At 33.2% G+C, this 57,671-nt stretch carries 52 protein-coding genes (1 of these 52 running past the window's edge); 32 read left to right on the forward strand and 20 right to left on the reverse strand.

From position 1 onward, the window contains the following. Window positions 1–155: 155 nt before the first annotated feature. The 4 genes from aspS to ACYSNM_RS00020 all read right to left on the reverse strand — a co-directional run bounded on the left by aspS (window position 156) and on the right by ACYSNM_RS00020 (window position 4,963). Window positions 156–1,910, reverse strand: coding sequence for an aspartate--tRNA ligase (gene aspS, locus ACYSNM_RS00005; RefSeq protein WP_461755095.1), 1,755 nt, complete (start codon window positions 1,908–1,910; stop codon window positions 156–158). Window positions 1,911–1,982: 72 nt separating this feature from the next. After that, entirely contained in the window at window positions 1,983–3,152 is a 1,170-nt protein-coding gene (locus ACYSNM_RS00010; RefSeq protein WP_461755096.1) for an MFS transporter, read from the reverse strand. Window positions 3,153–3,178: 26 nt separating this feature from the next. Next, on the reverse strand, window positions 3,179–4,243 hold the full coding sequence (locus ACYSNM_RS00015; RefSeq protein WP_461755097.1) for an NADH:flavin oxidoreductase/NADH oxidase: 1,065 nt from the start codon (window positions 4,241–4,243) through the stop codon (window positions 3,179–3,181). Window positions 4,244–4,306: 63 nt separating this feature from the next. Continuing rightward, window positions 4,307–4,963 carry a metal-dependent transcriptional regulator gene (locus tag ACYSNM_RS00020; RefSeq protein WP_461755098.1) on the reverse strand — a complete coding sequence of 219 codons (657 nt, stop codon included), beginning with the start codon at window positions 4,961–4,963 and terminating at the stop codon, window positions 4,307–4,309. A 93-nt stretch (window positions 4,964–5,056) separates the two neighbouring features. On the opposite strand from ACYSNM_RS00020, the gene ACYSNM_RS00025 reads away from it, so the two are divergent. The 5 genes from ACYSNM_RS00025 (at window position 5,057) to ACYSNM_RS00045 (ending at window position 9,274) form a co-directional block, all read left to right on the forward strand. Beyond that, window positions 5,057–7,303: a TonB-dependent receptor gene (locus ACYSNM_RS00025; RefSeq protein ID WP_461755099.1), complete on the forward strand. Its 2,247-nt coding sequence runs from the start codon at window positions 5,057–5,059 to the stop codon at window positions 7,301–7,303. A gap of 17 nt (window positions 7,304–7,320) precedes the next feature. After that, the gene (locus tag ACYSNM_RS00030; RefSeq protein ID WP_461755100.1) at window positions 7,321–7,767 is read left to right on the forward strand and encodes a thioredoxin fold domain-containing protein; all 447 of its coding nucleotides are present in this window, start codon (window positions 7,321–7,323) and stop codon (window positions 7,765–7,767) included. Between the two features lie 78 nt (window positions 7,768–7,845). Further along, the gene (locus ACYSNM_RS00035; protein WP_461755101.1) at window positions 7,846–8,298 is read left to right on the forward strand and encodes a hypothetical protein; all 453 of its coding nucleotides are present in this window, start codon (window positions 7,846–7,848) and stop codon (window positions 8,296–8,298) included. A gap of 105 nt (window positions 8,299–8,403) precedes the next feature. Next, on the forward strand, window positions 8,404–8,889 hold the full coding sequence (locus ACYSNM_RS00040; RefSeq protein WP_461755102.1) for a septal ring lytic transglycosylase RlpA family protein: 486 nt from the start codon (window positions 8,404–8,406) through the stop codon (window positions 8,887–8,889). Continuing rightward, on the forward strand, window positions 8,879–9,274 hold the full coding sequence (locus tag ACYSNM_RS00045; RefSeq protein WP_461755103.1) for a septal ring lytic transglycosylase RlpA family protein: 396 nt from the start codon (window positions 8,879–8,881) through the stop codon (window positions 9,272–9,274). Before ACYSNM_RS00040 ends, ACYSNM_RS00045 begins: the two co-directional genes overlap by 11 nt. Here ACYSNM_RS00045 and ACYSNM_RS00050 read toward each other — a convergent pair. Then, window positions 9,261–9,731: a CYTH domain-containing protein gene (locus ACYSNM_RS00050; RefSeq protein ID WP_461755104.1), complete on the reverse strand. Its 471-nt coding sequence runs from the start codon at window positions 9,729–9,731 to the stop codon at window positions 9,261–9,263. The two genes, ACYSNM_RS00045 and ACYSNM_RS00050, sit on opposite strands and share 14 nt — an antisense overlap. An 86-nt stretch (window positions 9,732–9,817) precedes the next feature. On the opposite strand from ACYSNM_RS00050, the gene ACYSNM_RS00055 reads away from it, so the two are divergent. Further along, window positions 9,818–11,935, forward strand: coding sequence for a site-specific recombinase (locus ACYSNM_RS00055; RefSeq protein WP_461755105.1), 2,118 nt, complete (start codon window positions 9,818–9,820; stop codon window positions 11,933–11,935). Between the two features lie 82 nt (window positions 11,936–12,017). Here ACYSNM_RS00055 and ACYSNM_RS00060 read toward each other — a convergent pair whose 3' ends face one another. Continuing rightward, window positions 12,018–13,877 carry a cation:proton antiporter domain-containing protein gene (locus tag ACYSNM_RS00060; RefSeq protein WP_461755106.1) on the reverse strand — a complete coding sequence of 620 codons (1,860 nt, stop codon included), beginning with the start codon at window positions 13,875–13,877 and terminating at the stop codon, window positions 12,018–12,020. Between the two features lie 196 nt (window positions 13,878–14,073). Here ACYSNM_RS00060 and dinB point away from each other — a divergent pair, with 196 nt between their 5' ends. From dinB to ACYSNM_RS00095, 7 genes are all read left to right on the forward strand, one after another. Beyond that, complete coding sequence (gene dinB, locus ACYSNM_RS00065; RefSeq protein WP_461755107.1) at window positions 14,074–15,144, forward strand: DNA polymerase IV; 1,071 nt, start codon at window positions 14,074–14,076, stop codon at window positions 15,142–15,144. A 9-nt stretch (window positions 15,145–15,153) separates the two neighbouring features. Next, on the forward strand, window positions 15,154–16,056 hold the full coding sequence (locus ACYSNM_RS00070) for a S66 peptidase family protein (protein ID WP_461755108.1): 903 nt from the start codon (window positions 15,154–15,156) through the stop codon (window positions 16,054–16,056). A 259-nt stretch (window positions 16,057–16,315) separates the two neighbouring features. Further along, complete coding sequence (locus ACYSNM_RS00075; RefSeq protein WP_461755109.1) at window positions 16,316–18,730, forward strand: TonB-dependent siderophore receptor; 2,415 nt, start codon at window positions 16,316–16,318, stop codon at window positions 18,728–18,730. 235 nt (window positions 18,731–18,965) lie between these two features. After that, window positions 18,966–19,376 (forward strand): BrxA/BrxB family bacilliredoxin, encoded by a 411-nt coding sequence (locus ACYSNM_RS00080; RefSeq protein WP_461754303.1) that lies wholly within the window; start codon window positions 18,966–18,968, stop codon window positions 19,374–19,376. 68 nt (window positions 19,377–19,444) lie between these two features. Continuing rightward, complete coding sequence (locus ACYSNM_RS00085) at window positions 19,445–20,176, forward strand: lysophospholipid acyltransferase family protein (protein WP_461755110.1); 732 nt, start codon at window positions 19,445–19,447, stop codon at window positions 20,174–20,176. A 67-nt stretch (window positions 20,177–20,243) separates the two neighbouring features. Beyond that, a complete protein-coding gene (locus tag ACYSNM_RS00090; protein ID WP_461754301.1) occupies window positions 20,244–21,242 on the forward strand; it encodes an acyl-ACP desaturase in 999 nt (332 codons plus the stop codon). Window positions 21,243–21,261: 19 nt separating this feature from the next. After that, window positions 21,262–21,915: an HD domain-containing protein gene (locus ACYSNM_RS00095; RefSeq protein WP_461755111.1), complete on the forward strand. Its 654-nt coding sequence runs from the start codon at window positions 21,262–21,264 to the stop codon at window positions 21,913–21,915. A 29-nt stretch (window positions 21,916–21,944) separates the two neighbouring features. Here the strand turns inward: ACYSNM_RS00095 and pyk are convergent, their stop codons facing one another. The 5 genes from pyk to ACYSNM_RS00120 form a co-directional block, all read right to left on the reverse strand. Beyond that, window positions 21,945–23,375 carry a pyruvate kinase gene (pyk, locus tag ACYSNM_RS00100; protein WP_461755112.1) on the reverse strand — a complete coding sequence of 477 codons (1,431 nt, stop codon included), beginning with the start codon at window positions 23,373–23,375 and terminating at the stop codon, window positions 21,945–21,947. A gap of 4 nt (window positions 23,376–23,379) precedes the next feature. Beyond that, a complete protein-coding gene (locus ACYSNM_RS00105; protein ID WP_461755113.1) occupies window positions 23,380–23,868 on the reverse strand; it encodes an IPExxxVDY family protein in 489 nt (162 codons plus the stop codon). 105 nt (window positions 23,869–23,973) lie between these two features. Then, window positions 23,974–24,717: a ribonuclease III gene (gene rnc / locus ACYSNM_RS00110; protein WP_461754324.1), complete on the reverse strand. Its 744-nt coding sequence runs from the start codon at window positions 24,715–24,717 to the stop codon at window positions 23,974–23,976. 12 nt (window positions 24,718–24,729) lie between these two features. Further along, complete coding sequence (gene fabF / locus ACYSNM_RS00115) at window positions 24,730–25,983, reverse strand: beta-ketoacyl-ACP synthase II (RefSeq protein ID WP_461755114.1); 1,254 nt, start codon at window positions 25,981–25,983, stop codon at window positions 24,730–24,732. Window positions 25,984–26,174: 191 nt separating this feature from the next. After that, entirely contained in the window at window positions 26,175–26,411 is a 237-nt protein-coding gene (locus ACYSNM_RS00120; protein WP_002988156.1) for an acyl carrier protein, read from the reverse strand. 196 nt (window positions 26,412–26,607) lie between these two features. Here ACYSNM_RS00120 and purN point away from each other — a divergent pair, with 196 nt between their 5' ends. The 4 genes from purN to ACYSNM_RS00140 all read left to right on the forward strand — a co-directional run bounded on the left by purN (window position 26,608) and on the right by ACYSNM_RS00140 (window position 30,754). Further along, complete coding sequence (gene purN / locus ACYSNM_RS00125) at window positions 26,608–27,174, forward strand: phosphoribosylglycinamide formyltransferase (protein ID WP_461755115.1); 567 nt, start codon at window positions 26,608–26,610, stop codon at window positions 27,172–27,174. Then, window positions 27,164–27,640 carry a ribonuclease HI gene (gene rnhA / locus ACYSNM_RS00130; protein ID WP_461755116.1) on the forward strand — a complete coding sequence of 159 codons (477 nt, stop codon included), beginning with the start codon at window positions 27,164–27,166 and terminating at the stop codon, window positions 27,638–27,640. The genes purN and rnhA overlap by 11 nt, the downstream gene beginning before the upstream one ends. A gap of 208 nt (window positions 27,641–27,848) precedes the next feature. Continuing rightward, window positions 27,849–28,778 (forward strand): PfkB family carbohydrate kinase, encoded by a 930-nt coding sequence (locus tag ACYSNM_RS00135; RefSeq protein WP_461755117.1) that lies wholly within the window; start codon window positions 27,849–27,851, stop codon window positions 28,776–28,778. Between the two features lie 77 nt (window positions 28,779–28,855). Next, entirely contained in the window at window positions 28,856–30,754 is a 1,899-nt protein-coding gene (locus ACYSNM_RS00140; RefSeq protein WP_461755118.1) for an amidophosphoribosyltransferase, read from the forward strand. A 150-nt stretch (window positions 30,755–30,904) separates the two neighbouring features. On the opposite strand, the gene ACYSNM_RS00145 is transcribed toward ACYSNM_RS00140, so the two are convergent. Further along, on the reverse strand, window positions 30,905–31,510 hold the full coding sequence (locus ACYSNM_RS00145) for a superoxide dismutase (RefSeq protein ID WP_461754512.1): 606 nt from the start codon (window positions 31,508–31,510) through the stop codon (window positions 30,905–30,907). Window positions 31,511–31,620: 110 nt separating this feature from the next. Between ACYSNM_RS00145 and ACYSNM_RS00150 the strand changes: the two genes are divergently transcribed. From ACYSNM_RS00150 to ACYSNM_RS00165, 4 genes are all read left to right on the forward strand, one after another. Then, window positions 31,621–34,782 carry a UvrD-helicase domain-containing protein gene (locus ACYSNM_RS00150; RefSeq protein WP_461755426.1) on the forward strand — a complete coding sequence of 1,054 codons (3,162 nt, stop codon included), beginning with the start codon at window positions 31,621–31,623 and terminating at the stop codon, window positions 34,780–34,782. Between the two features lie 36 nt (window positions 34,783–34,818). Then, complete coding sequence (gene kbl, locus ACYSNM_RS00155) at window positions 34,819–36,012, forward strand: glycine C-acetyltransferase (protein WP_461755119.1); 1,194 nt, start codon at window positions 34,819–34,821, stop codon at window positions 36,010–36,012. An 86-nt stretch (window positions 36,013–36,098) separates the two neighbouring features. After that, a complete protein-coding gene (locus ACYSNM_RS00160; protein WP_461755120.1) occupies window positions 36,099–37,490 on the forward strand; it encodes an OmpA family protein in 1,392 nt (463 codons plus the stop codon). 71 nt (window positions 37,491–37,561) lie between these two features. Beyond that, a complete protein-coding gene (locus tag ACYSNM_RS00165) occupies window positions 37,562–40,327 on the forward strand; it encodes a PD-(D/E)XK nuclease family protein (RefSeq protein ID WP_461755121.1) in 2,766 nt (921 codons plus the stop codon). 79 nt (window positions 40,328–40,406) lie between these two features. On the opposite strand, the gene ACYSNM_RS00170 is transcribed toward ACYSNM_RS00165, so the two are convergent. Beyond that, complete coding sequence (locus ACYSNM_RS00170) at window positions 40,407–41,192, reverse strand: alpha/beta fold hydrolase (RefSeq protein WP_461755122.1); 786 nt, start codon at window positions 41,190–41,192, stop codon at window positions 40,407–40,409. A gap of 506 nt (window positions 41,193–41,698) precedes the next feature. Between ACYSNM_RS00170 and ACYSNM_RS00175 the strand changes: the two genes are divergently transcribed. From ACYSNM_RS00175 to ACYSNM_RS00190, 4 genes are all read left to right on the forward strand, one after another. Further along, window positions 41,699–42,523: a succinate dehydrogenase cytochrome b subunit gene (locus ACYSNM_RS00175; protein WP_461755123.1), complete on the forward strand. Its 825-nt coding sequence runs from the start codon at window positions 41,699–41,701 to the stop codon at window positions 42,521–42,523. Between the two features lie 20 nt (window positions 42,524–42,543). Then, window positions 42,544–44,544: a fumarate reductase/succinate dehydrogenase flavoprotein subunit gene (locus tag ACYSNM_RS00180; protein WP_461755124.1), complete on the forward strand. Its 2,001-nt coding sequence runs from the start codon at window positions 42,544–42,546 to the stop codon at window positions 44,542–44,544. A 48-nt stretch (window positions 44,545–44,592) separates the two neighbouring features. Beyond that, a complete protein-coding gene (locus ACYSNM_RS00185) occupies window positions 44,593–45,333 on the forward strand; it encodes a succinate dehydrogenase/fumarate reductase iron-sulfur subunit (protein WP_461755125.1) in 741 nt (246 codons plus the stop codon). Between the two features lie 129 nt (window positions 45,334–45,462). Then, on the forward strand, window positions 45,463–46,233 hold the full coding sequence (locus tag ACYSNM_RS00190; RefSeq protein WP_461755126.1) for an amidohydrolase: 771 nt from the start codon (window positions 45,463–45,465) through the stop codon (window positions 46,231–46,233). Between the two features lie 52 nt (window positions 46,234–46,285). Here ACYSNM_RS00190 and ACYSNM_RS00195 read toward each other — a convergent pair whose 3' ends face one another. Further along, window positions 46,286–47,884 carry an Ig-like domain-containing domain gene (locus ACYSNM_RS00195; RefSeq protein ID WP_461755127.1) on the reverse strand — a complete coding sequence of 533 codons (1,599 nt, stop codon included), beginning with the start codon at window positions 47,882–47,884 and terminating at the stop codon, window positions 46,286–46,288. A 271-nt stretch (window positions 47,885–48,155) separates the two neighbouring features. Here ACYSNM_RS00195 and ACYSNM_RS00200 point away from each other — a divergent pair, with 271 nt between their 5' ends. From ACYSNM_RS00200 to ACYSNM_RS00215, 4 genes are read left to right on the forward strand one after another with little or no spacing between them, the layout of a single operon-like run. Continuing rightward, window positions 48,156–48,359, forward strand: coding sequence for a hypothetical protein (locus ACYSNM_RS00200; RefSeq protein WP_461755128.1), 204 nt, complete (start codon window positions 48,156–48,158; stop codon window positions 48,357–48,359). A gap of 2 nt (window positions 48,360–48,361) precedes the next feature. After that, on the forward strand, window positions 48,362–48,733 hold the full coding sequence (locus ACYSNM_RS00205; RefSeq protein WP_461755129.1) for a YchJ family protein: 372 nt from the start codon (window positions 48,362–48,364) through the stop codon (window positions 48,731–48,733). Between the two features lie 34 nt (window positions 48,734–48,767). Further along, complete coding sequence (gene aspA, locus ACYSNM_RS00210; RefSeq protein ID WP_461755130.1) at window positions 48,768–50,168, forward strand: aspartate ammonia-lyase; 1,401 nt, start codon at window positions 48,768–48,770, stop codon at window positions 50,166–50,168. 54 nt (window positions 50,169–50,222) lie between these two features. Continuing rightward, entirely contained in the window at window positions 50,223–50,885 is a 663-nt protein-coding gene (locus ACYSNM_RS00215; protein ID WP_461755131.1) for a Rossmann-fold NAD(P)-binding domain-containing protein, read from the forward strand. 51 nt (window positions 50,886–50,936) lie between these two features. Here the strand turns inward: ACYSNM_RS00215 and ACYSNM_RS00220 are convergent, their stop codons facing one another. The 5 genes from ACYSNM_RS00220 to ACYSNM_RS00240 all read right to left on the reverse strand — a co-directional run bounded on the left by ACYSNM_RS00220 (window position 50,937) and on the right by ACYSNM_RS00240 (window position 54,062). After that, window positions 50,937–51,284 carry a tRNA-binding protein gene (locus tag ACYSNM_RS00220; protein WP_461755427.1) on the reverse strand — a complete coding sequence of 116 codons (348 nt, stop codon included), beginning with the start codon at window positions 51,282–51,284 and terminating at the stop codon, window positions 50,937–50,939. A 3-nt stretch (window positions 51,285–51,287) separates the two neighbouring features. Next, window positions 51,288–51,851, reverse strand: a complete 564-nt coding sequence (locus ACYSNM_RS00225; protein ID WP_461755132.1) for a 2'-5' RNA ligase family protein — start codon at window positions 51,849–51,851, stop codon at window positions 51,288–51,290. 193 nt (window positions 51,852–52,044) lie between these two features. Next, window positions 52,045–52,263: a hypothetical protein gene (locus ACYSNM_RS00230; RefSeq protein WP_461754495.1), complete on the reverse strand. Its 219-nt coding sequence runs from the start codon at window positions 52,261–52,263 to the stop codon at window positions 52,045–52,047. Window positions 52,264–52,338: 75 nt separating this feature from the next. Next, window positions 52,339–53,589, reverse strand: coding sequence for an aspartate kinase (locus tag ACYSNM_RS00235; protein WP_461755133.1), 1,251 nt, complete (start codon window positions 53,587–53,589; stop codon window positions 52,339–52,341). Beyond that, on the reverse strand, window positions 53,589–54,062 hold the full coding sequence (locus ACYSNM_RS00240; protein ID WP_461755134.1) for a GNAT family N-acetyltransferase: 474 nt from the start codon (window positions 54,060–54,062) through the stop codon (window positions 53,589–53,591). Before ACYSNM_RS00240 ends, ACYSNM_RS00235 begins: the two co-directional genes overlap by 1 nt. A gap of 93 nt (window positions 54,063–54,155) precedes the next feature. On the opposite strand from ACYSNM_RS00240, the gene fbp reads away from it, so the two are divergent. Beyond that, window positions 54,156–55,166: a class 1 fructose-bisphosphatase gene (fbp, locus tag ACYSNM_RS00245; protein ID WP_461754492.1), complete on the forward strand. Its 1,011-nt coding sequence runs from the start codon at window positions 54,156–54,158 to the stop codon at window positions 55,164–55,166. A gap of 33 nt (window positions 55,167–55,199) precedes the next feature. Here the strand turns inward: fbp and ACYSNM_RS00250 are convergent, their stop codons facing one another. Continuing rightward, on the reverse strand, window positions 55,200–55,631 hold the full coding sequence (locus ACYSNM_RS00250; protein ID WP_461754491.1) for a TerB family tellurite resistance protein: 432 nt from the start codon (window positions 55,629–55,631) through the stop codon (window positions 55,200–55,202). A gap of 272 nt (window positions 55,632–55,903) precedes the next feature. On the opposite strand from ACYSNM_RS00250, the gene ACYSNM_RS00255 reads away from it, so the two are divergent. Together ACYSNM_RS00255 and ACYSNM_RS00260 are read left to right on the forward strand one after the other, a co-directional pair. Then, window positions 55,904–56,335 (forward strand): deoxycytidylate deaminase, encoded by a 432-nt coding sequence (locus ACYSNM_RS00255; RefSeq protein ID WP_461755135.1) that lies wholly within the window; start codon window positions 55,904–55,906, stop codon window positions 56,333–56,335. A 10-nt stretch (window positions 56,336–56,345) separates the two neighbouring features. Continuing rightward, on the forward strand, window positions 56,346–57,671 hold the 5' portion of the coding sequence (locus ACYSNM_RS00260; RefSeq protein ID WP_461755136.1) for a S41 family peptidase. 231 nt of this gene lie beyond the right edge of the window; only the first 1,326 of its 1,557 coding nucleotides appear in the window; its start codon is at window positions 56,346–56,348; its stop codon lies beyond the right edge, outside the window.

Below are 57,671 nucleotides of genomic sequence, written 5' to 3' on the forward strand. Positions count from 1 at the left end.
GTTTTGCCATATTTACTTGAATTACTTATACTAATTTAAGTATATTGGATTGTAATTCAAATAATTATAACGGTGTTTTTTACTTAAAAATACAAAAAAGGGGCTATCTCATTTGAGACAGCCCCTTTTTTATTATTTAAAACTACAGTTTAAAACTATTGTTTATTTTCAACTGTAATATGTAATTCTTGTAATTGCTCTGGACGAACTTTTGAAGGAGCATCAATCATAATATCACGTCCTGAATTGTTTTTAGGGAAAGCAATGAAGTCACGAATAGTTTCTTGACCACCTAAAATGGCTACTAAACGGTCTAAACCAAATGCTAAACCACCATGAGGAGGCGCTCCATATTGGAAAGCATCCATAAGGAAGCCAAACTGTTCTTGTGCTTCTTCTTTAGTAAAGCCTAAATGTTTGAACATTAGTTCTTGTGTTTGTTTATCGTGAATACGAATAGAACCACCTCCAATTTCATTACCATTTAAAACTAAGTCATAAGCGTTAGCTCTAACTTTTCCAGGATCAGTATCTAATAATGGAATGTCTTCTGGCTTAGGAGAAGTAAATGGATGGTGCATTGCAAAGTATCTACCTGCTTCTTCATCCCACTCAAATAGAGGGAAGTCTACTACCCATAATGGTGCGAATTCATTGGATTTTCTTAAACCAAGTCGATTACCTAATTCCATTCTTAAGGCACTCATTTGAGCTCTAGTTTTATCTGTTTCTCCAGAAAGAACTAATATAAGATCCCCTGGATTAGCACCAGTTAATTCAGCCCATTTCTTTAAATCTTCTTGGTCGTAGAATTTATCTACTGAAGATTTAAAGCTTCCGTCAAGTTCATATTTACAATAAACCATTCCAAGAGCTCCTACTTGTGGTCTTTTAACCCAGTTAATTAAGCCATCAATTTCTTTTCTAGTATAACTAGCAGCTCCAGGTACAGCGATTGCAACTACTAATTCAGCTGAATTGAATACAGGGAATTCTTTATGTTGAGCTACTTGGTTTAATTCTGCGAACTCCATACCAAATCGAATATCTGGTTTGTCATTCCCATATTTTTGCATAGCTTCATTGTAAGTCATACGTGGGAAGTCTCCTACTTCTAAACCATGTGTTGATTTTAATAAATGCTTAGTCATTCCTTCAAAAGTGTTCATAACATCTTCTTGAGTAACAAATGCCATCTCACAGTCTATTTGAGTAAACTCAGGTTGTCTATCCGCACGAAGGTCTTCATCTCTAAAACATTTTACGATTTGGAAATACTTATCCATTCCACCTACCATAAGTAGCTGCTTGAAAGTTTGTGGAGATTGAGGTAATGCGTAAAATTCTCCTGGATTCATTCTTGAAGGAACTATAAAGTCTCTAGCACCCTCAGGAGTTGAACTAATTAAATAAGGAGTCTCTACTTCGCAAAAATCTTGATTAGATAGATAGTTTCTAACTTCTTGTGCAACTTTATGTCTAAAAAGTAGATTGTTTTTAACTGGATTTCTACGAATATCAAGATATCTATATTTCATTCGAATATCTTCTCCACCATCTGTTTCATCCTCTATTGTGAAAGGAGGTACGCTAGATTCGTTTAAAATAGTTAAAGAAGTAACTAAAATCTCTATATCTCCCGTAGGAATATTTGGGTTTTTAGAAGCTCTTTCAATCACTTTTCCAGTCACTTGAATTACGAATTCACGACCTAAGTGTTTTGCTTTATCAAATACTTCTTTGTCGGTTCTTTCTGCATCAAAAATTAATTGGGTAATTCCATAGCGATCACGTAAATCTACCCAAATCATAAAACCTTTATCACGATGTTTACTAACCCATCCCGATAAGGTAACTTCTGTATTTATATCGGAAGCTCTTAAAGCTCCGCAATTATTAGTTCTATACATTGCTGTGTTTTTTTACAAATTTATGAAGTTATTAGCAATGCTGCATATAAGCAATGCTAATAAAATAAAATATTATTTTTCTTGTGTCAAAATGTTTTGACTTTTTTGCATCTGCATAAAGGTAACTGCTAAAAATGCCCCTATTATGGCCATTCCAGCACCTACTAGTTCTGGTGTATTTGCTGCAAATCCCAAAGTTAATGGAATTCCTCCTAAAAATGCTCCTAAGGCATTACCAATATTAAAACAAGCTTGTCCTGCAGAGGCAGCTAATAGCTCAGATCCTTTTGCATTTTTGATTAACATCATTTGAAGTGGAGAGCCGATAGTAAAGGCAACTAGTCCTGTGATTAAAGCCATGGTATATGCCATCCACTGAATGTGTACTGTAAAGTAAACTATAACTAAGCATAATGCCATAGCACTAAAGGAAATTATTACTGCTTTTGAAGGCTCAAAAGTATCTGCAATTTTTCCACCTACAAAGTTACCAAGGAACATTCCTAGTCCCACTAAGGTCATAATAATTGGGATATTTGCCTCAGGGATAAGTGCTACTTGAGTCATCATTGGAGATATATAAGACATCCATGCAAATAATCCTGCTGTTCCAATGGAGATAAGTGAAATTAAAACCCAAGCTAAACGAGTTTTAAAGAAAGCAAATTGCGTTGATAGGTTTTTATCTGCACTTCTTTCTATTTTTGGTACCCAAAAGTAAATAGCTAAAGTTGTAAACAATCCTAGTGAAGCTATTATAGTATAAGAGATACGCCAAGAGGATATTTGACCAATATAGGTAGTCAATGGTACACCTATTAAATTAGCGGTAGTTAAGCCTGCAAACATGATGGAAACAGCTTGTGCTTGTTTACCTTTATCAGCCAATTGGGTTGCTACAACAGAACCAATACCAAAAAATGCTCCATGTGGTAATCCAGACAAAAAGCGTGTTAGAAGTAAAGTATGGTAATTAGGTGATAGGATAAACAAAGTATGAAACACAGAAAATAATAGCATCAAGGACATTAGTACTTTTTGTGGCGCATATTTATGGGAAAACATCACTATCAATGGAGCTCCTACAACAACACCTAAGGCATAAGTCGAAATGAAATTTCCTGCTTTAGGAATTGAGATGTCAAGGCTGTTAGCAATTTCTGGTAGTAATCCCATCATAGAGAATTCTGTCATACCAATTGCTAAACCTCCAATAGATAGGGCGATTAAGCTTTTCTTCATGAGTAATTTTAGTTTATAACGTATTTTTAATTTTTTGCTCTTTCATATTGATTTGGCCATGTAATATCCACTTCTAGTTCCTTAGCTGCTCTTAAAGCAAAATGTGGGTCTCGTAAAAACTCTCTACCTATTAGAATAAAATCTGCTTTATTGCTTTGCAGTATTTCTTCCATCTGTTTTGGTTCAGTAAGTAATCCTACTGTACCAACGGTTAATGTGGTATTTTCTTTAATTTGTGTAGCAAATGGAACTTGATATTCTTTAACTGCTTCTATTTTTTGCCAATCAACTAATCCACCAGTACTTACATCAATTACTTCTACTTTGGTAGATTCTAGTCGTTTACAAAGCTCTATACTTTGTTTTAGGTCCCAACCATTATCCGCCCAATCTGTAGCGGAAATTCTCAACCAAAGACTTTGTGTTGTTAATACAGTGGATACTTCTTGGACTATCTCTAATAATAGTCGTATTCTATTTTCGAAGCTTCCACCATAATGATCTTCTCTTTTGTTAGTTAAAGGACTTAAAAACTGGTGTAATAAATAACCATGAGCACCATGTAATTCAATAATTTGATAACCAGATTTTACTGCTCGAATGGCTGCATTTTTAAAATCTTGAATAAGTTGCTGAATATCAGAAATACTCATCTGCAGTGGTGCATGATCTGTATCGTGATAGCCAATTGGACTGCAGGAAATAGTTTGCCAACCATTTGGTTGATCTGGACTAATTTGTTTTCTCGAAATCCAAGGTTTATCACAACTTGCTTTTCGACCTGCGTGAGCAAGCTGAATTCCAGGTATACTTCCTTGCTGTTTTATAAAATCAGTAATTTCTTTATATTTCTCTATGTGCTCATCCTTCCAAATTCCTAGATCACTATAAGTTATCCTACCTTCTGGACTAATAGCGGCCGCCTCCTGAATTATTGCGCCTGCTTTACCAATGGCATATTGACCTAAATGTACCAAATGCCAATTATTTGCGAAGCCATCTTGGGCCGAATATTGACACATTGGCGAAACAACAATCCTATTAGGTAGAGTTATACTATTTAAAGTTAATGGCTGGAATAATTTTTTCATGAGCTTTTGTATTTAATTATTACTAGAGTTCCAAAATGTAGCTAATGGTGGATTAGAGTTAATTTATTTTGAAATGACATAGAGATTACTAGCAATTTTTTTAGTGATAGTAATTATTAGATCATTTAATTGTATAGTATATGAGCTGTCAAATGGCTCAATTTCTAGAATGGTAATGGTTGTTCCTAAAGCTATTTTTTGCTTGTCCAAGTATTGAAGAAAATCAGAAGAAGAGTCTTTCACCCCAACGCAGACTACCACCTGATTTGGTTTTACTTCACTTAAAAGCTGCTTTTCTGTTTGTACAATTTTACCTTCTGCTGATGGTATTGGATCTCCATGAGGGTCATGCGTAGGAAAGTTTAAAAAAGCATCTAATTTGTTGATTAATTTTTCGCTTTTAATATGTTCTAATTCTTCTGCAACATCATGGACTTCATCCCAAGAAAAATCAAGTTTTTCAACTAAGAAAACCTCCCATAATCTGTGTTTTCTAACGATCATTTTGGCTGCCATTAATCCTTGTTGGGTAAGGGTTACGCCTTGGTATTTTTGATAGGTAACTAGTTTTTTATCGTTTAGCTTTTTTACCATATCAGTAACAGAGGAAGCCTTTGTTTCGATCTTGCTAGCGATAGCATTGGTTGAAATTTCTTGGCTTGTACCCTGAGATAAGTGAAAAATTGTTTTCAAATAATTTTCTTCGGAATATGTCAGCATAAGAGGATTTATTTTAACCCACAAAGGTACGATTTTTAATTTAAATAAATTTTATTTAGATTTGTCTAAAAATAAAAATAGATAACTCGAAAAATGAATTATACTAAAGTTTTATTTCTTTTGTTTATTAGTACCCTTAGTAGTAATCAAATGTTTAGTCAGAATATTTATGGATATATAGAAAGCTCTAAGGGTAAAGTAGAAAATGTCAAAGTTGAACTATTGCCATTGGAGTTAAGTACTTTTTCCAACGATCAAGGTTATTTTGGTTTCCAAGGACTAGACCCTGGAAGTTACGTAGTAGAAATTATTCAAGAAGGTTATTCTCCGTTTTTGAAGCACTTTACTCTACAACAAGGAGTAGATTATACCTTAAAGGTGGATTTGCAAGAGTCAGACCAGTTAGAGGAAATAATAATTTCTACCCATATCAAAGCCATGGAAAGAAAAGATGAAGTTAGTGCGGTTGAAGTTTATAATTCCTCTTTTTTTCAAAAGAACTCTAGTCATAATTTATTTGAAGCTGTACAAATGATAAATGGGGTACAACCTCAATTAAATTGTAATGTATGTAACACAGGAGATATACAAATTAATGGTATGGATGGAGCTTATACCATGATATTAATAGATGGCATGCCTATGGTTTCTTCTTTATCTACTGTATATGGTTTATTTGGAATTCCTGTTAATCTTTTAGATAGGATAGAAGTTGTGAAAGGTCCTGGCTCTTCTTTATATGGTAGTCAAGCAATGGGAGGAGTAATAAATGTGATTACTAAATCGGCTTTAGATGCTCCATTATTTAGTGTAGATGCATCCACTTCCACATGGCTAGAGAATAACTTAGACCTAGGTTCGAGTTATAAACTAAATAAGAACCTTTCAGGATTATTTGGGATGAATATCAATAGTTTTCAAAATCCTATTGACAAAAATAAAGATGGCTTTACCGATGTTACACAAACCCAACGTATATCTTTATTTAATAAATTCACTTTAAAAAATAAGCATAGTGATTTAAATCATTTAGCATTTAGGTATGTATATGAAGATAGGTGGGGAGGTCAAATTAATAAGGATAAATATTACAATGGCAAGTATAGGGAAACTGCTTATACCAATCGTTTTGAGCTATTAGGTAATTTTACTTTTCCCACTTTAAAGGACCTTGAGCTACAATTCTCTTATATTTATCATCAACAAAACTCCCTTTATGGACAAGAACCTTACAAGGCAAAGCAACAAGTTGCTTTTGCCCAAGGTTTTTGGAATAAGACATTGGGTAACCACCAACTTTTATTTGGAGCTAGCTCCACTTATACTTATTATAATGACAATACCCCTGGAACTAGTTTTACCAATGAAGAAGATCAGGTTGTTGATCAACCTGAAAAAATATGGATTCCTGGCGTTTTTATCCAAGATCAATATAAGCTTAGCGATAATACAGATTTACTCTTAGGATATAGATTCGATTATGACCCTCGCCATTCAGGGGTACATTCCCCTCGGTTTGGATTTAAGACAAATACATCAAATGGCTCTATATTGCGTTTTAATTTTGGAAGTGGTTTCCGTGTTGTAAATGTTTTTACAGAGGATCACAGAGCTCTAAGTGGTATAAAAAAGGTAGTGTTTTTAGAAGATTTAAAGCCAGAGAAATCTTATAATTTTAATGTCAATTACACATTTAAAATTCCAACTAACTGGACTGTTTTTAGTTTAGATACAAGTGTGTTCTATTCTCATTTCACCAATAAAATAGAACCTGATATCAGTAGTGACCCTACTTTAATTATTTATCGTAATTTACAAGGTTATGCGGTATCAAGAGGAATTTCTACCGCGATAGACATGATTTTTGAATTTCCTTTTACGATAAATTTTGCGATGTCCTATATGGATGTTTTTAGAAAGGAAGCTGGACAAATAGAGCAAAGTTATCATGCTCCAAAATGGTCAGGAAATGTACTGTTAAATTATAAATTAAACCGTGGAAATAGTCTTGACTTTACTCTAGATTGGAAGGGCCCCATGCGTTTACCAATTGTAGAAAACGATTACAGACCAGAGTTTTCTCCTTGGGTTTTTCTTGGTAATATACAATGGACAAAAGATTTTTTTAATGGTTTAGTTGTTTATGCAGGAGTGAAGAATATAGGTAATAGTAAAATGAAGTATGATCCTATTTCTAGATGGTGGGACCCTTTTGGAGAACCAGCAAATGGTATCTTACCTCCAAGTGGTGCAAACGATGTAATATTTGAGCCTAATGATTATAATTATATGGCTTTACAAGGTAGGCGGGTTTCTTTAGGAATGCGCTATAGTTTCTAATTTAAAGCACAATGATTATGCATTTTATGTTTTGTATGGTTTTGCTTTGGAATAGTTTTTTCCCACCTTTTGAGCCTCAGATTAGACACGATACTCCAAAAGCTAAGGAAAATACAATCCTATTTTACACAGCCTCTTGGTGTAGCTATTGTCTATTAATGGAAAAGAAGATTTGGAAGGATCCTGCAATAAGGGAGTATATTAAGCTGAAATATAACTTTATAGTTTTAAAGGAAGATTCCAAAAAACAATATTCTATAGAGGATAATGGAGTTTTATATAGCTTTAATGAATCTAATTGGCCAACACAGCTCTTCCATTGTCTACAACAATATAATAGAGAAACCCTTTATCCTACATTAGTAATTATCGATAAAAGAAATCAAATAATCTTTAAGCATCAAGGTTATATAAAGAAGAGAGAATTAGAAGTTGTTTTATCTCTTTTAGAAGTTAATCCCTAGGAGAATTTAAAATATTTGCTAATCAAACACTAGTTCGCTAGTTTTAAGTATATTTGCTTTTAAACTAAATATATTAATATGAATTTCAGTCTTATTATCAAACATGCGCATTCAGGTGTAGCTTATTTAGCTATTATTTTCCTTGTTATTGCAATTATTAATGCTTTTGCTGGTTTAGGAGCAAAGAGAGAATTTAAAGATAAAGATAAAAAACTAGGCTTATTCGCTTTGATTTTCTGTCATATCCAACTCTTATTAGGAATTATCTTATACGTTATTTATTTTAATGCTGTTATTTCTCCAATAGCAAGCCAAGGTGGAATGGGAGCAGTTATGAAAGATTCTGCAATTCGTTTATTTGCAGTAGAGCACCCATTAGTAAACATTATTGCTATTGCTTTAATTACAATTGGTTGGTCAAAACATAAACGTTCAGAAGGTTCTGCTGCTAAATTCAAGAAATTTACAGTGTTTTATACCTTAGGATTGATTCTTATTTTATCTAGAATCCCTTGGTCTCAGTGGCTTTAAAATTTAATTTTACTATCATATTATACAAGAAAAGAGTTCAGTTTTGAACTCTTTTTTATTTGTGGTATATTTATTGTTTTGATTTATAATTAAATATAAATAATTATGTATCCAAGATATATCTTATATATAGTAGGGTTTTTTTGTTTAAGTAGTTTTACATTAAAACAAGATTCGTTGCAAGATCCTTTGCAAACTACATTAGTTAGCTCAGCGGATTTAGTAGAATTAGAAGAAGAGAATTTAGAGGAGCCTTGTGATTCTGAAGAAATTCCATTAGAGCTTGTAAAGGAAGAAGCGCAGATTTCTTATTATCACGATAAGTTTAATGGTCGTTTTACAGCTTCTGGAGAGGTGTTTGACAATCAAATGTATACTGCAGCTCATAAAACTTTGCCTTTTGGAACTAAAATAAAGGTAACAAATTTACATAATCAACAATCTGTGGTTCTTACAGTTACAGATCGTGGTCCTTTTACAAAAGGAAGAGAGTTAGATATATCAAAAAAGGCATTTTTAGAATTAACCAATTCCACAAAACGTGGAATATTAAATGTGAAAATTGAAAAAATGCTAGACAATGAAGGATAGAATTAAGGTAGTATTTTGCTTAATAGTACTTGTCTTATTTAGTAGTTGTGCGACAAAAAAATCGGGATCTGCTAAGAGTAAAAGGTTCGAGAAGAATAATGTAACTGCAAGTTATTATCACAAAAAATTTAATGGACGAAAAACTGCCAGTGGCGAGGTTTTCAGAAACTCAAAGTTAACTGCAGCACATAAGAGTTTGCCTTTTGGTACCATAGTTAAAGTAACTAATCCCTCTAATAACAAGAGTGTAAAGGTTAAAATAAACGATCGTGGTCCTTTTGTAAAAGGTAGAGAAATTGATTTATCCAAAAAAGCTTTTGACAAAATATCCAATAATCGTAAACAGGGATTATTACAAGTAAACTTAAAGGCTACTTCCAAGTAGAATAGGGTTTCTTAGCTATATAGGAGTTATAGTACTGTACTTGACCAGTTACTTCTTGAGCTAGCCACAAAGGTTTTTCGAAAGATTCTTGGGCATCATTTAATTCTACTTCTGCAATAATAAGTCCCTCATTATCGCCATGGAATACATCCACCTCAAAAGTGTGATTTCCATATTTTACTTCATACCTTGTTTTATCAATAATATAATCTTCACAAAGAAGCATTAAAGCTTGGGCTTCTTGCAATGGAATTTGATTTTCCCATTCAAATCGAGTTGTTCCACTACTGTCACTTTTACCTTTTATAGTTAAATATCCAAGTGTGTTTTTTACTCTAACTCTAACGGTTCTTTCGGGATCTGAATTTAGATATCCTTGCATTATATGGTTTTTTCGCAATGCTTGGGAAATAAAACTATCGTCTTTAACTAAAAATTTTCTTTCAATTTCTCTCATAGTAATTGGGAATAAAAGTGTATTTTTATAGCAAAATAAGTGAAAATTTATTTAAATAGTAATGAAATAGAAAATGTTTTTTTCTTATGAAATTAAAACACATATTGAGATCACCTCAGGGGATCGAAGAGTTGTTTAATAAATATGTTATTGATGGAAAGGTTTATGCAACAGATGACTTGTCTTTCTTAGTAGATTTAGTACATATTTTTAGACCATTAAATATAAAAAAAGTTCAAAGAGTTTCTATAGATCCACTTCTTGTTTACCTACAAGCACATGATAAGCAACGTTTAGCTTTAGAGAATTATTTAAAAGAATTACTTAGCGGAAGAGGGTTTAGTCGTTTAGCATCTGACGCTGGTATTTTGCAAGATTCAGATTTCTTTTATGAGGTAAAGAAAAGACTTTGGGCAAAAGTTTTGCCTTATCAACCAGAGAAGGATACCCAAGAATATGTTTTAAATCAAGTTTTTTATAAACAAACAGATGCTCAGTGGATTGAAATGATCCCAATGGAGCAGCTTTTGTGCTTATATGACTTACTTGATTTTAGTGACGTTTTTAGCAGTGTAAAGGAAGAAGATCCTCTTAGTGAACTATTAATCAGCATTGGCTTAATTACCCAACGTATGAGTGGTAGAGCTATGGAGAGTTATATCATTCGAATGGTACCAGAATATTCTCATTTAGAAAGTCCTTTTTTGGCTTTGGAAAACGAGTTTATGGAGGTCGAGAAAGATATTCGAGACAAAAAGTTTTCTTATCTAATCACTGATGATATAAATTATAAGCAATTAGTAGTTCTTCATAAACAATGTATCGACTTTGTTAATCAAGCCTTTAAAAACAGTTCTAAGTATGGAATTTCTATTAAAGTAAATCAAAGTTTACTTCGTTTAAGACAACAGTTAAAGCGCGTAGAGATTCTACTAAACTTGCTTGTGATTGAAGAAGATACTCAGGAATTAAAGAAAATAAACAGTATAGAATTAGCTCGTAAGCTGATAGAATACAACTGTTATAAGTATAACGTTACTGGTTTAGTTAAAGAAAGTACGCAATTAATTTCTTATGAAATTACCCAACATACTGCCAAAACAGGTGAGCATTACATTACCAATTCTCCAAGTGAGTATTGGCAAATGTTTAAAGGTGCAATGGGTGCTGGTATTGTAGTAGGTTTTCTCTGTATTTTTAAAGTATTAGCTCATAAGGCCAATGTAAGTGCTTTTGGTGAAGCGATGCTTTATAGCCTTAACTATGCAGTTGGTTTCTGTTTAATTTATTTATTGGGCTTTACTCTTGCTACAAAACAGCCAGCAATGACGGCTGCAACCATTATTAAGGCTATTGAAAATGGTCGCAAGCAGCATATAGAAAGTGGAGATAAGCACATTGGATTTGCTAAATTATTTGCTAGATTATTCCGATCTCAATTTATTGCCTTTATAGGAAACGTTATCTTGGCTTTCCCTATTGCTTTAATTTTGGTTTGGGGAATCGATCAGGCTTTTGATATAAATATTGTGGATGATAATTGGGAAAAGATGTTGGTAGATTCTGACCCTATTGAATCTAGAGCTTTATTTCATGCAGGTATAGCAGGGGTGTTTTTATTTTTGTCTGGAATTATTTCCGGAAATATTTCCAACAGGAATAAGCATAACCGTGTATATTATAGAATACAAGAGCATCCTTGGTTGAAAAGAAACTTAGGAAAGGCAAGGACAGAGAAATTTGCTAATTGGGTTGAGTTAAAATGGCCTGGAATCATGTCTAATATATGGTTTGGTGTATTTATGGGAACCTGTGGGATTTTGGGAACTTTCTTAGGACTTGGAATTGATATTCGACATATTACTTTTGTTAGTGGTAATATTGCATTAGGCTTATACGGTTCAGGATTTGAAGCATCAGCTTCTTTACTTATTTGGGCTTTTATAGGATTGTGGTTAATAGGATTTATGAACTTTATGGTAAGTTTTAGCTTATCACTTCTTCTGGCTTTCCGTTCACGAAACATTCCTTTTAGCGAGACCAAAGATTTAGCAAGAGCTACTTGGAGATACTTTAAGAGTTTTCCAATGGAATTTTTCTTACCAACAGCAAGTAGTATGGTAGATAATTCTAATGGGGCCACAGCAAAGAATACTAAAGAAAAGAAATCTAATGATAAAGAAGTAGTAGAGAATACCAAATAGAGTTTCTCTAGTTTTAAAATATATTAGTTCATTAAAAAAGGCATCTCATTTATGAGATGCCTTTTTTTGTATCTGCTCCAATCTAGGAGTTAGTCGTGTTTTTATAGGAAGCTCTTTTAGAGTTTAAACGCTGTTTTAAAAGTTCTTCTTGTTTGGAAAATTCTAGTTTTGAAAGATTAATATAGTCTTCTAAATTATGGCTTTCTTTGGAAAGCTTTCTTAAAGATTCTCTATCACTTTGAATAAAGAGTTCACTTTGTTCTTGAGCCTCCTCATGAGTGAAACCTAGCTTTTCAAGCATAACACTTCCAACGTGTACTGCGGTAAAAAAGGATTCTCTATAGACATCTTTTAAACCATCTTGTAGGTAGTGATATGCATTCTTTCTGTTTTTAGCTCTAATGATAATTTCTACATTAGGAAAGTTTTTTGTTAGGATATCTACCAATTGCTGATTGGCTTCAGGTGGGTCCATTGCAGCAATTACATAATGAGCATTTTCAACACCTATAGCTTTTAATAAATTAATGGATGTAGCATCACCATAATATACATTAAAACCAATTTTTCTTAGATGCTCCACTCTTTGTGAGTCATTATCTAGGACTAGTGTAGCGATATCATTGGCTTGTAGTAATCTACTTATTGTTATACCGAAATCTCCAAATCCAGCAATTATTATTTTTTTATGAGCCTTAATACCACTTAAGTCATCATATTTTGGAGGATTTGCTGCATCTGGTTCTAATCCTAAATAAGGAGCAATCCATTTCTCATTTAATAAAAGTAGGATTGGTGTAACTACCATGGATAAAGCAGTTGTAGCTAAAAGATAATCATACCACTGTTGGTTTACTAAATTAATAGCTTTACCTAAAGCTAAAATAACAAAGGCAAATTCACCAATTTGTGAGAGTAATATTGCAAATAGGAAGGATTGATCCTTCGGAAACTTTTTGAATTTAGCTATTGCTAATAGTACTATTGCTTTAATGGCCATAGAACCGAAAAGTAAAGATGCTATAATTAAGGGTTCATTTACAATGATACTAAAGTTAATAGTAGAACCTACTGCAATAAAGAATATTCCAAGTAAGAGCGCTTTGAATGGTTCAATATCACTTTCTAATTGATGTTTATAAGGATTGTTAGCTAAAACAACTCCACTTAAAAAGGCTCCTAAAGCTGGACTTAATCCAACTTGCTGCATTAATATTGAAACGCCTATCACTAATAGTAAGGCAGAAGCTGTGTATATTTCTCTAATTTTTAGTCTTCCAACGGATTTAAATAAAGGGTTAACAATATAGTTTCCTACTAGATAAATTACTGTTATCGCCCCTAGAATAGCTAAAGTTTTCATAAACACAGGAGCACCATCTAACCAAGTTCCACCTCCATGTGTTTCAATGGGAACTTTAGTGGTAACTGCTAGAAGTGGAATAATTGCCATAACAGGAATTACCATAATATCCTGGAATAACAACACGGCAAAGCTAGATTTACCGGCATTTGATTTCGTTAATCCTCGTTCTGATATTGTCTGTAAAATAATAGCAGTAGAACTCATTGTAATTACAAATCCAATAGTTATACTAGTTCCAATGCTCAGATCAAGGCCCCAATATGCTACCGCAGCTACTATGGCTGTTGTACCAATTGCTTGGGCGGATCCTAGGCCTATAATCTCGTTTTTAATTTTCCAAAACTCTTTAGGGTCCAATTCTAATCCTACTAAAAATAACATCATTACTACACCAAATTCTGTAGCATTCATAATATCAGGACCATGTGTTCCTACAAATTTGAATACATAAGGTCCAATTAATACACCTGCAAACAAATAGCCAAGTACGGAGCCCATAGCTAGTTTTTTGGAAATTAGTACACAAATTACAGCAGCTAGTAAAAAAATAAAAGCTTGGATTAAAAAATCATTCATTGTTTGTTTTTGTTTTTTTATTTTATCTTGCGATTCGACTACTATTCACGAAAATAAAGGAACCCTCGTCTTGGTAGATTATATACAAATTTATAAAAAAGATATCCTAATTTTGTCTTTTAATTTTTAATTTTATCACTGAAATGCAGGAAAAACCCTCTTTTTCTTCGTTATTTAATACTATTGTTTCTTTTTAATGAAGCGTAAAATTATACATGTAGATATGGATGCTTTTTTTGCCTCTGTAGAGCAGCTTGATTTCCCTGAATTAAGAGGAAAAGCTATCGCAGTCGGTGGAGGTGAATCTAGGGGAGTGGTTGCTGCAGCTAGTTATCAAGCAAGGGCATTTGGGGTAAGAAGTGCTATGAGTGGTATTCAAGCAAAGAAAAATTGCCCTGAGCTTATATTTGTAAAACCTAGATTCTCTAGGTATAAAGAAATATCGCTAAAAATTAGGGATATTTTTCATCAGTATACCGATTTAGTAGAACCCTTATCTTTAGATGAAGCATTTTTAGATGTGACAGTTAATAAAATAAATTGTCCTAGCGCCACACTAATTGCAAGTAAAATTCGACAACAAATTTTTGAGCAACTCCATTTACATGCTTCTGCGGGAATTTCTGTGAATAAATTTTTAGCAAAAATTGCTTCCGATATAAACAAGCCTAATGGACAAATGACTATTGGTCCAGATCAAGTCGAAAGCTTTTTAGAAGACCTTGAAATAAAGAAATTTTATGGCATTGGACGTAAAACTGCTCAGCGAATGTATCATATGGGAATTTTTAAGGGCAGGGATCTCAAATTAAAGTCAAAAGAATTTTTACAGGAGAATTTTGGTAAGGCTGGTTTAGAATACTATCATATCGTAAGGGGAATTCACAATAGTCCAGTAGTTACTAATAGACAAGTTAAATCAGTAGGGACCGAAAGAACCTTTTCAGAAAACTTATCTTCGGAAGTCTTTATAATAGATAAAATACAATGGATTGTAGAGGAGTTATCCATGCGTTTAAAAAAACAAAATGTAAAAGGTAAAACCATTACACTAAAAATAAAGTATGCGGATTTCCTACAACAAACCAGAAGTAAAACTTTACCCTATTATATTGATGACAGTGCTATGATTTTTGATTTAGTGAAGGAACTACTTTATCAAGAAAAATTAAAAGACTCTGTTCGATTAGTGGGTGTTTCTCTTTCTAACTTAAACAATAATATTCCAACAAAACCAATTGCAATTCAGCTGCAATTTGATTTTTAAAATTACAATATGACACAACCAGCTTATTTAAAAAAAGGAGATAAAGTAGCCATTGTTTGTACGGCAAGAAAATTTAGTTCACAAGAAGCCCAACAAGCTTTACAATTATTAGAGTCTTGGGGATTAATTGGTGTGCTAGGAGAAACAATAGATGTAGATTGTAATCAATTAGGAGGTACCGATGAACAACGCATTAAGGATTTTAACGCTCAATTAGCTGATCCTTCTATAAAGGCGATTTGGTGTGCACGTGGTGGTTATGGTACGGTGCGAATCATTGATCATATTGATTTTAGTTTGCTAGAACAAAATCCTAAGTGGATTATTGGCTTTAGTGATGTAAGTGTACTTCATTGTCATATAAATCAATTTAAGATACCAACTATTCATGGAATTATGGCCTTTAGCGTTGCTAATTCTACACAAGAGTCTTTGGATAGCTTATATGCTGCATTATTCGGAAAAGCTATGGAGTATTCTATAAAGAGCTCTAAGCAAAATCTTCAAGGGGAAGCTACTGCAGAATTAGTAGGAGGTAACTTATCGATTCTTTATAGTTTATTAGGCTCCTCATCTTCTTTAGATACAAAGGGAAAAATACTTTTTATAGAAGATTTAGATGAGTATTTATATCATGTGGATAGAATGATGTATAATTTGGATCGTAATGGCTTACTTAAGGATTTGAAAGGTTTAATTGTTGGAGGAATGACTAAGATGCATGATAACCAAATTCCCTTTGGGCAAGATGCCAAACAAATTGTACTTAGTTTTGCTAAAAAGCACCAATTTCCAGTTGTTTTCGATTTTCCGGCTGGTCATGACAAAGAAAATTATGCTTTAATTTTCGGACAAAAAGTAAAATTAGTAGTAACAAAGCAGGAATCCACTTTAACGTTCCTCGAAGTTTAATATTGCTAATTCTTTAATGGAGAAATTTTATAGACGTTATTTTTGCGTATTTCTCTGAATTATTGTTAAATTAAATATTATTATTTAAAATATAAATATCATTTATAGAAGTAGACTTGTATCTAATTGATTTAGTTGCGAATATATTTCTATTGGCTACTTTCTTATTTATAAAAAGTCTTAATAAAGCTTGTTTGTTATTTAGAATCAATATACATTTGCCGTAAATTTAAATAAGTCTAAATAAGATAGGTTAAAAATGAAAGTATTTAATGTTTTTATGTTTTGTGTTTGCTGGGTAATAGGAGTTGCTGGGCAAAATTCTATTGTAAAAGGTAAGTTAGTAGACCAAAATAACAAACCGGTAGCTTTTGCTACAGTTGTATTGGAAGGAACTACAACAGGAGGAATCAGTGGTGATTCTGGGGAGTATGTTCTATCTAACGTAAAGCCAGGAAAGTACAATTTAAAAGTTAGCTTTATCGGATTTGTGACTGCTTCAAGAGCAATACAAGTTTCTAAAAAGGAAGAGGTTTTTAATTTCGTATTAGAACATGATAATAGTACTCTTTCTAATATCACCATTTATGGGAAATCAAACAAAAATGTTAAGCAAGTTCAGAACTTAACAAGATTACCTTTACCTATTCAAGATCAGATTCAAAATATTACTATTGTTTCCGACCAAGTGATTCAAGAACAAGGTGCTTTAAGTATTACAGATGCAGCAAGAAACGTTGCTGGGGTAACGCAATTTGCTACTTATGGTGGTGTAAATGAAAGTATGAGTATTAGAGGTTTTAGAGGAACTCCTGTTTTAAAAAATGGAGTAGCTTTAGATTCTGACTTCCGTACCTCTTCAGCAATTTCAGATATGCAAGGAGTGGAGAGCATTCAAGTATTGAAAGGGTCTGCTTCTATTGGACAGGGAATTGGAAATGGTTTAGGTAGTGCTGGTGGAGTTATTAATGTTATAACAAAAACACCAAACTTTAGAAATAAAAGAGAAATAGGATTCAGAGCTGGTTCATATGGGCAAATTCGTCCAACAGTGGATATTGAGCAAATTTTAGATAAGAAAGAAACGGTTTCTTTACGTTTTAATGGTGCTTATGAAAAAAATGATGGATACCGTATTCATACAGGAAGTGATAAGTTTTATGTAAACCCATCTCTTACGTATAAAATTGATGATAAAACAACCATTACTGCTGAGTTTGATTATTTAAAAAGTAATGCTGTACCAGATAGAGGAACAGTAAACTTAGGACCAGACACAGAGAATCGTCTTTATAAAATGCCTCATGATAAATTCTTAGGATTTAAAGGAGACTATTATGATTCTCAAGTGATGACCTATGGAGTTCGTTTTCAAAGAGAACTTTCTGATAAATTAAGCTTAAGAGTTTCTTCTTTTACAGCAGAAAGAAAAGTTGATCAAAGAGGTGCTACAGTTAGTAAAGCTAATCCTAAAGGAACTACTGTAGATGAATTAAAATGGATCAATAGAGGAATTAGCAAAAGTAAAACTAAAGACCAAAACTCTGTTGTACAAGTTGATTTAGTAGGTAAGGATATTGTAACAGGCTTTGCAAAACATACTTTTCAAGTAGGTTTCGACTTTAGACAAAGTCAAGTTACTTCAGATGCATTTAACACAGTTTACAAAGGAGAAGTTCTTGGTAAAAATGGTAAAATTGACACTATCGATGTATTAGGGGATATTTCTAATGAAAATCCAACTGACTTACATTTTACTGCTAGTGGTCAAACAATTGTAACTACACCTACTTATGGATTCATGGCTCAAGACTATGTAGAGCTTGGACAATATGTTAGAGCATTGGTTGGGGTACGTTATAGCCGTTTAAATGGAGTTAATACAGAAAATGCAACAGTAGATAGATGGAACCCAATTTTCGGATTAATCGTTAGCCCAACGGAAAACATTAATTTATTTGGTTCATATACAACTACAACAAGTTTAAGACAATCTAATAATAAACTAGAATCAGGTGGTTTTGCAGGTCCACAAGATACACAACAATTGGAGTTTGGAGTTAAATCAAGTTGGTTAAACGATCAATTATTAGTAAATGTTACTTATTTTGACGCAACTAATAAAAATATTTTAGCTCAAGTTTACAATCCAAATGGTTCTGCAGTTCCTGAAACTTTTGAGAAAGCTGGAGATCTTGCTAGAAGAGGAGTTGAGGTTGATATTAATGGGAAGATCACCAATAATTTAGAATTAATGTTAGGGTATGCTTTCTTAGATGCAAAGTATAAAGGAAGTCCAATCTATAAGGAAGGGTCAGCTCCAATGAATGCTCCAGCACATACAGCTAATGGTTGGTTAAATTATAAATTAAATGATGGTTCTCTTAAAGGTCTTTCTTTTGGAGCTGGGGTTTATTTTGTAGGAAAAAGACCAGTGAATGAGTTTAACTTGAAACCAGACGCTCATGGAAGTATGGTAGGAGAAAGACCATTTGATATGCCTGACTATACTACAGTAAATGCGCAAATCGCTTATAGTTATAAAAATGCTACATTAAGAGTATATGCTAATAACATCTTTAATAAGACAGGATATACTTCATACTACCGTGGAGGATATATCAATGAAACAGCTCCTCGTAATTTTGCAGCACAGTTAACGTACAGATTTTAATAAGAGTGAAAGTTAGTTATTTTCAGAAGTTATATAATATTCGCTTAAAACGAGATAGAGTCCTTCTATCTCGTTTTTTTATATACCTGTAACCTAGGTGTTCATAAGTTTTAAATCAAGAAACTCTAAAAAGCTCAGTAGGAACTTAAAGTATAACATTTCTTTATAATTGTACTGTTTTTTTCATCGATAAAAAGAGTAACTTTGCTATATAACCAAATTTAGATTTATTATTATGTATCCACAAGAAATAGTAAACCCAATGCGTCAGGAGTTAATTGATGCAGGATTCGAATCATTAAGTACTGCTGAGGAGGTAGAGCAAGCTCTAGCTAGAACAGGTACAACTTTAGTGGTTGTAAACTCGGTTTGTGGTTGTGCAGCTAGAAATGCAAGACCAGGAGCTATCAATAGTTTAAAAGGAGATAAAAAACCTACAAATATTATCACTGTATTTGCTGGTGTAGATAAAGATGCTGTTGATGTTGCTCGTAAGCATATGTTCCCTTTCCCTCCATCTTCGCCGAGTATGGCTTTGTTTAAAGATGGAGAATTAGTACATATGTTAGAAAGACATCATATTGAAGGACATTCTGCTGAGATTATCACAGAAAACTTAATGGATGCTTTCAAAGAATATTGTTAAAAATTATGACCACCTATAAGGTGGTCTTTTTTTTAAGTGTATATTTGCTTATTAGTTATTTAGTAATAATGCAGAAAATTATCTCTTACCCGTTATCTATTATTTTTATTTTATTAGTTTTTATTGTTCTAATAATTTTTCATGTATTTCAGTGGGTCGCCTTTAATGTATTTGGTTATAATAGTCATAAAAAGGTAGTGGATCTTATGGTATGGACTTTAATGAAGTGCGGATTGGTATTAGGGACAACCTTTAAATTAAGAGGAGATGTAAATCTTCCTACAGATAGGCCTATTATTTTTGTTTCCAATCATCAAAGTATGTTTGACATACCAATGATAATTTGGTTTTTCAGAAAGAACCATCCAAAGTTTGTAAGTAAGAAAGAGTTGGGTAAAGGTATTCCAAGTGTTTCTTATAATTTGACGCATGGAGGGTCTGTATTAATTGATCGTAAGGACGCAAAACAGGCTCTAACAGAGATAAAGAAATTAGGTCAATATATATCTAAACACAATCGCTCTGCTGTAATATTCCCCGAAGGAACTAGAAGTAGAGATGGGAAGTTAAAACGTTTCTCTGAAAATGGATTAAAGATGCTTTGTAAGTTTGCACCTAATTCTTATATCGTACCTCTTACCATTAATAATTCTTGGAAGTTGTTCCGATTTGGAAACTTTCCTTTAGGATTAAATGCTAAAATTGAAATTTTTGCACACCCTTATTTTAAATCTGAAGATTATAGTTTTGAGGAAACTTTTGAAAGAGTTCAAGAGCAAATCGGATCTAAACTAAATTAATATTTAATTATCTGTTTAAAAGGAATTCTAGTAATTCACTTTTGAAATGGATATAAAATCTTTTATTATGTCGATTAAAAACGTACGTCTCGAAGTAATGCAATTCTTAGAGAAAAATATCGATAATTTTGTTGAAAATTATCTTATACCTGTGGAGAAGATATGGCAGCCTTCTGATCTATTACCAGATTCAGAAAGTGAAAACTTCATCGAAGAGGTTAAAGAGCTACGCGAATATGCAAAGGAATTACCTTACGATTTTTGGGTAACTCTTGTTGGAGATACTATTACAGAGGAAGCCTTGCCTACTTATGAGTCTTGGCTTATGGATGTAGAAGGTGTTAACCAAAAAGAAGGAGAAGGTGGAAATGGATGGGCAAAATGGATCCGTCACTGGACAGGAGAAGAAAACCGTCATGGAGACCTTTTAAATAAGTATTTATATCTTTCTGGACGTGTAGATATGAAGCAAGTAGAAATCACAACACACCACCTTATAAATGATGGTTTCGATCCAGGAACAGACCGTGACCCTTACAAAAACTTTATATTTACGAGTTTTCAGGAATTAGCTACATATATTTCCCATCATAGAGTGGCAAAGTTAGCTAAGACTTATGGAGATCATAAACTTTCAAAGATTTGTCGTTTAATCGCTGGTGATGAAATGAGACACCACCATGCTTATTCGGAGTTTGTAGAGAGAATTTTCGAAGTAGATCCAAGTGAGATGATGTTGGCTTTTGTAGATATGATGAAGCGTAAAATTACCATGCCTGCCAACTTAATTAGAGAATCAGGAGGTAAAATGGGAGATGCTTTTGAAAAGTTCTCTGATTCTGCTCAAAGAATTGGAGTTTACACGGCTTTTGACTATATCGATATTATGGAGAAATTAATTGATAGATGGAATATCTCTCAAATTAACAACCTAACAGATGATGCCGAGAAAGCACGTGATTACTTAATGAAACTACCTGCTCGTATGCATAGAGTTGCAGAGAGAATGGTTATTGAAAAAGAACCTGAAACCTTTAAATGGGTTAGACCAGCACTTATAGTGTAATAGATTAATATTTTTTTTAATGAAAGACGAGCAATTAATTGAACAGGTTAGTTTCCAAGTTGAATTAGCACTTAAAGACAATGAAAGTGGGCATGATTGGTTCCATATTCAGAGAGTATATAATAATGCCATTTATATCGCTAAATTGGAGCAAGGATGCAACTTATTAGTTGTTCAGTTATTAGCTTTGTTACATGATATAGCTGATAGTAAATTCCATAATGGAGATGAAACAGTTGGGCCTAAAAAAGCAAGGGAGTTACTTGAAGAACTTCAAGTAGAACAATCTGTGATTGACCATGTAGTTCTTGGTATTGAGAATATCTCTTTCAAAGGAGGAAATGTCAATAAGACCTTTACCAGTAAAGAATTAGATATTGTTCAAGATGCAGATCGCCTAGATGCTATTGGAGCTATTGGTATTGCTAGGGCTTTTAATTATGGAGGGTATAAAAATAATACCATCCATGATCCAAGTGAGGAGCCAATGTTAAACATGAGCAAAGAGCAATACAAAAAGCACAAAGGCACAACAATAAATCATTTTTATGAAAAGTTATTTCGATTAAAAGACTTAATGAATACCCAAACAGGTAAGCAATTGGCAGAGCAAAGACACCAGTATATGGAGAATTTTATAAGCCAGTTTTACTATGAATGGGAATTAAAATAATAAAAAAAGGAGCTTAATAGCTCCTTTTTTTATTTCACTTGAGAAATTCTCAGGGTGTTAACCATTCCTTTCTCTATAATTGGCATTGCTGCAAGGTTAATTACCATGTCACCTGGCGTGGCATATCCTTTTTCTACGACCATATGATTGATATCTTCAATGGTCTCATCTGTACTTACAAATTTATCGTAATAGAAGGCTTGAACTCCCCATAATAGGTTTAATTGAGTGATAATTCTTTTATTAGAAGAGAATACCAAAATATTACTATTAGGTCTCCAAGCTGAAATTTGGAAGGCTGTATATCCACTATTTGTTAAAGTACAAATTGCTTTGGCTTCAATATCGTTAGCCATTAAAGCTGCGTGATAACAAATGTTTTTAGTGATATATCGGTTTGTTTTAATTGTTGGTGGACTTTGAGGAACCTTGATAATTGGAGAGTCCTCAACACTTTGAATGATTTGAGTCATCTTTTCAATTACCTGTACTGGGTAACTTCCTACAGAAGTTTCTCCTGAAAGCATTACAGCATCTGCTCCATCCATAACAGAGTTCGCAACGTCGTTAACTTCTGCTCTTGTTGGAGTTAAACTAGAAATCATTGTTTCCATCATTTGGGTTGCAATAATAACAGGAATTCTCGCATTTTTAGCAACAATTACTAGTTGTTTTTGAATTAAAGGAACCTCTTGTGCTGGGATTTCAACTCCTAAATCTCCACGAGCAACCATTAAACCATCACAGCTAGTAACAATTTGCTCTATATTTTTTACTGCTTCAGGTTTTTCAATCTTAGCAATAATAGGAATTTTGTGATCAGAATGCTCTTGAATCAAAGCTTGTAAATCTTTTAAATCCTCCGGTGTTCTTACAAAGGATAATGCAATCCAATCTACTTGGGCTTTAATTGCAAAAATGGCATCTTTGATATCTTTCTCTGTTAAAGCAGGTAAAGATACTTTTGTCATCGGTAAGTTAACTCCTTTTTTAGATTTCAAAGGACCACCTTGTATTACTTTAGCAACTACTTCATCTTCTTTGTTTGTAGAAACAACTTCAAAGATTAATTTACCATCATCCAATAAAATTTGCTCTCCAGGATTTACATCTTGTGGGAATTTTTTATAGTTCATGTAAACGCGATTAGCATCTCCTTTGAACTCTTCTTTTGTTGAGAAAGTAATGTGGTCTCCTGGATTAACAATAACATCCTCTGCCATTATTCCAACACGTAGTTTAGGACCTTGTAAATCCCCTAAAATAGATGTTGTATAGCCGTATTGCTTGTTTAGCTCACGGATTATATTTATTTTTTCTTGTACATCTTGATAATCTGCATGGGAAAAGTTTATTCTAAAAACGTTTACACCAGCTTTAATCATATCGTGCAACACTTGTTTAGAACTAGATGCTGGACCTAGAGTTGCAACGATTTTTGTCTTTTTTTGTGCTACCATATTTTTAAAAAATTAGGTTTTTTCTATATTTAATTGTCTCTTGCTTTAATTCATAAGCAGCAGAGAATATTTTTACTGTATTTAATTTTTCTATTATTTTTGAAAGGTCAAAAAAGTCATCCGCATCTTCAATTTTAATTAAATAGTCCACATTTTTAAGTTCAGGAACTAGATAACCTTGTTTGGTGATGGCATGTTTTTTCCCAGTAAACAAAGGGGATACTAAGTCAGTATCAGGCTGAATAAACGATTTGTTAGATACTACTTTCCATAGAATATGAAGGTCTAAGTCTTCATATTCGAAGATTGAAAATCTAGCATTACCTTCTTCGGTTCGAATGAGGATATCGGAAGGCTGCCTTTCAAGAAAAAAATCTAAGATGGTATTGATAGTATAAACCACCTTAAAATCTTCTTTTCTGGAAGAATGTATGGCAATTAATTTATAGTCATCAGTATCAAAGTCGTCTAACTTATATTTTATTACCCCCATATGAGATTAGTGTTAGATACAAATATACGATAATTAAAACGATAATTGTTTTTTTTTAGTAAAAGGCGTATTACTAGAATGTTAAATTAATAGGAAAAAGAGATATTACTTTTGTATTTTTTCCTGTAGAGCGAAGTAAGCTCTTTGTGCAGCTTTTTCTTCTGCTTTCTTTTTTGAGGTAGCTCTAGCCTTAGAAACTATCTTCTCATCAATATAGAGACGTACACCAAAGTACTTAAGTTCCTCAGCAGTATCATCCTCATAGGTATCGAATTTGAAAGTGTGTTTAGTTTTCTGACACCATTCGATAAGTAAGCTTTTGTAGCTAGTAATTTTAGTTTCTAATTTCTCTATGTCTGCTACTTTAGAAAGTAGTTTGTCATGGATGAATCGTTCGCAAGCTGGATAGCCACGGTCTAAATATATAGCTCCAATTAGAGCTTCTAATAAGTTTCCATGGATGTTTTCACCAAATTGTTGGTTACCCATTTTGCTTTCGACATTACTAATCAAGTCTAAGCTTTTTCCAAGGTCATTGAGGTTTTCCCTTGAAACTATTTTTGAGCGCATTTTAGTTAGATAACCTTCATCGCCATTGGCTACCTGTAAATACAGATAAGAGGCGATAATTGAGCCTAACATTGCATCTCCAAGGAACTCCAATCTTTCATAGTTTATTGGATTTCCATTTTGATCTACAATATTCATAGATCGATGAGTAAAAGCTAATTTATATATAGAAGGATCCAAAGGAGTTACTCCAATTATCTTAGCTATTTTACTAGAAAAATTCCCGTACTTATCAGAAGTACGGGAATTTTTAAAGATTCTATTTAAGAACTTACTCATCATAATGATGTGCTAGTTTTCAAGTTTTTTAACAAGTACACAAGCATTGTGTCCACCAAATCCAAAAGTGTTACTCATTCCAACTTTAATGTCTCTTTTTTGAGCTTTGTTGAAAGTAAAGTTTAATTTAGGATCAATTGATTCATCATCAGTAAAGTGATTAATTGTTGGTGGGATAATTCCATGTTCTAAAGAAAGGATAACTGAAATTGCTTCGATTACTCCAGCAGCTCCAAGTAAGTGTCCTGTCATAGATTTTGTAGAATTCAAGTTCATGTTATATGCATGATCACCAAATACCTTTAATATCGCTTTTGATTCAGCAATATCTCCTAAAGGTGTTGAGGTTCCATGTAAGTTTAAAACATCTACATCACTTGGCGAAAGCCCAGCATCACGTAAACAGTTTAGCATAACATTAGTAGCACCTAAACCTTCTGGGTGTGGTGCAGTTAAATGGTGAGCGTCCGCAGACATTCCACCACCACCAATTTCACAGTATATTTTTGCTCCACGTGCAACAGCATGTTCATACTCCTCTAAAACTAGAGCACCTGAACCTTCTCCTAATACAAATCCTTCACGATCTTTGTCCATTGGACGAGATGCAGTTTTAGGATCGTCATTTCTAGTTGAAAGAGCATGCATTGCATTGAAACCTCCAATTCCAGCAATAGTAACTGCTGCCTCAGAACCACCTGTTACAATAATATCAGCCATCCCTAAACGAATATAGTTAAAAGCATCAATAATTGCATTGGTAGATGAAGCACACGCAGAAACAGTTGTGAAGTTAGGACCTCTTAAACCGTATTTCATTGAAATATGACCACCTGCAATATCAGCAATCATCTTTGGTATAAAGAATGGATTAAATTTAGGTGTTCCATTCCCATTTACGAAGTTAGTTACTTCATTTTGGAAAGTTTCTAGTCCACCAATTCCAGAGCCCCAGATTACTCCTGCTCTATCTCTATCGATTGCATCAAGATCTAGTCCTGAATTTTTTATAGCTTCTTCTGCACTCACTAATGCATATTGTGCATAGCGATCCATTTTACGTGCTTCTTTTCTTTCAATAAAGTCCTCAACATTAAAGTTCTTTACCTCACACGCAAATTGTGTTTTGAAATTGGTAGCGTCAAAATATGTAATGGGTGCAGCTCCGCTTACTCCATTAATTAGGCTGTTCCAATATTCCTGGATATTATTTCCAATAGGAGTAAGTGCACCTAAACCTGTTACAACAACTCGCTTTAATTTCATAAAACTTAAATTTATGGTTTATAATAAAAAAAACCCAATTTTTCACTTTTCAAAAAGGAAACATTGGGTTGTTTATTTGATGTATATCGTAGATTGTTAACAATCTGTCCTTTTTTTTCTTAAAAATTAGTATACAGCAAAATAATAACGCCCACGTGTTTTGATAAATCGAAACACGTGGGAATCAGTTATTATTTTTTAGCTTCTTCAATATAAGAGATAGCTTGTCCAACTGTAGCGATATTTTCAGCTTGGTCATCTGGAATTTGAATATCAAATTCTTTTTCGAATTCCATGATAAGCTCAACTGTATCTAGTGAATCAGCTCCTAAATCATTAGTGAAGCTTGCTTCTGCTACAACTTCGTTTTCGTCAACACCTAATTTGTCAACGATAATCGCTTTAACTCTTGATGCAATGTCTGACATAATCTTTAATTTTAAATTTAAATTCGTAGGCAAAAATAAAAAACTTTATTTTAAAACCTGATTTTTCATGTTAATTGTCGGTGCGAAATTATGAAAATAATTAATACTTCTCACTATTTTTCTATTTAATGTCACATATTATTCTTTTTTTTGTACTCAGAATGAGTGTTTTAAAAAAATAACAAGCCATTTATATATGAAAAAGATCGCTTTATTTGCTTCAGGATCAGGCACTAACGTAGAGAACATAATAGAATACTTTCAAAGTAAGTCTATTGATAATCAATATTTAATTTTAGCTAATAATCCTAATGCTAAGGTAATAGAAAAAGCTGAAAAAAGAAACTTACCTACAATCATTTTTAATAGAAACATGTTAAATGAGGGTCAAGTGGCGGAAATCTTAGAAGATTTTGCACCTGATTTAATTGTTCTCGCAGGCTTTTTATGGAAATTTCCTGAAGATCTTGTTTTGAAGTATCCAAATAAGATTATTAACATTCACCCTGCGCTTTTACCTTTATATGGAGGAAAGGGGATGTATGGTCATTTTGTGCATCAAGCTGTACTAGATAACAAAGAGAAGTTTACTGGAATAACTATTCATTATGTGAATGAACATTATGATGAAGGTGGCGTGATTTTTCAAGAGAAAACAGATATCACTGGTTTTGACCAATGGGAACAGATTGCTAAAGCTGTACAAGTATTAGAGCATAAACATTTTCCAGAGGTAATAAATGAGTTGTTATATGGCAAATAATTCTCCTCAAGTAATTCTGTATACCGATGGTTCTTCTAGAGGTAATCCTGGTCCTGGAGGATATGGATTAATTTTAGAATGGGCAGGAAGAAATGTTTTTAAGGAGTTTTCTCAAGGTTATCGAAAAACTACTAATAATCGCATGGAGCTCTTAGCAGTTATTGTAGGTTTAGAAAAACTTAAAAATCCAGGGACACGTGTATTAGTAGTTTCTGACTCTAAATACGTTGTAGATTCTGTTAGTAAAGGATGGGTTTTTAATTGGGTGAAAAAAGATTTTAAAGATAAAAAGAATCCGGATTTGTGGAAACGCTTTTTATTGATTTATCAACAGCATATTGTTGATTTTCAGTGGGTGAAAGGTCATAATGATCATCCTATGAACGAAAGATGTGATGAGTTAGCAGTTCAAGCTTCTTTTGATAAGAATGCCTTAGTAGATCTATACTATGAAGAAAATCAATAAAGTAAGTGTTTTTGAGAGGTTAAAATTTGTCTATTAATTTCTTTGCACTTATTTTTGAATTAGTATACCTTGATTTTGGTAGGATATATAGTGGTTTTTTTTACTTATGGGTATGAATTTATAGTTATCTAAGTATTTTATAACTATTAAATTTTGTAGCCAAAAAAGTATTGCACTATATTTGCACCTTTATTTCTTAGTAAAAAATATGAACAAATTACTAATTGTGGGTACAGTAGCTTTTGATGCGATAGAGACTCCATTTGGCAAGACAGATAAGATTTTAGGAGGTGCAGCAACTTTTATAGGTTTAGCTGCTTCTTACTTTAATGTGCAATCTTCTATTGTTTCCATTGTTGGAGACGACTTTCCTAGTGAGTATTTAGATTTATTGAAAAGCAGAAATATTGATACCTCAGGAATCGAAGTGGTTGAAGGTGGAGAAACTTTTTTCTGGAGTGGAAGATACCATAACGATTTAAATTCGAGAGATACTTTAGAAACTAGATTAAATGTTTTAGAGAACTTTAATCCTATAGTTCCGGAAAATTTTAAAAATGCAGATGTTGTAATGCTTGGTAATTTACATCCAAGTACACAAAAAAGTGTATTGGATCAATTATCAGAGAAACCTAAGTTGGTTGTACTAGATACAATGAATTTCTGGATGAATTGTGCTTTAGAAGAACTAAAAGAGGTATTAAAACGAGTAGATGTAATTACCATTAATGACGAAGAAGCTAGGCAGTTATCTGGAGAGTATTCTCTAGTTAAAGCAGCAGAGGTTATTCAACAAATGGGACCTAAATACGTTGTAATTAAAAAAGGTGAGCATGGCGCTTTACTTTTCTGTGAAAAGGAAGTTTTCTTTGCCCCAGCATTACCATTGAAAGAAGTGTTTGATCCAACAGGTGCTGGAGATACTTTCGCAGGTGGATTTGCAGGTTATTTAGCTCAAAGTAGTAATGTGTCTTTTCATAATATGAAAAATGCCATTATTCACGGATCTAATTTAGCATCTTTTTGTGTGGAGCAATTTGGAACAAAACGAATGGTAACTTTAGAACAAGAAGAATTAAAAAATAGATTAATACAATTTAAAACACTTACGCAATTCGATATTGAATTAGCGAAATAATATATTAGAAGCCTCAGTATGGGGCTTTTTTTAATCAAAAAACAAACTTACACACATAACACACACACAACTTAATCATGAGTGACGCACTAAAACACGAATGTGGGATAGCATTATTGAGGTTAAAAAAACCTCTATCTTTCTATAAAGAGAAGTATGGAAGTGCTTTTTATCCTATCCAAAAAATGTATTTGTTACTTGAGAAACAGCATAATCGCGGTCAAGACGGAGCTGGATTAGCAAGTATTAAACTTGATATGGAGCCGGGAGAACGATATATTAGTAGAGTTCGCTCAAATCAAAGTCAACCTATCCTTGATATTTTCCAACAGATTAATGGACGTATTAATAAGGAATTATTAGAGCATCCTGAATATGCTGATGACGTTGATTTGCAAAAAAAACATATCCCTTATTTAGGTGAAGTGTTTTTAGGGCATGTGAGATATGGAACTTTTGGAAAGAATAATATCGAGAATGTTCATCCTTTCTTGCGTCAAAACAACTGGATGCACCGTAACTTAATCTTAGCAGGTAACTTTAACTTAACTAACGTTAGGGAGCTATTCCAAGATTTAGTTGCTTTAGGTCAGCACCCTAAAGAAATGACAGACACCATTACAGTAATGGAAAAAATCGGACATTTCTTAGACGATGAAGTTTCTGAATTATACTATAAAATTAAAGAGGAAGGGTTTTCAAAAAAGGCTGCTTCTCCAAAAATTGGTGAGCGCTTAGACATTGGTAGAATCCTTAAGAGATCATCCAAGAATTGGGATGGTGGTTTTGCTATGGCTGGTATGATTGGACATGGAGACGCTTTTGTTTTACGTGATCCTGCAGGAATCCGCCCTGTTTATTATTTAGATAATGACGAAATTACTGTTGTAGCAAGTGAAAGACCTGTAATTCAAACTGCTTTTAACGTAGGTTTCGATGAAATAAAAGAATTAGATCCGGGAAGTGCTATCATTATTCGCAAAGATGCAAGTGTTCACTTTGAGAAAATATTAGATCCATTACCACTTAGAGCATGTTCTTTCGAGCGTGTTTATTTCTCTAGAGGTAATGATGCTCAAATTTATCAAGAGAGAAAAGATTTAGGAAAATTAATTTTCCCTCAAATTCTTGAAGCTATTGATGATGATACTGATAACTCTGTGTTTTCCTATATTCCAAATACCTCAGAAACTTCCTTCTTTGGAATGGTAGAAGGGGCACAAGACTTCTTGAACCAGCGTAAAATTGCAGATATCCTTACTAATAAAGAGAATTTATCAGAAGATAAATTAAAGGAAATTTTATCTGTAAAACTTCGTACAGAAAAGATTGCTGTTAAAGATGCTAAATTAAGAACCTTTATCACCGATGATAGTAGTAGAGATGATTTAGTTGCTCATGTGTACGATGTAACTTATGGAGTAATTAAACCGACAGATAACCTTGTAATTATTGACGATAGTATTGTAAGGGGGACAACTCTTAAAAAGAGTATTATTCGAATGTTAGATCGTTTGAAACCAAAACAAATAGTTGTTGTTTCAGCTGCTCCTCAAGTTCGTTACCCAGATTGCTATGGTATTGATATGGCTAAATTAGAAGGGCTAATTGCTTTTCAAGCTGCTATAGAGCTTTTAAAAGAACGCAATATGTTTGATGTAGTTGAACAAGTTTATGCTCAATCTAAAGCTCAAGAGCACTTTGAAGATAAAGATGTAGTTAATTATGTTAAGCAAATCTATGCACCTTTTACTACGCAAGAAATTTCGGATAAGATTGCACAGATGGTAACAGACAAGGACGTAACATCAAAAGTGAAAATTGTATTCCAGGAAGTGGAAAACTTACATGTTGCTTGTCCAGATAATACTGGAGACTGGTATTTTACAGGGGATTATCCAACTAAAGGTGGTAATCGTGTTGTGAATAGAGCCTTTATAAACTATTTTGAAGGAAGAGATGAAAAACCTTACTAAGGTGAAGCATTTTTATAGCTCTATATAGTAAAAGAAAAAAACAAAGCCGACCAATATATTGGTCGGCTTTGTTTTTTTAAAGAATTTTCACCCATAAAAAAAGGCTAAAAGATTTTATCTTTTAGCCTTTACATGGTATTAAAAAGCTAATTACTTAGCCTCGTTGTATCTTCTACTAACTTCATCCCAGTTAATTACATTAAAGAAAGCTGTAATATAGTCAGGACGACGGTTTTGGTAGTTTAAGTAGTAAGCGTGTTCCCATACATCCATTCCTAAGATTGGAGTACCTTGACAAGTTACACCTGGCATTAATGGGTTATCTTGATTTGGAGTACCACAAACTGATAACTTTCCATCTTTCACACATAACCAAGCCCATCCTGAACCAAACTGAGTAGCTCCAGCTTTAGAAAAAGCATCTTTGAAGTTCTCAAAAGAACCAAAATCTTTTTCAATAGCAGCTGCTAATTCTCCTTGAGGTAAACCTCCACCATTTGGGCTCATTACTGTCCAAAATAAGTTATGGTTATAAAAACCACCTCCATTATTACGCACTGCTGCGTTATTCATGTCTAGGTTTTTTAATATCTCTTCGATTGATTTTGCTTCTAATTCAGTACCAGCGATAGCATTATTTAAGTTAGTTGTATAAGCTTGGTGGTGTTTTGTATGGTGGATTTCCATTGTACGAGCATCGATATTTGGTTCTAATGCATCGTAAGCATAAGGTAATTTAGGTAATTCGAAAGCCATAATTCGTATTATTTAAAGATTAGTATTAATTTTATTTCAAATTTAGGCATTTTATGCTTAATATGAAATAGTAGAATGGTTAATTAGCGTTAACACTTAAAGTCTTTATGATGATTGAAACTCCTTCATTTTCAATATATAACGCCTCTGCGGGCGCAGGAAAAACGCATACTTTAGTTAAGGAGTATCTGAAAATACTACTTTTAGATAGGCAAGATGATGCGTATCGAAAGATTCTGGCAATAACTTTTACAAATAAAGCCGTTGCTGAGATGAAGACTAGGGTGGTGGCATGTTTGGATAATTTTTCGAAAAAAGAAGTCGATCCTAAGTTTCGCGGGATGCTTGATCAAATTATTCAAGAGACTAATTTGACAGAGCAAGTGATACGAAGTAAAAGTGGACGTATTATCAAGAGTATTATTCACAATTATGCTTCCTTTGATATTTCTACCATTGATAAGTTTACTCATAGGGTTATTCGTTCCTTCGCTTTTGATTTGGATCTGCCAATGAGTTTTGAGGTTTCTTTGGATTCCGATGAGCTGTTACAAGAGGCAGTAGATGCTGTAATTGCCAAAGCGGGAGTTGACCAACAATTAACCAACTTGCTTATTGATTTCTCCATTGACAAGGCAGATGATGATAAAAGTTGGGATATAACTAGAGAGCTCAAAGAAGTAGGTTTTTTATTATTAAATGAAAACCATAGGGAAGAGATAGGACTTTTTGCGCATAAAACATTAGAAGATTTTGTAGAAGTACGCAATTATTTAAAGAAGACAATAAAGGATTTGACTAGCTTTAATATCGAACAAGCTAAGAAGATTAAGGCTGTTATTTTAGATAATGGTATGGATCCAGCTTCTTTTTCAAGAGGTACTTTTTTTAACCATATTGATGCAATTATTACCGATGATCCAAAAGCTACTCAAAGAAGTTACTTAGAGTTTGACGATGTGGCAATAAAGAAAGCTGCAAAGGATAAGGATTTAATAGAGTCTTACGTGCCTATGTTTCTTACATTATTACAACCAGTATATGAGAACTATGCAAAAAGAGGGTTATACATAGCTTTTTTAAAAAACTTGACTCCTTTATCTTTATTAAATACCCTTAGTTTGGAAATGGATAAGATTCAAGAAGAAAAGAATATTTTATCCATAACCCAGTTTAACTCTATTATACATGAACAAATTCAGGATCAACCTGCACCGTTTATTTATGAAAGATTAGGGGAAAGATACCAGCATTTCTTCATTGATGAATTTCAAGATACCTCGGAAATGCAGTGGCAGAACTTAATTCCTTTAATTGATAATGCATTAGCAGGTCAAGATCTCGCTGGGAATAAGGGGAGTTTAATGATAGTTGGGGATCCTAAACAATCCATTTATCGCTGGCGTGGTGGTAAAGCAGAACAATTCATAGCCTTAAGTAATACTGATAATCCTTTCTCTAACCCAAGTAAACAAACTGTTCATTTAGATACTAATTATCGTAGTTATGCACAGGTAATTGAATTTAATAATGACTTTTTTAAACAAGTAGGAGAGTATTTCAATAAGGAGGATTATAAAAATTTATATGAGAACCAAAGCTCACAAAATACAAATAGTAAAAAGGGAGGATATGTAGCTTTAGAATTTATCGAAAAAGTAAGTCCACAGGATAAAGAGCAAGGGATCGACAAAGATCTTTTATATGCTCAAGCAACTTTAAAGACTATTCAAAAAGCAGTTGAAAATGGTTTTGAACTACAAGATATTGTAATCTTGACTCGAAAGAGAAATCACGGAGTAATCTTAGCCAATTATCTTACAGAAAATGAAATAGATATTCTTTCTTCTGATTCATTGCTAATTAATAATGCTAGTGAAGTGAAATTGATTATTCAAGTTCTACGTTATTTAAAGAATGATAAAGATTTAGAAGCAAAAACGGGCTTAATATATTATGTAGCTTGTAAAAACGGAATCCAACAAGAACGTCATGATTTTATCCGAGAAGGATTAAACATGGAAAGTGAAGTAGAATTTGAACTTTGGTTAAAGGAAAAAGGTGTTCCAATTATATTCGATTTTTGTAGAAGTAGGTCCTTATATGATGCTGTTGAATCGATTATTCACGCATTTATGCCAGATAAAATGGCTAACTCCTATGTATTGTACTTCCTAGATTTAGTGTTGGAGAAAAGTTTAAAAAACCACTTTGGTATTAGTGACTTTTTAGAGTATTGGATATTGAATTACCAGAAATTTAGTATCCCAACACCAGAGGGTAAAAATGCAGTTCAAATTATGACCATTCATAAATCAAAGGGGTTAGAATTTCCAGTTGTTATCTTCCCTTTTGCAGAAGAGGACTACTCTAGACCAGATAGAGATAAGTTGTGGGTTGATTTTGACCAAGAAGATCCTAATATAAATTTCCCTAAGGCCCTAGTTGATCCTAAAAAGGAGGTAGAGCAATATGGAGTTTTAGCACAGCAAATTTACCTGGAAAAAGAACAACAGACTTTATTAGATAATATCAATGTTCTTTATGTAGCCCTTACTAGAGCAGAAGAACAACTTTATGTTATTAGTTCACATAATACTACGGCAAAAGGTGACTTCTCTAACAATTTATCCAAATTGTTCTTAGATTTCTTAGTACATAAAGGACTTTATAATCCTAGTGTACTTTATTATGAATTTGGTTGTGCAAAGAAAGTATCAAGCCCAAAAGATCATGATTTGGACCTGAGCAATAAAATGATACATCCAGTTAGAGAGTCTTTGGAATTTAGCGCAATTAAAATTGCTCAAAAAGAAGCTTTAATGTGGGATTCAGAAAGCCAAAAAAGTATTGAGTATGGAAACCTTATTCATAAAATTATGTCCTTTATAGGAGATTATAGTGATATAGATAACGCCATGGAGCAAGCTCTTGAGCAAGGGTTGATCCAAAGTGTTCAAGAAGATGCTTTTAGAGATATTTTAGAACGCATAGTTTCGCACCCTGAATTAGTTGACTTTTTCTCTAAGGACAATAAAGTTTATAATGAGAGGGTGATTATTCAAGGAGGGGCTCGAAATACTATACCAGATAGAGTGGTTATTAAACCAAATGGAGATTGTTTGGTATTAGATTATAAGACAGGAAAACATGAGCCTAAGTATGTGCAACAAGTTTTGTCTTATGGACAATCTTTAGAGCAGATGGGCTATAAGGTGATTAAAAAAGTGCTGTTATACACAACGGATGATTTAAATATAATACATTTGTAAAGTAATCAATATAGAATGCTATTAAAATTTTAGTATATGTACGGAAAAATTAAAGAACATCTTCAAAAAGAGTTGGCTGAAATCCAAGATAATGGATTATTTAAAAAAGAAAGAATTATCACTTCTGCACAGGATGCAGAAATAACAGTTTCTTCGGGAGCTAAAGTACTTAACTTTTGTGCTAATAACTATTTAGGTTTGTCTTCACATCCTGAAGTTATTCAGGCTGCAAAAGATACTTTAGATTCTCATGGATTTGGTATGTCTTCTGTTCGTTTCATTTGTGGAACACAAGATATTCACAAAACATTAGAGCAAAAAATCGCTGATTTTTATCAAACAGAAGATACTATTTTATATGCTGCTGCTTTTGATGCAAATGGTGGAGTTTTCGAACCATTATTAACTGCAGAAGACGCTATTATTTCAGATAGTTTAAACCACGCTTCTATTATTGATGGAGTTCGCTTATGTAAAGCAGCACGTTATCGTTATGAAAATAATGATATGGCAGATTTAGAGGCGCAGTTAATAAAAGCAAACGAGGCTGGACATCGTTTTAAAATCATCGTTACTGATGGGGTATTCTCTATGGATGGTCTAGTTGCTCCGTTAGATAAAATTTGTGATTTAGCAGATAAGTACGATGCATTAGTAATGGTGGATGAGTGTCATGCTGCTGGTTTTATTGGTGCTACTGGAAAAGGAACATTAGAGGCAAAGAATGTAATGGGGCGTGTTGATATTATCACAGGTACTTTAGGAAAAGCTCTTGGAGGTGCAATGGGAGGATATACAACAGGTAAGAAAGAAATCATTGAACTTTTAAGACAACGTTCAAGACCTTACTTATTCTCTAACTCTTTAGCACCAATGATTGTTGGAGCTTCTATTAAGGTTTTTGAGCTTTTAGAAAAGGATACTACATTACGTGATACTTTAGAATGGAATACTAATTACTTCAAAAAGGGAATGCAAGAAGCAGGTTTTGATATCATCGATGGAGATTCTGCAATCGTTCCTGTAATGTTATACGACGCTAAATTGTCACAAGACATGGCTGACCGCCTTTTAGAAAAAGGAGTATATGTAATTGGATTCTTCTTCCCAGTGGTACCTCAAGGTAAAGCTAGAATTAGAGTACAACTATCAGCAGCTCATACTAAAGAGCACTTAGATAAAGCTATTGCAGCCTTTATTGAAGTAGGAAAAGAATTAAAAGTTATTTAATTTGATTAAGATTAATCCCCATATTTCTTGTAAATGTTGGGGATTAATCTTAATTTTGACTTAAATATCGATAAAATAGAAAATTTATGAAACATTTCAACAAATTTATCGCTGCCGTTGTTCTGTGTGCAGGTTTGTCTGTACAGGCGCAAGATGCTGATCACCCGTGGTCAGTAAGTATTGGAGCAAATGCTGTAAATACCAAAGTGAGTTCAGCAAAAGGATTCTCACATCGTATGGGAGGATATTTCAATACATCAGATTATAATATCTTACCTTCTGTTTCTTACTTAAACGTTGCACGTTATTTAGGAGATGGTTTTTCTTTAGGAATTACTGGATCTGTAAATAAAATAACTAAATTCATCGCTCCAGAGAGCCAAGGATATTTAAAATATAATCCTGGTGATTTAATGTATTACGGAATTGATGCAGAGATTAAGTATAGTTTTAAAGAACTATTAAATTCTAAAGTTGTTGACCCTTTCTTACTAGTAGGAGGAGGATATACTTTCCTTGGGAAAGCAAGTGCTGGAACAGTGAATGGAGGTTTAGGATTTAACTTTTGGTTTACTCCAAGTGTAGCCTTCACTATTCAGTCTACTTATAAGCATTCATATGATGATAGTAGAGTTCCTGATGTTGGAGTTGCTTCACATATGCAACACTTTGCAGGTTTACGTTTCCAATTCGGTGCAAAAGATAGAGATGGAGATGGAGTATTAGATAAATACGATGAGTGTCCAGATGAGTTTGGTCTAGCTTCTTTAAATGGTTGTCCAGATAGAGATGGAGATGGTATTCCAGATCATTTAGACGAATGTCCAGATGAGTTTGGTCTAGCTTCTTTAAATGGTTGTCCAGATAGAGATGGAGATGGTATTCCAGATCATTTAGACGAATGTCCAGATGTACCAGGCTTAGCTCAATTCAATGGATGTCCTGACACAGATGGAGATGGAATTCCTGATAATTTAGACGAGTGTCCAGAGGTTCCTGGTCCAGCTGAAAACAAGGGATGTCCTTGGCCAGATACAGATGGAGATGGAATTCCAGATTATTTAGATGAGTGCCCAGATGTTGCTGGACCTGCTTCTAATAATGGATGTCCAGAAATTAAAGAAGAACATGTTAAGCAATTAAATGAGTATGGAAAAACAATCCTTTTCAATACAGGTAAATATACTTTCCAAAATTCTTCTTATGCAGTGTTAGATAATATTGCAAAAATTATGCAAGAATACCCTACAAGCAAATTCCATATTGCTGGGTACACAGATAGTACAGGAAATGATAAAATCAACATTCCATTATCTGATAACAGAGCTAATGCTGTAAAAGTATACTTAATCGAAAAAGGAATTGACGCATCTCGTTTAACTTCTAAAGGTTATGGATCACAAGACCCAATTGCTTCTAATAAGACAGTAACTGGACGTGAATTAAATAGACGTGTTGAAATACAATTAGTTAAGTAATTTTATACGTATACAATTATATTAAAACGCCTTGATGAATTATCAAGGCGTTTTTTTTATATCTTTAATTTATGAAGACAGTCACATTTTTAGAACGTTTAAGTGCTCAAATAAAACAAGATTATCCTTTAAACATGGATGATTTGGTAGTCGTTCTACCAAATAAAAGGGCTAAAATATTCTTATTAGAATGTTTGAAAAAACACTATTCGAATAGTGTTTTTGCTCCTGAAATTATTAGTATAGAGGAGCTAATTCAGGATATTTCTGGTATTAGAAGTATTGATTCTATTGAGCTTTTATTTGAATTCTACTTAGTGTATTGCGAAATTGAAACTCAACAAAGAGATGATTTCGATCATTTTGCAAACTGGGCAAAGACCCTACTACAAGACTTTAATGAAATAGATCGTTATTTACTTAAGCCTTCCTATGTTTTTTCCTATCTAAAAAACATAGAAGATATTAAACATTGGGCAGTAGATTTGGAAAGTAGAACTCCTTTAATTACTAAGTATTTAGAGTTTTGGGATAGAATGCCTATTTATTATGAAAATCTCTATAAGCGATTAGTAGATAAAAGAATTGGATATCAAGGTTTAATCTACAGAGAGGCAGTAGCTAATCACGATGCTTATTTAAAATCAAATAATAAACAATTCTATTTCGCAGGATTTAATGCTTTAAATGCTGCAGAAGAAGTAATTATTCAGCATGTGTTATTAGAGAAAAGAGGAAGAGTGTTTTGGGATTTAGATCTTACTTTCTTGAATGATACTTCTCATGATGCTGGATTGTTTTTAAGAAGGATTAAAAATAAATGGAATTACTACAAGACGAATGAATTTGAATGGATTGTTGATGAGTTCTCGAAAGAAAAAAACATTCAGGTAATACAAACTCCTAAAAGTGTTGGTCAGGCCAAAATTGCAGGCCAAATAGTTGAAAATCTTCTTGAAAAAGCAACTTCTTTAGATAAGGTTGCTGTAGTTTTAGGGGAAGAGAATCTTCTGTTACCTGTTTTGCATGGTTTACCAAAGTCAGTTTCTAGTTTGAATATTACTATGGGGTATAGTGGTAATAGTAATCCAGTACAGATTTTATTACATAAAATATTCAAAATGCACTTAGGGGCGATTCGACGTTCCGATAAGCAGTATGTTGTTTACTATAAGGAAATACTAGATGTGTTGAGTAATCCAATTTTGACTTTGTCTTTAGAATGCGAGGACATTGTTAAGCAGATTAATCAAAAGAACTTAACTTTCTTTACTTTAGATCGTTTTGGAGATTGGTTAAACCATCCTGAGTTTGAAATGCGTAAATTAGTCTTTGAGAGCTGGAGAGATAAGTCCTCTGTTGAGATCTTGGAGACACTTGTAAAAATTGTCTTGAGGATCAAAGAAAACTTAGTCCAAGAGGATAGTAATCAAATGTTAACTAAGACCTTTTTATATTCTGCCTACCAAATGCTTATTCGTTTGGTTTCCTACTGTCAGAAATACCCTGTAGTACATAATATTGAAACGCTTTATTCTTTATATAAACAAATAATGGATCTAAGCGAAGTAAGTTTTGAAGGGGAGCCTTTAGAAGGCTTGCAAGTCATGGGAGTATTGGAAAGTCGTGTTTTGGATTTTGACACAGTGATTGTTACCTCGGTTAATGAGGGTAAGTTCCCAGCCGGTAAAACACAAAACTCTTTCATACCTAATGATGTAAAAAGGGAAATTGGTTTACCTACTTTTAAAGAAAAGGATGCTATATATAGTTACCACTTTTACCACCTTTTACAAAGGGCAAAGAATATCTATTTACTCTATAATTCTCAAAGTGATGGAATGGATGCAGGGGAAAAAAGTAGATTCTTAACCCAACTAGAGGTAGAGACTATGGAGAATCATAAGGTAGAATACCTTACTTATTCTGCTGACTTACCAGATAAAGCTTATCAAGCTATGGAGATTCCAAAGAGCACACTACTGCAAGAGGAATTAAAGACAATTTCTCAAGGAAAAGGATTTTCTCCCTCGGCGCTTTCTAATTACTTAAGGAATCCAATAGAATTCTATTTCCAGAGGGTATTAGGTATTCGTGCTTTAGATGAGGTTGAGGAAAGTATTGCATTAAACACTCTAGGGACTATTATCCACAATGCATTGGAAAGACTTTATCTTCCTTATAAGGGGTATATTTTAAATAAAGAGATTATACTACAGCTAAAAAAACAAGCGGATTTATTTGTTCAACAGGAATTCGAAAGCGTTTATAATAGTGATAAGGACAAGATGGGAATGAACTTACTAGCTTTTGAGGTGGCTAAAAGAAATGTATTTCACTTTTTAAATCAAGAGCTAGCTGCTCTAGAGAAAGGAGATGAGATTGTTTTATTAGAGTTAGAAACTAAGTTAGCTTATACCATAGAAGATCCTCGTTTACCTTATAGTGTTAATATCTTTGGATATGTAGATCGCATTGAACGTAGGAATGGGGTTATTAGAGTTATTGACTATAAGACAGGGAAAGTAAGTGCTACTGATGTGCGTTTAAAGACCTGGGAAGGTTTAACAAAAGAGGTGAAGAACGACAAAATTATTCAACTTCTTTGTTATGCTTTAATGTACCAAAATAAACTAGAACACCCTAATCAGGCCATCGAAGCTGGAATATATTCTTTTAAAAATAGAAGAGAAGGATTCCTGTTTTTTGGTATTGTAGAAGGTAAAGAAGTTGATCAATTAATAGATCAAGAAAAATTAAATTGTTTCAAAGATGAGTTAATAGAACTACTGTTGGAAATTATAAATCCACAAGAAGATTTTATAGAGAATGCTTAGCTTTGTTTTTGAATAAAATAAAAAGCCTTTAAATAAATTTTAAAGGCTTTTTTTATTGCAATAAATCAAGTGTTATATTTTATAATAAGGAAGAAATAATTTGCTCTATTTCTTGTCTAGCTTCTAGATGGAGCATATGACCTTGTGGTAAACTAATTAATTGGCAATTGGTTCCTTCTAGTTGTTGTTTTGTAAGATTATAATCCATAATAGGATCCTTTTGTCCCAGAATGAAGCAGATAGGGAAAGCAGCAGTATGTATAAGTTTTTGCTTGTCTGTCCTTAGTTTCATTGCCTCTAATGCAGTAATTATTGCTGTAGTAGGAATTTTTTTTGCTTGTTCAATTAAATGAGTGATTTGTGGTTTTAATTCTTTCTTAGCCTCTAGGGTAAATAAGTTAGTGATGGCTAGTTGAATAAAAGTGTCTTTATTACTTTTAATAATAGCAATTGCTCTATCTCTTTGTTGTTTCTTTTGTTCAGAATCCATAATAGCAGTAGAATTAATAAGTATTAATTGCTGTACATAAGTAGGGTAATGTTCTGCGAATTCGAGTGCTAAATATCCGCCCATGGAGTGTCCAATGAGAGTTGCTTTATTTATTTCTAAACTTTCAAGTAAATCAAATAAGTCATCTGCTATGTCACTTAGAGTAGGATTTGGACCATCTAAATTTACACTACTTCGTCCATGTCCAAAGAAATCTACAGTGATTACTTGGTGCGTCTGACTAAAATATGGGATAAAATACTCCCAAATAGATGAGTCTTCCAAAAAACCATGTAAAAAAAGTAAACATTTTCCTTGGCCTTGTACAGTATATGATAAAGTGCCATGATTGGATTGTAGAGTTGAAAAGGACATTTTACGTATTTTAAAGCTGTAAATTTAGTAAGTTGTTTTTGAACAAAAAAGCAGATGTATCTTTATCCTGCTATTTTCAATTAGCTCAAGATTGCAATTGCGAAATCCTATAAAGTATTGTAATAGTTTTGTTATTTCACTAAAGAATAGGAGTGTGGGATTTTCTAAGTTGTGGGGTAATGGTGGGCAGAATTTCCCACTAAAAGAGGTGGAATTGTTCTTTTTTATGGAGAATACCTTGTTAATTAAGTAATAATAGTAAAATTTTCAATCGTGTTTTAATTTTAAAAATAACACAGATATAGATATAATAAAAATATTTTAACACAATTAGAGCCTATAATGTTTTTATTTGTAAAAAACCTCTCCATAGATGAGTTTTTTGGCTAAATAATTAAGATAATTATTTGTTTAAACTCAGTATAAATAGGGGCTTGTAAGTTGTGTACATGCTATATAAGCTGTATTTTTGAGAGATTTTTTAAGAAAACAATTAAAATTACATTATGGCAAAATCTGCACTTTTAAAGTCATCCATTGCAAAGAAATACTGGATGGCTCTTACTGGTTTATTTTTATGCTTGTTTTTGGTTGGTCACTTGGTGGGAAACCTTCAATTGATTTTTGGTGATGCATCTGTATTCAACGAGTATGCATTATTCATGACAACTAATCCAGCAGTAAAAATTTTATCTTATTTAACGTATATCTCTATCCTGTTTCACGCAGTGGATGGTATCGTTTTAACTATTCAAAATAAGAAAGCACGTCCAATTGGATATGCAAAGAACAACGCTGCGTCGAATAGTACATGGGCTTCTCGCAATATGGCTGTTTTAGGTACTTTATTGTTAGTTTTCATCGTTACTCACATGACTAACTTTTGGGCTAAAATGCACTTCACGCAAATGCCTTTACAAACTATCGCTGTAAACATCGAAGGACAACCAGATCCTGTAATGGTTTACAAGACAGTTTCAGGACAACCTATCCAAGTAACAGCAGTAGAAGCTGGTGCTGTAACAGTGAAAGGTACTGATTTTTACCAAGCTGGTACTGACTTAATGATTGCAGAAGGTTATAAAGATTTACATAAAATTACTTTTGAGTTTTTTAAAGATCCAAGCACTGGACTAATTAGTACTTTATTATATGTAGTTGCAATGATTGTATTAGGATTTCACTTATCACACGGATTTGCAAGTGCATTCCAATCTTTAGGTGTAAATAATCCTAAAATTAATGGAGCAATTAAATTAGGAGGATACTTATTCTGCTATTTAGTTCCTGCATTGTTCGCAATCATTCCATTGTATATTCACTTTGTATAATTGTCCTAAAGAAATAGATTATGAAATTAGATTCTAAGATACCTCAAGGACCAATCGATAAGAAATGGTCTGATTATAAAAACCACATTAAATTAGTTAACCCTGCAAACAAACGTAACATTGATGTTATCGTTGTTGGAACAGGATTAGCAGGTGGTGCAGCTGCTGCTACTTTAGCAGAGTTGGGATATAATGTAAAAGCATTTTGTTATCAAGATTCACCTCGTCGTGCGCACTCTATTGCTGCACAAGGGGGAATTAACGCTTCTAAGAATTACCAAGGGGATGGTGACTCGGTTTATAGATTATTCTATGATACTGTAAAAGGTGGAGATTACCGTGCACGTGAAGCTAACGTTTACCGTTTAGCAGAAGTTTCTGAAAATATTATCGACCAATGTGTTGCTCAAGGTGTACCTTTCGCACGTGAATATGGTGGATTATTAGATAACCGTTCTTTCGGAGGAGTACAAGTTTCTCGTACTTTCTACGCAAAAGGACAAACTGGACAACAGTTATTATTAGGAGCATACTCTGCTATGAACCGTCAAATTGGACGTGGGAAAATCAAAATGTACAATCGTCATGAAATGTTAGACGTTGTAATCGTTGATGGAAAAGCAAGAGGTATTATTGCTCGTGATTCAGTTACAGGAGAAATTGAGCGTCACTCTGCTCATGCTGTTGTAATTTGTACAGGTGGATACGGTAACGTTTTCTTCCTTTCTACAAACGCAATGGGATCTAACGTAACTGCAGCATGGAAAGCACACAAAAGAGGAGCTTACTTTGCTAACCCTTGTTTTACACAAATTCACCCAACTTGTATTCCAGTAACTGGAGACCACCAATCTAAGTTAACTTTGATGTCGGAGTCTTTACGTAACGATGGACGTATTTGGGTTCCAAAGAAAATAGAAGATGCAGTTGCAATTAGAGAAGGTAAACTTAAACCTACTCAAATCGCAGAAGAAGATAGAGATTACTACTTAGAAAGAAGATACCCATCTTTCGGAAACTTAGTACCTCGTGATGTTGCTTCTCGTGCAGCTAAAGAAAGATGTGATGCTGGTTATGGTGTTAACGCAACAGGAGAGGCAGTTTACTTAGACTTCGCTTCTGCTATTGATCGTTACGGTAAAGAACAAGCTAGACTTCAACATTTAGATGAGAATGACCCTAAAGTTGTTTATAAATTAGGTAAAGATGTTGTTGAGAATAAATATGGTAACTTATTCCAAATGTACGAGAAGATCGTAGATGAGGATCCATATACTACTCCAATGATGATTTATCCAGCAGTTCACTACACAATGGGTGGATTATGGGTAGATTATAACTTAATGTCGACTATCGAAGGATGTTACGTTTTAGGAGAAGCTAACTTCTCAGATCACGGAGCAAACCGTTTAGGAGCATCTGCTTTAATGCAAGGTTTAGCTGATGGATACTTCGTATTACCTTACACTATTGGAGATTACTTATCTAACGATATTCGTACAGGAGCAATCTCTACTGACTTACCTGAGTTTGCTGAAGCTGAAGCTAAAGTGAAATCAACTATTGATCAATTAATGAGCAATAAAGGAATTCACTCTGTTGACTACTTCCACAAGAAATTAGGTAAAATTATGTGGGATAAAGTAGGTATGGCTAGAAATGCTAAGGGATTAACGGAAGCAATGAAGGAGATCGCTGAGCTTAGAGAACAATTCTACAAAGAAGTAAGAGTTTCTGGTACAGAAGATAGCTTTAACCAAGAGTTAGAGAAAGCTTTAAAAGTTGCTGACTACCTTGAGTTAGGAGAGTTATTCGCGAAAGATGCTTTACACCGTGAAGAATCTTGTGGAGGACACTTCCGTGAAGAACACCAAACTGAAGAAGGTGAAGCACAACGTGATGACGAAAACTTCGCTTACGTTGCAGCATGGGAATACAAAGGAAATCCAAGTGATGCAGTACTTCACAAAGAAGACCTTGTATATGAAAACATTAAATTGGTAGCTCGTAGTTATAAATAATATTGAGAATCGCTTAAAAGCAATTCTTACTTGTAAAAATTCGAACAAATGAATCTTACACTAAAAATATGGCGTCAAAGTAACGCTAAAGCACAAGGAAAAATGGTTGATTATTCTATCAATAACATTTCTCCTGATATGTCTTTCTTAGAAATGCTTGATGTTTTAAACAATGAGTTAGTTGAGAAAGGTGATGAGCCTGTAGCATTCGATCACGATTGTCGTGAGGGAATTTGTGGAATGTGTTCTTTATTCATTAATGGAGAGGCTCACGGACCAGACCGCGGAATTACTACATGTCAATTACACATGAGAAAGTTTAAAGATGGTGATACAATCTACATTGAGCCATTCAGAGCTAAAGCTTTCCCAGTTATTAAAGACTTAGTAGTTGACCGTAACGCTTTTGATAAAATTCAACACGCTGGAGGTTTCGTTTCTGTGAATACTTCTGGAAATACACAAGATGCTAACGCAATTCCAATTCCTAAGCATGATGCAGATCGCGCTTTTGATGCGGCAACTTGTATTGGATGTGGTGCATGTGTTGCAACATGTAAAAACTCTTCTGCGATGCTTTTCGTATCTGCAAAAGTTTCTCAGTTCGCTTTATTACCTCAAGGTAAAGTGGAGGCTACTGACCGTGTTTTAAACATGGTAGCTGAAATGGATAACTTAGGTTTTGGTAACTGTACAAATACTGGAGCATGTGAAGTAGAATGTCCTAAAGGAATTTCTTTAGAGAACATTGCTCGTATGAACAGAGAGTATTTAAAAGCTGTTTTATAAGCATACACACTTATAATAATATATCTAAGCGGTGAGGAGTTTTTCTCACCGCTTTTTTGTTTTAAATTATCTCCTATTTGAATTGTTAGAGATTTGGGTTAATTTCGGAGTTATTAAAGTTTAGAATTTATGAAAGTTGCAGTTATACAAGCACCGTTAGTATGGGAAGATATTGACGCTAATATGGCGTTTTTTTCAGATAAATTAAAACACATTGAAAAAGGGACTAACCTAGTGGTTTTACCAGAAATGTTTACAACTGGTTTTACTATGGATCCCACTAAGTGTTATATCACGATGGATGGTCCCCAATTAGAAGAATTAGTTGTATTGTGTAAACAATATAACTTTGCACTAACAGGGAGTGTAATTGTGAAAGAAGAAGATAAATATTATAATAGACTTGTGTTTATCCATCCTTGTGGAAAGCTAGAATACTATGATAAACGCCATCTATTCTCCTTGGCTGGAGAGCAAAATGCTTATCAAAAAGGAAATGAGCGAATCATTGTAGACTATATGGGGTGGAGAATTTGTCCTTTGGTATGTTATGATTTGCGCTTCCCTGTATTTGCACGTAATAACCAAAACAGTTATGATCTTCTTATTTATGTAGCAAGTTGGCCAGATCAAAGAATTTTTGCTTGGGATAGTCTGTTACCAGCTAGAGCAATTGAAAACATGACATATGTTATTGGAGTAAATCGCTGTGGTTTAGATAAAGACTCCAATGTATATACTGGACATAGTCAGGTGATAGATTATATTGGAAAACCTCTTATTTCAAGTCTAGAGGGTCAACAAGTTCGCTATTGCACTTTGGATTTAACTATGTTGCAGAAAGCGAGGAATCGCTTTGGTTTTTTAAATGATGCGGATAGTTTTGATTTTCACTTTTAAATAAAATTAAATACCCCAAAAAGTTGGACTTACTTTTTGGGGTATTTAATTTTTATAAATCAATCTGTTGTATTAGATCCCAGTTAGCTCTGACCATAATTGGTTCTGGGAAAAATACGCTTTTCTCTGGCTGAATTTGTTTTAGGTAATCCCCTGTATCCCATTTTCCATTTCGATTTGTGTCATAGGAAATACGCACAATATAGGTATTTGGTGTTAGTAGGTCAAAATCTAAGGTCGTTTCACCTGTTGAGTATTTTGTTGCTAGTACATTGTTCTTATCGTCTATTAGATCTACAATGATTGGAAAGCTTTCCACATTGGATAAGGAAATACTTAAGTTACCATAGTCTTTATAAGGTCCTGTGTAAAAGGAATAAGATAATGTGTCGTTTTTCTCTCCAAAGAAATCTGTAATGGCCCCTGGTAAAAGAGATAAATTATACTTGGTAGATTCTTGTTTTTCAAAATTCACTACCAAGGATTGGTCTAAATACTTATTATCCAAAGTAAAGCTAACGGCTACAGAGTCTTGATCTATAAAGATAAATTTATCTAAATCAATTTGCTCTATAGGAGTAGTTGAACTTAGTTGTAGGTTTTTGCCATAATGTAATAAGCCTGAAGTTCCTGTGATTTGTAAAGAGTCTATCTCTTTAATTTTTACTTTTGGTCTTAAGGTGAAAACTTCTTTTCCTTTAGATATACTCATTGTAAGTGAATCTGTTTTTACCTGTGGAAACCAAACTTGTAAACTGTCTTTTTTCGGTAAAAAAGTATAGGTACTTTTTATTAAGCTATCTCCTTTTTTTACGTCAATACTTAAATCCTCTATTTCTCCTACATAAGGAAGGTACCATTTATTTTCAGACTCTTGTGTAGGTCTTTTAGCGGCGAATTCCTGGATAGATTCAAATAGAACTAAGTCAATTTTTTTATCTGTTGGCAGATAAATGGAATCCGTTAAAAAGGCTATTTTATCCGTACTAGGATTGAATAGATAATCATTATTCTTATCCTTTAAACCTATTATTTTATAATATCCTTCTTTTAGGTTTTCTAATTTAAAGCTAGTTAGACTATCTAAGGTATTAGTTACATATAGTGGTTTTTGCTTATATACAGTAGAATCAGTAAAAGTTTTTGCCTCATACAACATTACATTTACAAAGTTATCCGTCTTTAATTGATGTGCAGTAGATATACTACCACCTAATTGTAAGGAGTCAATATAATCTCCGGTAGAGAATACATATTTAAATTGTTGGAAGACGTTGTTTTCATTATTGTCCGCAATAGCATCACCAAAGTTTATATTGTATGTGGTATTAGGGGCAAGTGAATCTCTAAAACGAATGGTTAATGTTTTCTTAGGAATTCCCATAGGGCTAATATCCGGCATATTTTCCATTGGAGGAGAGATGATAAGATATTGGTTTAAGTTATTCACCTTAATATACTCATCAAATAAAATACGCACTTCCTTTTGATCAAAGTTAGTAGAATAGTTCTTAGGTATACTATGAATTAGAACTGGTGGTAGAGTGTCTTTTGGACCTCCGCTAATGCTCCCCCTTTTTGCGCAGTTGGCAAAAAACAAGGTAATAAATACCAAAGAGATGCAACTAAAATATATACGAAACTTCGACATAACTATAAATTAAAAGACAAAGAAACAATTATATTTTTTAGTTAGAAAATCTATGTTACAAAAAGGGATGTATGAGGGATTGATTTTGTAAAAAAATGTATTATCACAAGTATTTTTTCAATTTATTAGTCTTAATGAGAAAATAGACGTAGTTTGAATTAGAAAAATAGGTCATACTATATTATTTTTTAATTAGACGTGAATTTTTTAAAGTTTTAATTATGGAAATCCCTATTAACAAAATATATTTGTCTAAACAAAGACCATTAAAATGAACGAGGAACAAGTACAAAGGCAAATTATGGCAATAATGGCCCAAATTGCCAAAGGCGAGAGCCAACAGGCATTAGTGAAAATAGAAACACTTAAAGAAATAATTTACCAAGTCTTAGATACAACTACACAAGACAAAGAATTGGCCGTTTACGGTAAGTATCTAAAAATTGTAGAAGAGCTACAACGTAAACTAGATTAGTTATGCAAGATTTACCTTGTTATTGTGGGAGTGGTTTAAAGTTTTCGAAATGTTGTCAACCATTTATTAGTAAGACTGAATTTCCAGATTCAGCTGAGAAGCTTATGCGCTCTAGATATAGCGCATATGCTATAGGGGATGCGCAATATTTATTAGATACTACCCATCCGTCTCAAAGGAAGTTCCATAATAAGAAAGATATATTGGAATGGTCCCTTGAAAATACATGGCTTAAATTAGAAATTCTACAGGCCAAGGGAAATTATGTAAACTTTAAAGCTTATTTTAGAGATAATCAAGGAATGGAACATGTTCACCATGAAAACTCTTATTTTGAAAAGTTCGCTTCAAAATGGTATTATGTAAACGGTTAAAATCGATACAAAAATTAATAAAACAACTATAATTATGAAATCAACTAGAATTGAAACCGACCTTATCGGTGATTTAGAAGTGCCATTACAGGCCTATTATGGTGTGCAAACACAACGTGCAGTGGATAATTTTAAAATTTCAAACAGTAAATTGTCTGATTATCCTGAATTTATTAAAGGATTAGCTCTTACTAAATGGGCTGCAGCTAAAACTAACTTTGAATTAAATGTTTTAGAGCAACCAATTTACCAAGCAATTGCCGATGCATGTCAAGAAATTCTAGATGGTAAATTTCACCAAGAGTTTCCTGTAGATATGATTCAAGGTGGAGCAGGTACCTCTGTTAATATGAACGCCAACGAAGTTATAGCTAACCGTGCTATTGAACTTTTAGGTCATCAAAAAGGAGAATACCAATATTGTTCCCCAAATGATCATGTGAACTTATCTCAGAGTACAAATGATGCTTATCCAACTGCTTTAAAAGTTGCGATTTTCAACATGAATCAAAAGGTGATTAAGACTCTAAGCAAACTTAGTGAAGGTTTACAAGAAAAAGCTAACGAGTTTGAAAATGTAATTAAAATGGGTAGAACACAACTTCAAGATGCTGTTCCTATGACATTAGGACAGGAGTTTGGAGGTTTTGCTTATACTTTAGAAAAAGAGATTGCTAATTTGGAGTATGTGAGTAAAGGCTTTTTAGAAATAAACATGGGAGCTACTGCAATTGGAACTGGTTTGAATGCAGTGCCTGGATATGCGGAACTATGTGCTAAAAATCTTGGAATTCTATTAGATGAACCTGTTGTATCTGCCAAAAACTTAGTAGAAGCAACTTCAGATACTAGTGGATTTGTAGCTTATTCTGGAGCTTTAAAGAAAATAGCTATCAAGCTTTCTAAAATATGTAATGATTTACGATTACTTTCAAGTGGACCTCGTTGTGGATTAAATGAAATTCAGTTGCCTGCAATGCAACCAGGATCTTCTATTATGCCTGGAAAAGTAAATCCAGTTATTCCAGAGGTAGTAAACCAAGTATGTTTTAAAGTAATTGGTAATGATATGACAATTACTATGGCATCGGAAGCAGCACAGTTACAATTAAACGTTATGGAGCCTGTTATTGCTCATAGTGTAATGGAATCTATGCAATGGTTAGATAATGCAATGGAAACTCTTTTAACTAAGTGTGTTTTAGGTATTAAAGCTAATGTGGAACACAATAAAGAATTAGTTTTAGGTAGTATAGGTATTGTTACTGCACTTAATCCTTATATAGGATATAAAGCTTCTACAAAAATTGCTAAACAAGCTTTACAAACAGGAGAAAGCGTTTATGATTTAGTATTAGAAAATAATCTTCTTAGTAAAGAGCGCTTAGATGAGATCTTAGATCCTAAGCATATGTTAGCTCCTTCGAAAGTTTAATATTCTTAAAAGGGATGTCCATTATAGGACATCCCTTTTTTTAAAAATATCTATATGCGTATTATTATAATCGGTGGTACAGGTGCCACAGGAATGGAATTAACTACCCAACTCTTGTTGGATGATAGGGTAGAGGAAGTACAAATTATTCTTAGGAAAAAAATGGAATATAGCCATCCTAAATTAAAACAGTATGTTTTAGATTTTGATCAAATGCAACATTGGGATACTTCCTTTATACAAGGAGCCGATATAGCCTTTTGTGCTTTAGGGACAACCTTAAAGCAAGCTGGAAGTAAGAGTAATTTTTATAAAATAGATTATAGTTATGTAACTGATTTTGCAAGTATTTGTAGATCTTTAGGAGTAAACTGCTTTAGTTTAGTGAGCTCTAAAGGTGCAAATAGTAAAAGTGCATTGTTCTATTTTCGAATAAAGGGACAAGTTGAACAGGCCATTTTAGCTCTTAATTTCCCTAAAACGGTATTTATTCGTCCTGGTTCTTTAATTCGTCCTGGATCTACACGTAATTTAGAGAAATTAACCGTACAAGTATCAAAGTTCATCACTAGCATAGGACTCTTCAAAAGTTCCACACCAGTGAGTGTTAAGGGAGTTGCTCAAGCATTGATAAGTGAAAGTTTGTCTGACTCTATAGGGGTAAGGATAATAGAAAATATAGATATTGTAAACTTGGAAGCATCTGAAGATAAATAAAATATAAAATAAAAAAATCTGTTTGTAAGAATACAAACAGATTTTTTTATTTTATCCAATTCTTAAACCATTCTCACAAGGTTTATCAACAGTTAGTAAGGTAACTTCTTTTCCTAAAACAGCTCCCATTACTAGACATTGACTTTTTAGAGTTGCAATCTGTTTCTCAGGGAAGTTTACCACTGCGATTATTTGCTTGCCTATTAATTCCTGGTGGGTATATAGGGCTGTTAATTGTGCTGAACTCTTTTTTATACCTATTTGGCCTCCGAAATCAATCAAAAGTTTAAAGGCCGGATTTCTAGCTTGTTCAAAGATTTGAGCCTCTATAATAGTACCTACTCGCATATCTACTTTAGTAAATTCATCCCACGTAAGGTCATTTGTTATATTTTTCATCATTTAAAATAGGGTTAATTGTTTTTCTATTTTTTCTTTCTGTTTGAATGTATAGGTTGCAATAATTTCAAATTGCAATTTTTCTTGGTTTAGCCTTCTTAATGCTATTTGGTTACATTGCATTGTAATGGCTGGATTTTGAAAAAAGTCAAAGGCTTGTTGCAATTTACCACTGGTTAATTTTCTTGCTATAGTCAGATGGGGTGTTGTACTTTTATAGGCGTTTTTAATTGTAAGACCTTTAAATATTTCAGTAGCATAGTCTTGGTATGTTTTTGAAGATACCGGATCTATTTCCAAGAAAAAGGCACCATTAGGAAAGCTATTAAATGCTACTAACTCACTTTGTATTGGAGAAAAATAGCTACAGCAATCTACAAGAAAGCGATCTACTTTTTCAATCTGTTGTTCTGTAGTTTGAAATTCCATAATAGTAATATGTCCAATGGCATTTTTACTATTAAACCATCCAATTTCACTAGATAAGTCTGTTTTCATTGCCGCCACAATTTCAAGGGTATTTTGATCAGGTAAAAAACAGATAGAGTATTTATTTAGAGGATTCATTTTTTTAGGTCGTAAGGTGTGCCTAAACTTAAGGTAGCTTTTGTTTAAAAGCAAATAATTAAGGTTAAGCTTGTTTATCAGTAGGTTCTTTGTGCCAAATAAAAAAGCATGCTTATTGAAATGGTATTATCAATAAGCATGCTTTTTTATTAATTATCTAAGCTAGGATAGCTAATATTGTGTTTTTAAAAAATTAGTACAAGATTACTTTACCTTTGAAAGGTTCTTTAATAAAGATGTCTACATTATGAGCTTTGGAAACATATACTTTACAATATTCAATTTGATAAACAAACTCATCAATTAGACGAAATACCTGTACAACTGGATTTTGAATCTGATGGTCTTTATAATCAATTACCAAAATATCGTTTTCAAAATCTATGGATGAAAATTCTTGAATATATTTCATAATGGTACCTTTTAAAGTTGTAGTCTAATTTACAAAATATTTATCAATTAATATTTATAATTGACAGCATTATAACTACTTAGTTACAATTTGCATGGTTTCTCTATTTACATGTTTCAAAAGAATAGTTTTGTCTTTTAAAAGTTGACTTGCTTTATCAGGGTCAAAATGTCTGATAGTGTATAGGCAAACGTTTTCATTATAACTTACCTTAAAGTTATTTTGTAACTCTTGGTTTAGCTTAAAAAAGTTTTGAAATTTATCTTCTACACAAATAGTAAAACTGATAGCTGAGTTTTGTATCACATGTACTTTTATGTGATATTGGTGTAAAAGGTGGAAAATATCGCTAATATTTTGTTCCATTATAAAAGAGAAATCTTTGGAAGAAATAGAAATTAGCAATTGGTTATTTTTTACAATATAACAAGGAACTAGAGGAGTTAACCCATAGTTTTTACTTACAGTTGTGCCCTTTAAGCTAGGTTGTACAAAAGAGCGAACATATAAAGGTATTTCTTTGTTTTGTAAAGGTTGAAGGGTTTTTGGATGTATTACAGTTGCTCCATAAAATGCTAGTTCAATAGCTTCTTGATAAGAAATTTCATCCAAAAGTGTAGTTTCTTGGAAATAGCGTGGATCAGCATTTAATACCCCAGGAACATCTTTCCATATTGTTACACTTTCTGCATTGAGTATATAGGCGAAAATTGCTGCTGAATAATCTGAACCTTCCCTACCTAAAGTCGTAGCAAAACCATTGGAGTCTGCAGCGATGAATCCTTGGGTAATATATAATTGTTTTGGTTGGATTAACTCATTTATTTTCTTGGTAGTTTGTTCCCAATTTACATTGGCATCCCTATAGGTGAAGTCTGTTTCTACTAAATCTTTGGCATCTAACCAATGGTTTTCCAAGCCAAGGGATATTAAGTAATAATGGAGTATTCTAGTAGAAATAATCTCCCCTTTACTTACAACTTGATCATAGATAAAGTTATAGTTAGGTGACTTATTATTTTTTAAAAAGCTAGAGATTTCCTGTAAATTATCCTCTAGTTCTTTAAACATTGGATGAGTAGTATCTGGAAATAGATCTAGTATTATTTGATAATGGAAGTCTCTAACAGCATTTAAACTTTGAGATAATTCAGAGGGATCGTTTCTATAATTATTAACTACCAATTCAAGGGCATTAGTAGTTTTTCCCATTGCAGAAGCAATTATCAAGATGTCTTGATAATTATTTTGGATCAAAATATTTCCAACGTTTCTAACATTTTGGGCATTACAAATTGATGCTCCTCCAAATTTAAATATCCTCATTATTTTCTTTGTGACATATGATTAATTCCTTGTTCATCCATTTGAACTGTGTTCCAATTTGTTAGGACATCAGCTCCTGAACTTTGATAGAAGTCTATAGCAGGTTGATTCCAATTTAATACTACCCATTCTACTCGCTTAACATTTTGTTTTTTAGCAATTTTAAAGACTTCCTTGTAAAGAGCCATTCCAGCTCCAGTTCCCCTTTTATCTTGTGTTACAATTAAATCCTCTAAGTGAATTGTTTTACCTTTCCAAGTAGAATATCTATTGTAAAATAATGCCATTCCAATAATCTTATTGTCCTGTTGGGCTACTAATGCTTCAAAAAGAGGTTTTGCGCCAAAACCATCTCTAATTAGGTCTTCTTCTGTGATTATAACTGCTTGTGGCTCTTTTTCAAAGGCAGCTAATTCTTTAATAAGTTCCAATACACTACCCATATCTTCTGGGGTTGCAGGTCTAATAATCATAATGTTTTAGTTTTAATGGTTATTCTTTCAATAGAAGAACAAAATTAACGATATTTGCAGAATTATATACACAACTAAAGAATCATTTTCATAATGACAACACAAAAAAATCAAACCCTAGGTGAATTTATTATCGATAAGCAAGAAGATTTCAAATATTCTTCAGGCGAACTATCTAGATTAATCAACTCTTTAAGATTAGCAGCCAAAGTAGTAAGTCATCAAGTTAATCAAGCCGGATTAGTAGATATTATTGGAGCTTTTGGTACTGCTAACATTCAAGGTGAGGAACAACAAAAGTTAGATGTATATGCCAACGAAATTTTCATCAATACTCTAATCAATCGTGAGATTGTTTGTGGTATTGCCTCTGAGGAGGAAGATGACTTCATTGCCATTAAAGGTAAAAAGGGAACCAATGAGAATAAATATGTTGTTTTAATGGATCCTTTAGATGGATCATCTAATATAGATGTAAACGTTTCTGTTGGGACTATTTTCTCTATTTACAGAAGAGTTACTCCAAGTGGAACTCCTGTTACTAAAGAAGATTTTCTTCAAAAAGGAGATAATCAAGTTGCAGCGGGATATATTGTATACGGATCTTCAACTATGTTAGTTTATACAACAGGAAATGGTGTTAATGGATTTACTTTAAACCCTGCAATTGGTACTTTTTACTTGTCTCATCCTAATATGAAGATTGCTAAAGATGGTAACATCTATTCGGTAAATCAAGGTAATTATATGCAGTTCCCTCAAGGAATCAAGGACTATATCAAGTACTGCCAAGAGGAAGAACAAGATAGACCATATTCTTCTCGTTATATCGGAAGTTTAGTTTCAGATATCCATAGAAATATTTTAAAAGGAGGTATTTATATGTATCCTTCTACTAAAAAAGCACCAAATGGAAAATTACGCCTATTATATGAATGTAATCCTATTGCATATATAGTAGAGCAAGCAGGAGGTAAAGCTTCTAATGGATTTATGAGAATTATGGAAGTAGAGCCTACTGAATTACATCAACGTGTTCCTTTTATTTGTGGAAGTGAAAACATGGTTGCAAAAGCAGAAGAGTTTATGGCTAACTATATTTAATATAAGAAAAGCGATCTAATTTAGATCGCTTTTTTATTTTTTTATATTTTTAATTTCTTGTACAAAAGTATCCTCATCTACATTTAAGACCATTAAGGATAGTGCCTTACTTACTAAGTAATCTACATCATTAGTAAAACCTAAAGCAACAGCAAATTTCTTTAAAATATCTTTTTGTTTAGGTCCTAGCATATTTCCTACATAGGTCATACGGGCTAAATCATATAAACGCTCAATTCTCTTAATTTCTAAATATGGAGGGTTTACTGGGTACTTTGTGGGATCCAGAAGTATGTTTTTATAATCCTGTGGTGTGATCTCTAAGCGATGTGCTAATTGATCAATAAACTCTCTTTCCTCCGCTGAACAGTGTCCATTGGCTAAAGCTACTCTTACAATAGAAGCAAAGTGTCCTCTGTTTCTATCTACGAAGTCAGCATCGAATACATCATCGTCCTGTGTCATAGTTGTAAATAATTAAAAGTTTATAATTAGTATCTTTTCGTATTAGAAAGATAAGGAATTTTTTTATGTAGATTAGATTTTTTACAATATATATTGTGTAAGATTTTTATTTATCTACTTTTTATATTCTTTTTAGTATATAAAATGAAATTTGTTTTTCTCGTATAGATTAGGTAGGAACTAAAAATTCCATTTATTAGAACCTCAGGTATACCAGAACATTTGTGTATTTTTGTTTTCAATAAAAGTTAAACTTCAAAATAATCTAAAGGATGGATAGTGAACTAAAAATTGCCAGATACGATAAAGCCTATTTACGCATGGCAAGACAATGGGCAGAGTTGTCTTATTGTAAACGTAAAAAGGTTGGAGCTTTGATTGTAAAAGATCGAATGATCATTTCTGATGGATATAACGGCACTCCTACCGGTTTTGAAAATTGTTGTGAAGATGAGGCCAACTTAACCCATTGGTATGTTTTACATGCGGAAGCAAATGCTATTTTGAAGGTAGCAAGTTCTACTCAAAGCTGTACTGATGCTACTTTATATATTACTATGTCTCCTTGTAAAGAGTGTAGCAAGTTAATCCATCAGGCAGGAATTACACGTGTAGTTTATATTGAAGCTTATAAAGATACTGAAGGAGTGGATTTTCTTCAAAGAGCAGCAGTAGAAGTTGTGCAGATTACCAATTTAGAATAAGTTTTCAAGTATGAATAAGTTTTTTTGGCCTTTTGCCTTATCTCTTACTTTATGCTTAGGTATCTTCTTGGGAGGCTTTTTGGTTCAAGTCAGTCTTAGGTCGCAAGACATTAATCAGACAAAAGATCAAAAACTAAAAATCAATAAGCTTTTAGATCTTATTGATACCGAATATGTAGACAACGTTGATCTAGATTCAGTTTCACAAAAAGTTATTTCTACGATTTTACAACAATTAGACCCCCATTCTTTTTATATGGGTAAAGACGAATTGGTTGAAATAAATAAAGTGATGCAAGGTAGCTTTATTGGTATAGGCATACATTACTATCCTTATAGGGATAGTGTAGTAGTTCTTAAAAGTGATCCAAAAGGGCCAGCATATAGGGGAGGAGTACTAAAGGGGGATAGAATCTTAGTGGCGGATAATACAGTATTGCATGGGAAAGACATTCCTAGAGATAGTATTGTTAAAGCCCTACAAGGACCAATAAATTCTACAGTGAGCGTATTAGTTAAACGCCCAGGTATAGATTCTTTGTTGCCTTTAACTATTCATAGAGAAAAAATTGATGTGCCTAGTATTACCTATAGTGGTATATTAGATAATGGATATGGGTATATCAAGATTAATACGTTTTCAAAAAACACGTATACAGATTTTTCCAATGCTTTACAGGCTTTAGTCGCTTTACAGATAAAAGGACTGATTATCGACTTGCAAGACAATCCTGGAGGTTATATGGACCAAGCTATAAAAATTTTAAACGATTTGGTTCCAGAGAATCAAATGCTTCTAAAAACCTTATCTCAAAAAAATAAGCAAAAGATAACCTATGCGAAAAGTACTAATCTTTTTAGCCAACAGCCATTATTAATTCTAGTCAATGAAAATAGTGCTTCTGCTAGTGAAATTATTGCAGGGGCTCTTCAAGATAATGATAGAGCAACTATAGTTGGTAGAACAACCTTTGGTAAAGGGCTGGTGCAAAGAGAATTTCTATTAGGAGATGGATCTGCTATTCGCTTGACTACAGCTAGGTATTACACACCTTCAGGAAGATCAATACAATTGCCATATAGCAATCAAATAGACAACTCTGTTATAGAGAAAAAGCCATTGGATACAACTAGGTTTATGACTCTAAAAGGTAGAGAGGTTTATGCCAATGGAGGGATTACTCCTGATATATTATTGAAAAATAAAGAAAACCGCTTTTCACATGGAATGGAGTTTTTAATGAAAAGTAATGCGAGTAGCTTTTTTGTATTCGAAACTATTGATAAGCAAAGAGGGTTTTTCAGCAACCTTGATTTATCAGAACTAGATACTTAT

Source organism: Myroides sp. LJL116 (genome assembly GCF_054871685.1).

Excerpts from the sequence above, each read along its gene's own strand:
- aspS (WP_461755095.1), bottom strand. The coding sequence starts at position 1,910 with ATGTATAGAACTAATAATTGCGGAGCTTTAAGAGCTTCCGATATAAAT.
- ACYSNM_RS00010 (WP_461755096.1), bottom strand. The coding sequence starts at position 3,152 with ATGAAGAAAAGCTTAATCGCCCTATCTATTGGAGGTTTAGCAATTGGT.
- ACYSNM_RS00015 (WP_461755097.1), bottom strand. The coding sequence starts at position 4,243 with ATGAAAAAATTATTCCAGCCATTAACTTTAAATAGTATAACTCTACCT.
- ACYSNM_RS00020 (WP_461755098.1), bottom strand. The coding sequence starts at position 4,963 with ATGCTGACATATTCCGAAGAAAATTATTTGAAAACAATTTTTCACTTA.
- ACYSNM_RS00025 (WP_461755099.1), top strand. The coding sequence starts at position 5,057 with ATGAATTATACTAAAGTTTTATTTCTTTTGTTTATTAGTACCCTTAGT.
- ACYSNM_RS00030 (WP_461755100.1), top strand. The coding sequence starts at position 7,321 with ATGCATTTTATGTTTTGTATGGTTTTGCTTTGGAATAGTTTTTTCCCA.
- ACYSNM_RS00035 (WP_461755101.1), top strand. The coding sequence starts at position 7,846 with ATGAATTTCAGTCTTATTATCAAACATGCGCATTCAGGTGTAGCTTAT.
- ACYSNM_RS00040 (WP_461755102.1), top strand. The coding sequence starts at position 8,404 with ATGTATCCAAGATATATCTTATATATAGTAGGGTTTTTTTGTTTAAGT.
- ACYSNM_RS00045 (WP_461755103.1), top strand. The coding sequence starts at position 8,879 with ATGAAGGATAGAATTAAGGTAGTATTTTGCTTAATAGTACTTGTCTTA.
- ACYSNM_RS00050 (WP_461755104.1), bottom strand. The coding sequence starts at position 9,731 with ATGAGAGAAATTGAAAGAAAATTTTTAGTTAAAGACGATAGTTTTATT.
- ACYSNM_RS00055 (WP_461755105.1), top strand. The coding sequence starts at position 9,818 with ATGAAATTAAAACACATATTGAGATCACCTCAGGGGATCGAAGAGTTG.
- ACYSNM_RS00060 (WP_461755106.1), bottom strand. The coding sequence starts at position 13,877 with ATGAATGATTTTTTAATCCAAGCTTTTATTTTTTTACTAGCTGCTGTA.
- dinB (WP_461755107.1), top strand. The coding sequence starts at position 14,074 with ATGAAGCGTAAAATTATACATGTAGATATGGATGCTTTTTTTGCCTCT.
- ACYSNM_RS00070 (WP_461755108.1), top strand. The coding sequence starts at position 15,154 with ATGACACAACCAGCTTATTTAAAAAAAGGAGATAAAGTAGCCATTGTT.
- ACYSNM_RS00075 (WP_461755109.1), top strand. The coding sequence starts at position 16,316 with ATGAAAGTATTTAATGTTTTTATGTTTTGTGTTTGCTGGGTAATAGGA.
- ACYSNM_RS00080 (WP_461754303.1), top strand. The coding sequence starts at position 18,966 with ATGTATCCACAAGAAATAGTAAACCCAATGCGTCAGGAGTTAATTGAT.
- ACYSNM_RS00085 (WP_461755110.1), top strand. The coding sequence starts at position 19,445 with ATGCAGAAAATTATCTCTTACCCGTTATCTATTATTTTTATTTTATTA.
- ACYSNM_RS00090 (WP_461754301.1), top strand. The coding sequence starts at position 20,244 with ATGTCGATTAAAAACGTACGTCTCGAAGTAATGCAATTCTTAGAGAAA.
- ACYSNM_RS00095 (WP_461755111.1), top strand. The coding sequence starts at position 21,262 with ATGAAAGACGAGCAATTAATTGAACAGGTTAGTTTCCAAGTTGAATTA.
- pyk (WP_461755112.1), bottom strand. The coding sequence starts at position 23,375 with ATGGTAGCACAAAAAAAGACAAAAATCGTTGCAACTCTAGGTCCAGCA.
- ACYSNM_RS00105 (WP_461755113.1), bottom strand. The coding sequence starts at position 23,868 with ATGGGGGTAATAAAATATAAGTTAGACGACTTTGATACTGATGACTAT.
- rnc (WP_461754324.1), bottom strand. The coding sequence starts at position 24,717 with ATGAGTAAGTTCTTAAATAGAATCTTTAAAAATTCCCGTACTTCTGAT.
- fabF (WP_461755114.1), bottom strand. The coding sequence starts at position 25,983 with ATGAAATTAAAGCGAGTTGTTGTAACAGGTTTAGGTGCACTTACTCCT.
- ACYSNM_RS00120 (WP_002988156.1), bottom strand. The coding sequence starts at position 26,411 with ATGTCAGACATTGCATCAAGAGTTAAAGCGATTATCGTTGACAAATTA.
- purN (WP_461755115.1), top strand. The coding sequence starts at position 26,608 with ATGAAAAAGATCGCTTTATTTGCTTCAGGATCAGGCACTAACGTAGAG.
- rnhA (WP_461755116.1), top strand. The coding sequence starts at position 27,164 with ATGGCAAATAATTCTCCTCAAGTAATTCTGTATACCGATGGTTCTTCT.
- ACYSNM_RS00135 (WP_461755117.1), top strand. The coding sequence starts at position 27,849 with ATGAACAAATTACTAATTGTGGGTACAGTAGCTTTTGATGCGATAGAG.
- ACYSNM_RS00140 (WP_461755118.1), top strand. The coding sequence starts at position 28,856 with ATGAGTGACGCACTAAAACACGAATGTGGGATAGCATTATTGAGGTTA.
- ACYSNM_RS00145 (WP_461754512.1), bottom strand. The coding sequence starts at position 31,510 with ATGGCTTTCGAATTACCTAAATTACCTTATGCTTACGATGCATTAGAA.
- ACYSNM_RS00150 (WP_461755426.1), top strand. The coding sequence starts at position 31,621 with ATGATTGAAACTCCTTCATTTTCAATATATAACGCCTCTGCGGGCGCA.
- kbl (WP_461755119.1), top strand. The coding sequence starts at position 34,819 with ATGTACGGAAAAATTAAAGAACATCTTCAAAAAGAGTTGGCTGAAATC.
- ACYSNM_RS00160 (WP_461755120.1), top strand. The coding sequence starts at position 36,099 with ATGAAACATTTCAACAAATTTATCGCTGCCGTTGTTCTGTGTGCAGGT.
- ACYSNM_RS00165 (WP_461755121.1), top strand. The coding sequence starts at position 37,562 with ATGAAGACAGTCACATTTTTAGAACGTTTAAGTGCTCAAATAAAACAA.
- ACYSNM_RS00170 (WP_461755122.1), bottom strand. The coding sequence starts at position 41,192 with ATGTCCTTTTCAACTCTACAATCCAATCATGGCACTTTATCATATACT.
- ACYSNM_RS00175 (WP_461755123.1), top strand. The coding sequence starts at position 41,699 with ATGGCAAAATCTGCACTTTTAAAGTCATCCATTGCAAAGAAATACTGG.
- ACYSNM_RS00180 (WP_461755124.1), top strand. The coding sequence starts at position 42,544 with ATGAAATTAGATTCTAAGATACCTCAAGGACCAATCGATAAGAAATGG.
- ACYSNM_RS00185 (WP_461755125.1), top strand. The coding sequence starts at position 44,593 with ATGAATCTTACACTAAAAATATGGCGTCAAAGTAACGCTAAAGCACAA.
- ACYSNM_RS00190 (WP_461755126.1), top strand. The coding sequence starts at position 45,463 with ATGAAAGTTGCAGTTATACAAGCACCGTTAGTATGGGAAGATATTGAC.
- ACYSNM_RS00195 (WP_461755127.1), bottom strand. The coding sequence starts at position 47,884 with ATGTCGAAGTTTCGTATATATTTTAGTTGCATCTCTTTGGTATTTATT.
- ACYSNM_RS00200 (WP_461755128.1), top strand. The coding sequence starts at position 48,156 with ATGAACGAGGAACAAGTACAAAGGCAAATTATGGCAATAATGGCCCAA.
- ACYSNM_RS00205 (WP_461755129.1), top strand. The coding sequence starts at position 48,362 with ATGCAAGATTTACCTTGTTATTGTGGGAGTGGTTTAAAGTTTTCGAAA.
- aspA (WP_461755130.1), top strand. The coding sequence starts at position 48,768 with ATGAAATCAACTAGAATTGAAACCGACCTTATCGGTGATTTAGAAGTG.
- ACYSNM_RS00215 (WP_461755131.1), top strand. The coding sequence starts at position 50,223 with ATGCGTATTATTATAATCGGTGGTACAGGTGCCACAGGAATGGAATTA.
- ACYSNM_RS00220 (WP_461755427.1), bottom strand. The coding sequence starts at position 51,284 with ATGAAAAATATAACAAATGACCTTACGTGGGATGAATTTACTAAAGTA.
- ACYSNM_RS00225 (WP_461755132.1), bottom strand. The coding sequence starts at position 51,851 with ATGAATCCTCTAAATAAATACTCTATCTGTTTTTTACCTGATCAAAAT.
- ACYSNM_RS00230 (WP_461754495.1), bottom strand. The coding sequence starts at position 52,263 with ATGAAATATATTCAAGAATTTTCATCCATAGATTTTGAAAACGATATT.
- ACYSNM_RS00235 (WP_461755133.1), bottom strand. The coding sequence starts at position 53,589 with ATGAGGATATTTAAATTTGGAGGAGCATCAATTTGTAATGCCCAAAAT.
- ACYSNM_RS00240 (WP_461755134.1), bottom strand. The coding sequence starts at position 54,062 with ATGATTATTAGACCTGCAACCCCAGAAGATATGGGTAGTGTATTGGAA.
- fbp (WP_461754492.1), top strand. The coding sequence starts at position 54,156 with ATGACAACACAAAAAAATCAAACCCTAGGTGAATTTATTATCGATAAG.
- ACYSNM_RS00250 (WP_461754491.1), bottom strand. The coding sequence starts at position 55,631 with ATGACACAGGACGATGATGTATTCGATGCTGACTTCGTAGATAGAAAC.
- ACYSNM_RS00255 (WP_461755135.1), top strand. The coding sequence starts at position 55,904 with ATGGATAGTGAACTAAAAATTGCCAGATACGATAAAGCCTATTTACGC.